51 protein-coding genes and 1 pseudogene (1 of these 52 cut by a window edge) are annotated in these 55,936 nt (G+C 70.4%); 29 read left to right on the forward strand and 23 right to left on the reverse strand.

Annotation, left to right across the window (positions count from 1 at the left end; translation table 11 throughout):
- Nucleotides 1-532: 532 nt before the first annotated feature.
- Nucleotides 533-1,801, reverse strand: a complete 1,269-nt coding sequence (locus ABD093_RS15850; protein ID WP_343925719.1) for a type III PLP-dependent enzyme domain-containing protein — start codon at nucleotides 1,799-1,801, stop codon at nucleotides 533-535.
- Nucleotides 1,802-2,024: 223 nt separating this feature from the next.
- On the opposite strand from ABD093_RS15850, the gene ABD093_RS15855 reads away from it, so the two are divergent.
- Complete coding sequence (locus tag ABD093_RS15855) at nucleotides 2,025-3,185, forward strand: amidohydrolase family protein (RefSeq protein ID WP_343925721.1); 1,161 nt, start codon at nucleotides 2,025-2,027, stop codon at nucleotides 3,183-3,185.
- Between the two features lie 13 nt (nucleotides 3,186-3,198).
- Here the strand turns inward: ABD093_RS15855 and ABD093_RS15860 are convergent, their stop codons facing one another.
- Together ABD093_RS15860 and ABD093_RS15865 are read right to left on the reverse strand one after the other, a co-directional pair.
- On the reverse strand, nucleotides 3,199-5,043 hold the full coding sequence (locus ABD093_RS15860) for an ABC transporter ATP-binding protein (RefSeq protein ID WP_343925723.1): 1,845 nt from the start codon (nucleotides 5,041-5,043) through the stop codon (nucleotides 3,199-3,201).
- The gene (locus ABD093_RS15865; protein ID WP_343925725.1) at nucleotides 5,040-6,755 is read right to left on the reverse strand and encodes an ABC transporter transmembrane domain-containing protein; all 1,716 of its coding nucleotides are present in this window, start codon (nucleotides 6,753-6,755) and stop codon (nucleotides 5,040-5,042) included. Before ABD093_RS15865 ends, ABD093_RS15860 begins: the two co-directional genes overlap by 4 nt.
- 323 nt (nucleotides 6,756-7,078) lie before the next feature.
- Between ABD093_RS15865 and ABD093_RS15870 the strand changes: the two genes are divergently transcribed.
- The 6 genes from ABD093_RS15870 (at nucleotide 7,079) to ABD093_RS15895 (ending at nucleotide 13,105) form a co-directional block, all read left to right on the forward strand.
- Entirely contained in the window at nucleotides 7,079-7,807 is a 729-nt protein-coding gene (locus ABD093_RS15870; RefSeq protein ID WP_343925727.1) for a helix-turn-helix domain-containing protein, read from the forward strand.
- A 181-nt stretch (nucleotides 7,808-7,988) separates the two neighbouring features.
- Entirely contained in the window at nucleotides 7,989-9,071 is a 1,083-nt protein-coding gene (locus tag ABD093_RS15875) for an ABC transporter substrate-binding protein (protein ID WP_343925729.1), read from the forward strand.
- Entirely contained in the window at nucleotides 9,068-10,009 is a 942-nt protein-coding gene (locus ABD093_RS15880) for a siderophore-interacting protein (RefSeq protein ID WP_343925731.1), read from the forward strand. Before ABD093_RS15875 ends, ABD093_RS15880 begins: the two co-directional genes overlap by 4 nt.
- Complete coding sequence (locus ABD093_RS15885) at nucleotides 10,006-11,106, forward strand: FecCD family ABC transporter permease (RefSeq protein ID WP_343925733.1); 1,101 nt, start codon at nucleotides 10,006-10,008, stop codon at nucleotides 11,104-11,106. The genes ABD093_RS15880 and ABD093_RS15885 overlap by 4 nt, the downstream gene beginning before the upstream one ends.
- Entirely contained in the window at nucleotides 11,103-12,170 is a 1,068-nt protein-coding gene (locus tag ABD093_RS15890; protein ID WP_343925735.1) for a FecCD family ABC transporter permease, read from the forward strand. The genes ABD093_RS15885 and ABD093_RS15890 overlap by 4 nt, the downstream gene beginning before the upstream one ends.
- 50 nt (nucleotides 12,171-12,220) lie before the next feature.
- Nucleotides 12,221-13,105: an ABC transporter ATP-binding protein gene (locus tag ABD093_RS15895; protein WP_343925737.1), complete on the forward strand. Its 885-nt coding sequence runs from the start codon at nucleotides 12,221-12,223 to the stop codon at nucleotides 13,103-13,105.
- A 6-nt stretch (nucleotides 13,106-13,111) separates the two neighbouring features.
- Here ABD093_RS15895 and ABD093_RS15900 read toward each other — a convergent pair whose 3' ends face one another.
- The gene (locus tag ABD093_RS15900) at nucleotides 13,112-13,741 is read right to left on the reverse strand and encodes a TetR family transcriptional regulator (protein ID WP_343925739.1); all 630 of its coding nucleotides are present in this window, start codon (nucleotides 13,739-13,741) and stop codon (nucleotides 13,112-13,114) included.
- A gap of 58 nt (nucleotides 13,742-13,799) precedes the next feature.
- Here ABD093_RS15900 and ABD093_RS15905 point away from each other — a divergent pair, with 58 nt between their 5' ends.
- From ABD093_RS15905 to ABD093_RS15930, 6 genes are read left to right on the forward strand one after another with little or no spacing between them, the layout of a single operon-like run.
- A complete protein-coding gene (locus ABD093_RS15905) occupies nucleotides 13,800-14,465 on the forward strand; it encodes a biotin transporter BioY (protein ID WP_343925741.1) in 666 nt (221 codons plus the stop codon).
- Complete coding sequence (locus ABD093_RS15910; RefSeq protein ID WP_343925743.1) at nucleotides 14,462-15,586, forward strand: class I adenylate-forming enzyme family protein; 1,125 nt, start codon at nucleotides 14,462-14,464, stop codon at nucleotides 15,584-15,586. The genes ABD093_RS15905 and ABD093_RS15910 overlap by 4 nt, the downstream gene beginning before the upstream one ends.
- Nucleotides 15,579-16,706 (forward strand): thiolase family protein, encoded by a 1,128-nt coding sequence (locus ABD093_RS15915; protein ID WP_343925745.1) that lies wholly within the window; start codon nucleotides 15,579-15,581, stop codon nucleotides 16,704-16,706. The genes ABD093_RS15910 and ABD093_RS15915 overlap by 8 nt, the downstream gene beginning before the upstream one ends.
- Entirely contained in the window at nucleotides 16,703-17,389 is a 687-nt protein-coding gene (locus ABD093_RS15920) for an energy-coupling factor ABC transporter ATP-binding protein (RefSeq protein WP_343925747.1), read from the forward strand. Before ABD093_RS15915 ends, ABD093_RS15920 begins: the two co-directional genes overlap by 4 nt.
- Nucleotides 17,383-17,979, forward strand: coding sequence for an energy-coupling factor transporter transmembrane component T family protein (locus tag ABD093_RS15925; RefSeq protein ID WP_343925749.1), 597 nt, complete (start codon nucleotides 17,383-17,385; stop codon nucleotides 17,977-17,979). The genes ABD093_RS15920 and ABD093_RS15925 overlap by 7 nt, the downstream gene beginning before the upstream one ends.
- On the forward strand, nucleotides 17,976-18,299 hold the full coding sequence (locus tag ABD093_RS15930; protein WP_343925751.1) for a CHY zinc finger protein: 324 nt from the start codon (nucleotides 17,976-17,978) through the stop codon (nucleotides 18,297-18,299). The genes ABD093_RS15925 and ABD093_RS15930 overlap by 4 nt, the downstream gene beginning before the upstream one ends.
- A 1-nt stretch (nucleotide 18,300) precedes the next feature.
- Here ABD093_RS15930 and ABD093_RS15935 read toward each other — a convergent pair whose 3' ends face one another.
- Complete coding sequence (locus tag ABD093_RS15935) at nucleotides 18,301-18,423, reverse strand: hypothetical protein (protein ID WP_343925753.1); 123 nt, start codon at nucleotides 18,421-18,423, stop codon at nucleotides 18,301-18,303.
- A gap of 69 nt (nucleotides 18,424-18,492) precedes the next feature.
- Here ABD093_RS15935 and ABD093_RS15940 point away from each other — a divergent pair, with 69 nt between their 5' ends.
- Nucleotides 18,493-19,425 carry a ketopantoate reductase family protein gene (locus ABD093_RS15940; protein ID WP_343925755.1) on the forward strand — a complete coding sequence of 311 codons (933 nt, stop codon included), beginning with the start codon at nucleotides 18,493-18,495 and terminating at the stop codon, nucleotides 19,423-19,425.
- A gap of 25 nt (nucleotides 19,426-19,450) precedes the next feature.
- Here the strand turns inward: ABD093_RS15940 and ABD093_RS15945 are convergent, their stop codons facing one another.
- Entirely contained in the window at nucleotides 19,451-19,951 is a 501-nt protein-coding gene (locus tag ABD093_RS15945) for an SRPBCC family protein (RefSeq protein WP_343925757.1), read from the reverse strand.
- 52 nt (nucleotides 19,952-20,003) lie between these two features.
- On the opposite strand from ABD093_RS15945, the gene ABD093_RS15950 reads away from it, so the two are divergent.
- Nucleotides 20,004-21,545, forward strand: a complete 1,542-nt coding sequence (locus ABD093_RS15950; protein WP_377802345.1) for an SDR family NAD(P)-dependent oxidoreductase — start codon at nucleotides 20,004-20,006, stop codon at nucleotides 21,543-21,545.
- 593 nt (nucleotides 21,546-22,138) lie between these two features.
- A complete protein-coding gene (locus tag ABD093_RS15955) occupies nucleotides 22,139-22,753 on the forward strand; it encodes a ribonuclease D (protein ID WP_343925759.1) in 615 nt (204 codons plus the stop codon).
- A gap of 34 nt (nucleotides 22,754-22,787) precedes the next feature.
- On the opposite strand, the gene ABD093_RS15960 is transcribed toward ABD093_RS15955, so the two are convergent.
- From ABD093_RS15960 to ABD093_RS15970, 3 genes are all read right to left on the reverse strand, one after another.
- Nucleotides 22,788-23,609, reverse strand: a complete 822-nt coding sequence (locus ABD093_RS15960; protein WP_193119618.1) for a hypothetical protein — start codon at nucleotides 23,607-23,609, stop codon at nucleotides 22,788-22,790.
- Nucleotides 23,587-24,570 carry a HipA domain-containing protein gene (locus tag ABD093_RS15965; RefSeq protein ID WP_343925761.1) on the reverse strand — a complete coding sequence of 328 codons (984 nt, stop codon included), beginning with the start codon at nucleotides 24,568-24,570 and terminating at the stop codon, nucleotides 23,587-23,589. Before ABD093_RS15965 ends, ABD093_RS15960 begins: the two co-directional genes overlap by 23 nt.
- 164 nt (nucleotides 24,571-24,734) lie before the next feature.
- Complete coding sequence (locus ABD093_RS15970) at nucleotides 24,735-26,345, reverse strand: C69 family dipeptidase (protein WP_193119206.1); 1,611 nt, start codon at nucleotides 26,343-26,345, stop codon at nucleotides 24,735-24,737.
- A 192-nt stretch (nucleotides 26,346-26,537) separates the two neighbouring features.
- Between ABD093_RS15970 and ABD093_RS15975 the strand changes: the two genes are divergently transcribed.
- The gene (locus ABD093_RS15975; protein WP_193119205.1) at nucleotides 26,538-27,545 is read left to right on the forward strand and encodes a hypothetical protein; all 1,008 of its coding nucleotides are present in this window, start codon (nucleotides 26,538-26,540) and stop codon (nucleotides 27,543-27,545) included.
- Here the strand turns inward: ABD093_RS15975 and ABD093_RS15980 are convergent.
- The 4 genes from ABD093_RS15980 to ABD093_RS15995 all read right to left on the reverse strand — a co-directional run bounded on the left by ABD093_RS15980 (nucleotide 27,542) and on the right by ABD093_RS15995 (nucleotide 31,070).
- Nucleotides 27,542-28,384 (reverse strand): NAD-dependent epimerase/dehydratase family protein, encoded by an 843-nt coding sequence (locus ABD093_RS15980; RefSeq protein ID WP_193119204.1) that lies wholly within the window; start codon nucleotides 28,382-28,384, stop codon nucleotides 27,542-27,544. The two genes, ABD093_RS15975 and ABD093_RS15980, sit on opposite strands and share 4 nt — an antisense overlap.
- Nucleotides 28,385-28,514: 130 nt before the next feature.
- Nucleotides 28,515-29,774 carry an MFS transporter gene (locus ABD093_RS15985; RefSeq protein WP_319021699.1) on the reverse strand — a complete coding sequence of 420 codons (1,260 nt, stop codon included), beginning with the start codon at nucleotides 29,772-29,774 and terminating at the stop codon, nucleotides 28,515-28,517.
- 154 nt (nucleotides 29,775-29,928) lie between these two features.
- Entirely contained in the window at nucleotides 29,929-30,528 is a 600-nt protein-coding gene (locus ABD093_RS15990; RefSeq protein WP_193119203.1) for a PIN domain-containing protein, read from the reverse strand.
- A 23-nt stretch (nucleotides 30,529-30,551) separates the two neighbouring features.
- On the reverse strand, nucleotides 30,552-31,070 hold the full coding sequence (locus ABD093_RS15995) for a helix-turn-helix domain-containing protein (protein ID WP_193119202.1): 519 nt from the start codon (nucleotides 31,068-31,070) through the stop codon (nucleotides 30,552-30,554).
- Nucleotides 31,071-31,362: 292 nt separating this feature from the next.
- Between ABD093_RS15995 and ABD093_RS16000 the strand changes: the two genes are divergently transcribed.
- The 3 genes from ABD093_RS16000 (at nucleotide 31,363) to ABD093_RS16010 (ending at nucleotide 33,725) form a co-directional block, all read left to right on the forward strand.
- Nucleotides 31,363-31,683: a hypothetical protein gene (locus ABD093_RS16000; protein WP_193119201.1), complete on the forward strand. Its 321-nt coding sequence runs from the start codon at nucleotides 31,363-31,365 to the stop codon at nucleotides 31,681-31,683.
- Between the two features lie 169 nt (nucleotides 31,684-31,852).
- Entirely contained in the window at nucleotides 31,853-33,151 is a 1,299-nt protein-coding gene (locus ABD093_RS16005; protein ID WP_193119200.1) for an alpha-L-fucosidase, read from the forward strand.
- A gap of 292 nt (nucleotides 33,152-33,443) precedes the next feature.
- Nucleotides 33,444-33,725: a DUF2277 domain-containing protein gene (locus tag ABD093_RS16010; RefSeq protein ID WP_193119199.1), complete on the forward strand. Its 282-nt coding sequence runs from the start codon at nucleotides 33,444-33,446 to the stop codon at nucleotides 33,723-33,725.
- A 28-nt stretch (nucleotides 33,726-33,753) separates the two neighbouring features.
- Here the strand turns inward: ABD093_RS16010 and ABD093_RS16015 are convergent, their stop codons facing one another.
- From ABD093_RS16015 to ABD093_RS16040, 6 genes are all read right to left on the reverse strand, one after another.
- Nucleotides 33,754-34,518, reverse strand: coding sequence for an SDR family NAD(P)-dependent oxidoreductase (locus ABD093_RS16015; RefSeq protein ID WP_343925766.1), 765 nt, complete (start codon nucleotides 34,516-34,518; stop codon nucleotides 33,754-33,756).
- 173 nt (nucleotides 34,519-34,691) lie between these two features.
- Nucleotides 34,692-36,917 carry an outer membrane protein assembly factor BamB family protein gene (locus ABD093_RS16020; RefSeq protein ID WP_343925768.1) on the reverse strand — a complete coding sequence of 742 codons (2,226 nt, stop codon included), beginning with the start codon at nucleotides 36,915-36,917 and terminating at the stop codon, nucleotides 34,692-34,694.
- Nucleotides 36,918-36,920: 3 nt separating this feature from the next.
- Nucleotides 36,921-38,405, reverse strand: coding sequence for a sulfatase family protein (locus tag ABD093_RS16025; RefSeq protein WP_343925770.1), 1,485 nt, complete (start codon nucleotides 38,403-38,405; stop codon nucleotides 36,921-36,923).
- Nucleotides 38,406-38,502: 97 nt separating this feature from the next.
- On the reverse strand, nucleotides 38,503-40,959 hold the full coding sequence (locus ABD093_RS16030) for an alpha-N-acetylglucosaminidase TIM-barrel domain-containing protein (RefSeq protein ID WP_343925772.1): 2,457 nt from the start codon (nucleotides 40,957-40,959) through the stop codon (nucleotides 38,503-38,505).
- Complete coding sequence (locus ABD093_RS16035) at nucleotides 40,949-41,680, reverse strand: sugar isomerase domain-containing protein (protein ID WP_343925774.1); 732 nt, start codon at nucleotides 41,678-41,680, stop codon at nucleotides 40,949-40,951. The genes ABD093_RS16030 and ABD093_RS16035 overlap by 11 nt, the downstream gene beginning before the upstream one ends.
- A 104-nt stretch (nucleotides 41,681-41,784) precedes the next feature.
- Entirely contained in the window at nucleotides 41,785-42,876 is a 1,092-nt protein-coding gene (locus ABD093_RS16040) for an N-acetylglucosamine kinase (protein ID WP_343925776.1), read from the reverse strand.
- 183 nt (nucleotides 42,877-43,059) lie between these two features.
- Between ABD093_RS16040 and ABD093_RS16045 the strand changes: the two genes are divergently transcribed.
- The 6 genes and pseudogenes from ABD093_RS16045 (at nucleotide 43,060) to ABD093_RS16070 (ending at nucleotide 49,148) form a co-directional block, all read left to right on the forward strand.
- Nucleotides 43,060-43,896, forward strand: a complete 837-nt coding sequence (locus ABD093_RS16045; protein WP_343925778.1) for a GntR family transcriptional regulator — start codon at nucleotides 43,060-43,062, stop codon at nucleotides 43,894-43,896.
- Nucleotides 43,893-45,200 carry an ABC transporter substrate-binding protein gene (locus tag ABD093_RS16050; RefSeq protein ID WP_343925780.1) on the forward strand — a complete coding sequence of 436 codons (1,308 nt, stop codon included), beginning with the start codon at nucleotides 43,893-43,895 and terminating at the stop codon, nucleotides 45,198-45,200. Before ABD093_RS16045 ends, ABD093_RS16050 begins: the two co-directional genes overlap by 4 nt.
- A 176-nt stretch (nucleotides 45,201-45,376) precedes the next feature.
- Nucleotides 45,377-46,216, forward strand: a complete 840-nt coding sequence (locus ABD093_RS16055) for a carbohydrate ABC transporter permease (protein WP_343925782.1) — start codon at nucleotides 45,377-45,379, stop codon at nucleotides 46,214-46,216.
- Between the two features lies 1 nt (nucleotide 46,217).
- Nucleotides 46,218-47,150, forward strand: a complete 933-nt coding sequence (locus ABD093_RS16060) for a carbohydrate ABC transporter permease (protein ID WP_343925812.1) — start codon at nucleotides 46,218-46,220, stop codon at nucleotides 47,148-47,150.
- Between the two features lie 518 nt (nucleotides 47,151-47,668).
- Entirely contained in the window at nucleotides 47,669-48,664 is a 996-nt protein-coding gene (locus tag ABD093_RS16065) for an endonuclease/exonuclease/phosphatase family protein (protein WP_193119190.1), read from the forward strand.
- 106 nt (nucleotides 48,665-48,770) lie between these two features.
- A pseudogene (locus tag ABD093_RS16070) lies at nucleotides 48,771-49,148 on the forward strand (PH domain-containing protein).
- A 173-nt stretch (nucleotides 49,149-49,321) separates the two neighbouring features.
- Here the strand turns inward: ABD093_RS16070 and ABD093_RS16075 are convergent.
- A complete protein-coding gene (locus ABD093_RS16075; protein ID WP_343925784.1) occupies nucleotides 49,322-49,810 on the reverse strand; it encodes a CvpA family protein in 489 nt (162 codons plus the stop codon).
- Between the two features lie 27 nt (nucleotides 49,811-49,837).
- A complete protein-coding gene (locus tag ABD093_RS16080) occupies nucleotides 49,838-50,818 on the reverse strand; it encodes a helix-turn-helix domain-containing protein (protein WP_343925786.1) in 981 nt (326 codons plus the stop codon).
- A 146-nt stretch (nucleotides 50,819-50,964) separates the two neighbouring features.
- Here ABD093_RS16080 and ABD093_RS16085 point away from each other — a divergent pair, with 146 nt between their 5' ends.
- Both ABD093_RS16085 and ABD093_RS16090 read left to right on the forward strand, forming a co-directional pair.
- Complete coding sequence (locus tag ABD093_RS16085; protein ID WP_226850929.1) at nucleotides 50,965-51,171, forward strand: ferredoxin; 207 nt, start codon at nucleotides 50,965-50,967, stop codon at nucleotides 51,169-51,171.
- A gap of 41 nt (nucleotides 51,172-51,212) precedes the next feature.
- Nucleotides 51,213-52,421 (forward strand): cytochrome P450, encoded by a 1,209-nt coding sequence (locus ABD093_RS16090; RefSeq protein WP_193119187.1) that lies wholly within the window; start codon nucleotides 51,213-51,215, stop codon nucleotides 52,419-52,421.
- A 112-nt stretch (nucleotides 52,422-52,533) separates the two neighbouring features.
- Here ABD093_RS16090 and ABD093_RS16095 read toward each other — a convergent pair whose 3' ends face one another.
- The gene (locus ABD093_RS16095) at nucleotides 52,534-52,869 is read right to left on the reverse strand and encodes a carboxylesterase/lipase family protein (RefSeq protein ID WP_343925789.1); all 336 of its coding nucleotides are present in this window, start codon (nucleotides 52,867-52,869) and stop codon (nucleotides 52,534-52,536) included.
- 39 nt (nucleotides 52,870-52,908) lie between these two features.
- Nucleotides 52,909-54,087: a carboxylesterase family protein gene (locus tag ABD093_RS16100; protein WP_343925791.1), complete on the reverse strand. Its 1,179-nt coding sequence runs from the start codon at nucleotides 54,085-54,087 to the stop codon at nucleotides 52,909-52,911.
- A gap of 362 nt (nucleotides 54,088-54,449) precedes the next feature.
- On the opposite strand from ABD093_RS16100, the gene ABD093_RS16105 reads away from it, so the two are divergent.
- Nucleotides 54,450-55,936: the 5' portion of an SWIM zinc finger family protein gene (locus tag ABD093_RS16105; protein WP_343925793.1), read on the forward strand. The gene runs 268 nt beyond the window's last position; the window shows 1,487 of its 1,755 coding nt (coding positions 1-1,487); its start codon is at nucleotides 54,450-54,452; its stop codon lies off the right edge, out of view.

Genomic DNA, 55,936 nt, shown 5'->3' on the forward strand with positions numbered 1-55,936 from the left:
CAGCTGGGGATCGATCTTCTTCGGCATGCTGTCCATCCTCTCGGACTCAAACAGCAACGGCATCAAACCTGGGCCGATTCAGAGCGGGGTGGCTGTCCTTTCCAGCATGCGTGGTGTGTCGGTGAGGCGCCGCTCAACGACACGTGCTGCTGGATACCTCCGGGTAACCCTCCGTCGAACGCTCCCTGCAGTCATTCCATGTGGCCTCACGCGTCGGTATCGCCGCCGGTATTCGACGCGTCAGACCTCGTGCTCCGGGGCCGCGCGCCTGGCTACGTGCAGGGCCGGCGCGCGGGGCCTGCTGGCGTGCCCAGCATGCGTGGTGTGTCGGTGAGAGGCCGCTCAACGACACGTGTTGCTTGATACCTCCGGGTAACCCGCTGTCGGGTGCTCCTTGCTCGGGTGCTCCCTGCTCGGACGTCCCCTGCTCGGAAGCTCGGAAGCTCGGAAGCTCGGAAGCTCGGAAGCTCGGAAGCTCGGAAGCTCGGGACGCTCAGCCGCTCAGACGCTCGGATGCTCAGCCGCTCGCTGCTCAGAAGAACGTCTCGACGGCCTCGCCGACGATGCCGGTCTCGGGGTCGAGGATCGGGATCAGGCGCCACTTGTCGAAGGCCGTGCACGGGTGGGAGAGCCCCAGTCGCACCACATCGCCCACGGCGAGGGGGGAGTCGCCCGGGAAGCGGAGGAAGGTGTGCTGGTCGTTCAGTGCCGTGACCTCGGCCTCGAGCGGCTGCTGCTCGCCGCCCAGCGTCGGGGAGTAGGTGAGCGCCGTGGGCAGGCCCTCGTCGAAGGGCACGTCGCGCTTGCCGGCGTCGAGCAGGGCGAGGCCGGGCTCGGGGCGGGAGACCACGCGGGCGTACGCGAACATCCCCGGCAGTAGAGCCTGCTCCTCGGCGACGTCCCGGATCGTGTCCAACGGGGAGATGCCCCGGTAGAAGCCGGAGTCATGGACGATGTACGCACCCGAGCGGAGGATCGCGCGCACGTCGCTCAGCGGCGCGAAGGCATCGGCCACCAGGTCGAAGTAGGCGCTGCCGCCGGCGGTGACCCACGGGGTGCCGTCGATCAGCGGGCGCAGGCGCTCCACCAGCGCGGCCAGCCGCTCGCAGTACGCGCCGACAACGGCCAGCGACTCCTCGGAGCGGTCGTGGGCGAGAGCCCCTTCATAGCCCGACGCCCCGTACAGCGTGAGCGCGCCCGAGGCGGCCACCCGCTCGGCGATCGCCAGGGCCTCGTCCTCGGTGCGGGCGCCCGTGCGGCCCCCGTCGGCCCCGAGCTCGACGAGCACACCCAGCCGGGACCCGGCCGGCAGCTCGCGCTCGAGCAGATCGATCGTGGCGAGCGAATCGGCCCAGCACACGAGCTCCTGCTCGGGATGCTCAGCCAGGTGCGAGGAGAGACGGCGCAGAAGGGCGGGGTCGGTGCACGTGTTCGCGATCTGCACGGTGGCGATGCCGGCGCGCAGGGCGACATCCGCCTGCCAGCCCGTGGCGACCGTGATCCCGGTGCATCCTGCGTCGAGCTGCCGGCGCCACAGCACCGGTGCCATCGTCGTCTTTCCGTGCGGCATCAGCTCGAGCCCGCGCTCGCCGGTCCACGCCGCCATCACCTGCAGGTTGTGGGCGATCGCCCGCTCGTCGAGCACCAGCAGGGGAGTGGAGAACTCCGCGAGCGGCACCTCCAATGCGGTGATCTCGCGGCCGACGAGGCCCACGGGGAAGGACTTGTCGCGCGCCTGGACGGTGCGCTGGACCTGCTCGACCTGCTGGACCTGCTGGACCTGCTGGACCTGCTGGGACATGGGCGACCTCGCTCCACTCGATGCTGCTGAATTGCGTGATTCTGAATTGCGTGATTCTGAGTTGCGTGATTCGGGACTGCGTACAGCGTGCCCGCACACCGTCGGAGCGGCGGGACGGTACCGACAGGACTGAACTGCGAGTCTCCGGGGTTGACCGGGATCATGCAAGGCGAGCTGTGCGACGGCAGGCCCTGCGGCAGGCCGCGCTGGGTAGTCTCGCGGCATGACGACCCTGCGCAACGTATACCTGCCACTGTCCGGGACGGCACCCGACGGCACCGCGGTCGACGTGGAGTTCGACGAGGCCATCACCGCAATCCGCCCGGCCGCGACCCTGAACTCGCAGGACGGTGACGGCGGCGCGGTGATCGACGGGGACGGCGGAGAGGTGATCGACGGAGCCGGCCTGTACCTGGTGCCGGGCCTGATCGACACCCACGTCCACCTCGGCACGAGAGAGGGCCTGGTGAACGCTGCCCGGGCAGGCCTGACCACGGTCGTCGACCTCGGCACCCACCCGGACGAGCTCATCGACGGCTTCCGCGCGGAGACGGGGATCCCGTCGATCCTCAGCGCAGGCTCCCCGGCTTCGGCTCCCGGCAGCACCCAGATCTCTGCCATGGGCTTCCCTGCCGAGAGCGGGGTGAGCGACCCCGAGGATGCCGCGAGGTATTTGGACCGGCGCGTCGAGCACGGCGCCGATCTGCTCAAGATCATCATCGAGGACCCCGCGGTGACCGACGTGCCCGCGCTGGACGTCCCCACCCTCGCCGCGCTGGTCTCCGGTGCTCACGATCGCGGCCTGCTGTGCGTGGCCCACGTGGTCACCCCCGGTGCGTTCGATCGCGGTCTCGCGGCGGACGTGGACATCCTGACCCATGTCCCGCTCGAGGGGATGCTGAGCGAGGCCACGATCGTGCGGATGCTCGCGCAGGGCACCGTCGCCTCGCCGACGCTGACCATGATGCGCGCGATGGCCCGAGCCCTGTTCCCGGACCGCGCCGTGGCGGCGCTGGGTAATGCGCTCGAGTGCGTCCGCGCCCTGCACGAGGCCGGCGTGCCGATCATCGTGGGGACCGACGCGAACGAGACCGCGTTCGCCCCTGTTTCGCACGGAGCGTCCCTCCACGACGAGATCGAGCTACTCCAGCAGGCGGGGCTCTCTCCGCTCGAGGCCCTGCACGGCGCCACGGCAGGCGCTGCGGCGGCGCTGCAGCGAACGGATCGGGGCCGTGTCGCGACCGGGCTGCGCGCTGACCTGGTCCTCGTCGACGCCGACCCCTATGAGGATCCCGGTGTGCTCCGCGCCCCGCACGCCGTCTGGGTCGCCGGGGAGCGTGTCGCCGAGTCGGCGCCGGGGCGGAGGGCCCTGGCGCCGGCCTGATTCGCCGTCACCGCTAGCGGGAGCTGCATCTGGCGATGCTCTCCGTTGAGGACGTGCTGTCGATGACGCCCACCGCGCGGTCACCGTGCCAGGCCGACCAGAGCCGAGCGAACGGCCCGTTGCCTTCGACCAGCTCCGCATGGCCACCGGCCTCCACGATCCGGCCGTTCTCCATGACCACCACGAGGTCGGCGTGCTCGGCATGGACGAGACGATGCGCGACGACGAGAGCCGTGCGGCCGGCGACGACAGCGGCGACGGCGCCATCGAGAGCACCATCGCTGCCGTCCTCCGCCGTCGCCTCGTCAAGCACGACCACCGGCGGGTCGGCGAGCAGGACACGCGCGAGGGCCAGCTGCTGAATGCGAGCCTCATCGAGCTCGACCTCGGACATCTTTGCGAGTCCACCGGTGCCCTGCGCTCTCACTGCCCAGTGCGCCCCGACGGCTTCGAGCGCCGCGACCAGGTCGGATTCCGTGGCGTCAGGCCTCACGAGCCGCAGATTGTCGGCGACGGAACCGGTGAACAGGTGTGCCTCCTGGGAGACCAGCAGAACGGCAGGCCGCGCCCCGGAGCGGGCGGAGCGAGCCTCGACGCCACCGATCCGCACGCCGCCGACGTCGGGGACGAGCGCGCCGGCGACGACCCGTGCGAGGGACGACTTGCCGGAGCCCGAAGCACCCACCAGCACCGTCGTGGAACCGGCGGGGAGATGGAGATCCACGTCGTCCAGGGCGCGACGCGTCCCGGTCTGTCCCGGATAGGAGAACACGAGCCCGTCGATCTCCACCGAGGCATCGGTGATCTCCCGGCCGACCGGCAGAGGGCGGACGGCTTGCAGGACTCCGATCAGGCGTTCGAGTCCTGCCTGCGCCCGCTGGAGATCATCGATGCTGGTCAGCAGTGCTCCGATGGGCCCGAAGAGCCGATGGAAGAACAAGGCCGCGGCCGTCACGGCGCCCACCGTGATCATGCCGGAGTCCACACGCCAGTACCCGGTGGCCAGCACCGCGGCGAGCCCGATGAACTCTGCCGTGTTCAGCCCGGCGAAGAAGTGGTTGCGCGCTGTCGCCTGCCGCAGCTGGGTCGCCACCGCCTCGAGACTCCGATCCGCGATGAGGCGCAGACGGGATTCCGCTCGATCATGGGCCCGCACCGTTCCGGCCCCCGCGACGGTCTCGAGGAGGGCTTGGCCCCTGCCCGCCTCCTGGTGGCGCATGAGCACATACAGCGGGCGGGACCGTCGGAGGAACCGGAGGGCCGAGAGCGTCTGCAGCGGAACGGCGAGCAGCGCTGCGACGGCCAGCCAGGGGTCGAGAGCGGCCAGGCCCACTGCCGTCAGGACGATGGTGAAGAGCGCGCCGACCACGCGCGGCAGCACCCCGGAGACGGCGTCGGTGACCGCCTCGACGTCTCCGGTCACCCGCGAGACGACGTCGGAGCTGCCGGTGCCCTCGACGGTTCCCGCGTCGAGGCTCAGGGCTGCCCCGAACACCTCTTCCCGAAGCTCGGCGAGAGCATCCTGCAGACATGCCACCAGCAGCCTCCCGCCCCACCAGGAGGCCACGGCCGCGAGGAGGCCCGCGACGAGCACCGCGAGACATACGAGGGAGAGGGGGAGGAGGCCGCGGTCCTCGATCACGAGGTCGACCGTACGTCCCAGCGCTGGAGGGATGAGCAGGGCCGAGGCGGCACCCAGCAGGAGCAGCACCGTCGTGGCGAGCAGGGCCCCGCGGCGGCGGGACAGCAGCCGAGCGACCGCGCGGGCAGTGGCGCGCGGGGCGGCGACGGGCAGCAAGGCGGAGGGCAGCGGGGCGGAGACGGGCAGTGGAGCGGGGACGAGCGGCGGGCTGTTCATCGGGCGACCTCCGCGAGCTCGGCCGGGCCCTCGATCGTGCGGGCGTCGAGCACGTGATCGCAAGCGGCGAGGAGCGGGGGCTCGCCCGTGATCACCACCAGGGTCCGGCCGAGTGATCGCAGCCCTTCGGCCACACGCCGGGCGGTGAGCGGATCCAAGGAGGTCGTGGGTTCGTCGAGCACCACGACCTCGGCGTCGCAGTGCAGCGCCCTCGCCAGCAGGAGCCGTTGGCGCTGACCGCCGGAGAGCCGCCTGCCGCTCTCGCCGACCGCGGCCTCGGGTGATCCCACATGGTCGATGACGTCGTCGAGGGCGGTCGCGGTCATCACCGCGGGGTCGATCTGCTCGCCCGCGGGCGCGACGTTCTCACGCAGGCTGCCGGTGAACACCGCGGCGTCGTGCGGGGGAGCGGTGACGCGTGCCCGATAGTCCGCGGGGCCGAGGGCAAGGGCGTCGGCCCCTCCGAGGAGCAGCTCGCCGGGCCCCGGCGTGATGCGGAAGGCGAGGCGGGCCGCGATCTCGCGGGCCTCCGCCGCGCAGGAGACCTGTACGCCGACCATGCGGCCCGGGTGCACGGAGAGCACTGGGCCCGTGCTCGTGTCCGTCGGTCCTGAGGCGCCCGACACGCCCGATGCGCCCGACGAGCCCTGTAAGCCCGGCGTTCCCGGTCTCCATTCGAGCACCGCGGCCGTCACAGTGTGCTCCGGGGCGGCAGCGATCCTTCCGGGCAGGGTGAAGTCCTCGGCGATCAGGGATCGCAGGCGTCGGGCGGAGGCGCGCTTATGCGACCAGTTCGCCCCGAAGGTGCCGATGTGGGCAAGGGATTCCTGCAGGAACTGGGCGAGGCCCACGACCGTCACGAGCTGCCCCGGGGTGATCCGCCCGGTCACCGCCATCCATCCGGCGGCCAGGGTGAGCGCGGCCATGTACAGCACCGAGACCGCGCTGCTGAGCGCCTGGTAGGACAACAGCGACCGAGCGGCGGTGACGGCTCCGTCCCGGGAGGCTGTGCTGGCCGACCGGTAGCGGCGCAGCACCTCCTGCTGCGCGCCGAGACCCTGGCTCACTCGCAGGCCCGCCATTGCATCTGTGGCCACCTCACTCGCGGAGGCGGCCGAAGCCTGCTCGAGCATCCCCAGCTTCTCGAGTGGACGGGCAAGCGCGTTCATCCCCCACAGCACCAGAGCCGCCCCGGCGAACACGCCGAGTCCGAGCGGGATCGAGATGGCCAGCAGCGCCGCGGAGCTCGTCAGCAGGGCCATGACGGTGGCGCCCTGGGCGGCGATGCTCCAGGCCACCCCGGCGACTCGGTAGGTGTCGCTGGTGGTGATCGAGAGGACCTCTCCGGCGGGGCGCGCCGTGTGCTGGCGATGATGCAGCACCCGGGCCGTGGTCAGCTGGCGCAGATCGTGCTCCCCGTGCCCGTAGACCGCGATCATCCCGCGCGAGGCCCGCTGATAGCTGAGGGAGAGCACGACGAAGACCGCGGCGAGGACGGCGAGCCAGAGCACGAGGGCCCCGGCGTCCTGCGGCATCACCGCACGATCGATGAGCACGCCGATGAGGATGGGCACGGCTGCCTCGCAGGCCTGATGCAGCATGAGTCCTGCCGTGCAGGCGGCGAGCCGACGGCCACGCCCGTCGCGGGCGAGGGCCACTCGCAGCATGCTGCCGGTGGTCAGGGACGGGGGATGGTCGAGGAGGCTCTGCACCCAGTCGACGCTAGGTCCGGCCGTCGCCGAGCAGGCGACGAGAGGTGTCGCGCAGCGGACAAGCGTGACTTAGGATCACCTCACCTCACCTCACCTCACCTCACCTCACCTCACCACCCGGCTGTCGCGTCGGTCGCACCCCGCCCGCCATGGAAGGGCTCCCACTCCCTTCCGTGCGAGCGGCTCAGCCCCTGGAGCCCCCCATGACAGATCTGTTGGCGCCACCCCCGACCTGCCCTGCGGGCCCTGCGGCTCCCTGTCGGCCCGAGGGCGGAGGGGCGGTTCCCGAGGGCTACATGCTGACCACGAGGTTCTTGCGATATGTGTCTGCTGACGACGGCCAGGCCTCCTGCGTCCAGGCCTCGCATGTGCACGAGGAGCACGCCGTGTTCTGGGCCGTTCGCGGAGTCGCCTCGGATCTCGAGGTCGCGGGGATCCAGCGCAGCCTCGCACCGGGACAGGGGCTGTTCGTCCCGGCGGGCACGCCGCATGGGGCCAGCCGTGCATCGACCACTGCGCTCGTCGTCCTGTTCGTGGATCCGGGAGCCTGGGTCGAGGCCCCGACCCAGGTGGCGTCGGTCGTCGTGAACGCGGCGCTTCGGGAGCTGCTCGTCCATCTCGCGGAGTTCGCCATGCCGAAGGAGCAGCGGCTGCGGGCCCAGCGCGTGTGCCTCGATCTGATCGCGGACGAACCCCACGTCTCCCTGGCCCTCCCGGTGCCGCGGGATCCACGTATCGAGGTCATCGCCCGAGCGATCCTGTCCGATCCGGCCGATGACCGGTCGCTCGAGGACTGGGCGTACCTGACGTCCGCGAGCGCGCGCACGGTGGTGCGCGCCTTCCGGGCAGAGACCGGGATGACCTTCGCCGAGTGGCGCTCGTGCGCGCGGATGTCCGCCGCGGTCGAGCTGCTCGGTGAGGGCATCCCTGTCGGGGTGGTGGCCCGGCGCGTCGGCTATGCGACCGCGAGCGCCTTCAGCGCCGCCTTCCACCGGATGATGGGCCGTCCGCCCCACCGATTCCTCCCGGAACGAGGGGTCGACGTCCGCTGACTGCTCCGCCTCCCGGCCTCGAGCCCGATCGGCGATGTGATCGAGGCCATCACTCCGCGAGCGGCGATGTCCGCTGTGCGACACATGATGTCCCGTCCTGGCATACGGACCACTTTAGGTTGAATAAGGTTTGCCTAACCTATCCTGGCACCTCGTCAGGCCCTCTCCGAAAGGTCGCTCCATGGTCACCATGCGCCGCTCCTCCTTCCTGTTCGGCCTCGCCGCCGCGCCGCTGCTCGCAGCCTGCTCGACGAGCAGCGACGGGAGCGTATCCGGCTCCGTCGGCGGTGGCAGTGGCGGTGGAGCGGAGCCCACGGACGCGTTCCCCGTGACACTCGAGCACGTCTACGGTGCGACGGAGATCCCCGCCAGGCCCGCCCGAGTGGTCACGATCGGCTGGATGACCCACGACATCGTCGCTGCGCTCGGGGTCGCCCCGGTCGGTGTGAGCACCAGCTGGGGAGGGGACGAGGAGGGCTTCACCCCGTGGTTCCGCACTCAGGTCGAGGACGTGCTCTCGGCCGAGATGCCGACCGTCCTCTCGGAGGTCGAGGGCCCGGACTACGAGCAGGTCCTCTCCCTCATGCCGGACCTCATCCTGGCTCCGCACTCCGGCATCACCGAGGTGCAGTACGAGCGGCTCACCGAGATCGCCCCGACCGTCGCCTACCGGGAGGGAGCCTGGAGCTCGGGGACCTGGCAGGATCTCACCGGCATCGTCGCTGCCGCACTCGGCGAGACCGAGGCGGGCGACTCCCTCGTCGCCGAGACCGAGAAGCTCCTCGCGGACGCCGCGGCGGAACATCCCGCTCTTGAGGGCGCCACCTTCGTCTACAGCGTCGCCCTCTCCGCGGCCGACGGCGGCACCGAGATGGGGATGTACGTCCCCGGCGACCCGCGGGTATCGCTCCTGCACGAGTTCGGCATGGTCGACTCGCCGGCGGTCATCGCCGCGAGCGAGGGCCAGGACGCGGACACGTTCAACGTGGGCGTGAGCCTGGAGGAGCTCGACACGATCGCTGCCGACGTGCTCGTGGGGTGGTCGAATTCCGCCGAGGACACGCAGTACTCGCTCGAGCATCCGTTGTTCTCCCGGTGGGATCCGATCGCGAACGGCCGCTACTACGTCACCGAGGACCCCACGTTGGGCATGGCCACCAGCGGCCCGTCCGTCCTCAGCCTCCCGTGGGCGCTCGAGGAGGGGTACGTCGACGGCATCGCCGAGGCGATCGAGGGCGGCGCAGTGGTCAGGCCCGCACAGTGACCGCCGGCGCGACCGCCTCCATGACGGCCGCCGCGACGGCTGCCCCGAACGAGGTCTACGTGCCGCGGATCCATGCCGCGGAAGTCACCGACGTGCGCCGGCTCGGCCCGGGCATGGTCCGAGTCAGCTTCGGCGGGCACGACATGCAGGACTATCCGACCACCGGTGTCGGTGACGAGTACGTGCGTCTCTTCTTCCCGGACGAGCCCGACGGCGAGGTGCGCATGCCCTTCGTCGCCGATCGCGGCTGGGACTATCCCGAAGGCGTCGAGCCCTCGCAGATGCGCACGTACACGATCCGCGCCCATCGGGGCGGCGAGGTGGACATCGATTTCGTGGTCCACGAGGGAGGCATCGCGGCCGATTGGGCGCTGCAGGCCGCGCCCGGCCAGCGCGTGGCGCTGAACCCGCCTCAGGGGCTGTATGCGCGGCCCGGAGGTGCACGCCGCCAGCTGCTGATCGCCGACGAGCCCGCGCTGCCCGCCGCCCTGCGGATCGCGGAGCTCACCGGACACGTCGTCGAGACCACGGTGCTGGTCGAGATCCGTGGCAGCGAGAACGAGCTGCATGCGGAGCTCGAGGGCGAGGATCCCTCGGCCTATCGGTGGCTGCGCGGCACAGGCAACGGGAGCACGCCGAGCCAGCTGGTCGACGCGCTGCGCCGCGAACCGATCGAGCAGGACACCTACGTGTGGGTCGCGGGCGAGGCCCGCCTGACCCGCCAGGCCCGCTCCTACCTGCGTCACGAGCTGGGCCTGCCCGCGGAGGCCTACAAGTGCGTGGGGTACTGGACCGACAAGGCGGAGCAGTGGCGGGAGCGCTACGACGCGCTCGGCGAGGAGTTCCACGAACGGCTCCGCGCTCTCTACGCGAGCGAACGGGATGCCGAGGAGATCGCCGACGAGGTGCAGCGGATGTATGAGGCAGCCGGGCTGTGAGCACGGCACCGACCACCCCGCCACCTGCCGCGGACCGGCAGGTGCCCACCGCCCCGGAGGTCCGGGGTCAGGACGACGGTCCTTCGGGCCTGGCTCGCAGCAATGCGGTGCGCGCGGCGGGGTTCCTCGCCGCCGCGGCGCTCCTGCTCGCCATCACCGTCGCGAGCATCGCGGTGGGAGCCAGGGACATCACACCCGGCATGATCTGGGGGGCACTGTTCGCCTACGATCCCGAGGTCGACGAGCACCTCATGATCCGTGAGCTGCGCGTCCCGCGCACCGTCGTCGGCCTCGTCGTCGGGCCCGCTCTCGGGCTGTGCGGCGCACTGATCCAGGCGTTCACCCGCAACCCGCTCGCTGATCCCGGGATCCTCGGCGTCAACGCCGGCGCGACCTTCGCCGTCACGCTCGCCGTAGGTTTCCTGGGGCTGACCACACCGCTGGGTTACATCTGGTTCGCGCTCGCCGGGGCGGGCGGCGTGACTGTGCTGATCTACCTGCTCGGCTCGATCGGCGGTGGACGCTCCACGCCTGCGAAGCTCGTCCTGGCAGGGGTCGCGATCAGCGCGGTCCTGGGCGGTCTGACCAGCGCCGTCATCCTCGCCGACCGGGAGGCTTTCGACGATCTGCGGTTCTGGGGCGTCGGCTCGATCGGCGGGCGTCAGCTCGACGTGGTGCTCGCCTTCGCCCCATTCATCGTCGTCGGAGTGCTGATCGCCCTGGCCGTCTCCCGCCCGCTGAACGCGCTCGCGCTCGGCGACGAGCTCGGCGCGTCCCTCGGGGTGCGGATCGGCATCGTGCGCGTCGTCGTCATCATCGCCGTCACGCTGCTCGCGGGGACCGCGACCGCGCTCGCCGGCCCCATCGGGTTCCTGGGCCTGATGGTCCCCCACGCGGTGCGCTGGTTCGTCGGCCCCGACCAGCGCTGGATCATGGCCTACACACTCCTGGTTTCCCCGGCGCTGCTGCTGGTCGCGGACGTCGTGGGCAGGGTCATCATGCCCAGCGGCGAGCTGCGCGTGGGCCTGGTGACCGCCGTGGTCGGCGCGCCGGTGCTGATCCTGCTGGCACGACGCAGGACGGTGAGTGGGCTGTGAGCGCCACCCCGGAGACGACGGCCGCCCGGCTCGGGCACGGCTACCGGGCGTTCTCCCCACGGATCGGGCGCGTCTCCGCGCTCATCCCGGTGCGCACCGTGATCGTCTCCGCGATCCTGGTCGCGGCCGTCTCGGCCCTGGGGATCGCCTCGCTCGGGATGGGAACGTATCCGCTGGGCATCGGCGAGGTGGTCGACGCCCTCCTGGGACGCTCCGACCCGCAGGCCCGCCTGCTCGTGGTCGGCTGGCGGCTGCCGCGGATGCTCTTCGCCGTCCTGTGCGGGGTCGCCCTCGCCCTGTCGGGCGCCGTCTTCCAGTCGCTGACGCGCAACCCCCTGGGGTCCCCCGACATCATCGGGTTCTCCTCCGGCTCCTATACGGGAGCGATCGTGGTGATGCTGCTGCTGGGGTCCTCCCGCTATCTGGACATCGCTGCCGGCGCGCTGCTGGGAGGGTGCGTGACCGCGGCGGTGGTGTACCTGCTCGCGATGCGCCGCGGCACTGTGCAGTCGTTCCGTCTGATCATCATGGGTATCGGTGTCGGAGCGATGCTCTCCTCCCTCAACTCCGGGCTCATGCTCATGGTGAGCGTGGACAGCGCGATGCTCGCCGCGGTGTGGGGAGCCGGTTCGCTCAACGCCCTGGGCCATGAGCAGCTGTGGCCCATGGCTCTCGCCCTCACCGTGCTGCTCCTGCTCGTCGCGGGAGTGGCCGCGCCCCTGCGTCAGCTCGAGATCGGGGACGACGCCGCGCGTTCGCTGGGGCTGCGGGCGAACCGGGTGCGAGCCCTCGCCGTGGTGCTGGGCGTGGCGCTGACCGCCCTCGTGACCGCGGCCGCGGGCCCGATCTCCTTCGTGGCCCTGGCTGCGCCCCAGATCGCCCGACGTCTGGTGAAGGGATCCGGTCTGTTGCTGGTGCCCTCCGCGCTCGTCGGTGCGCTCGTGCTGCTGGGGTCCGATGTGCTCGCCCAGTGGCTGGGGTTCCCCGTCGGCGTCGTCACGGTGTCGCTGGGCGGGTCGTATCTCGTGTGGCTGCTGGCCGTCGAGTTCCGGGCACGCCGATGACCACGACCACCGGAAGAACCGGATCGATCTCCCGGGAAGGGAACGAAGAGATGACTGTGAACGAGGCCCCTACGAGCGTCGCGATCAACACAGCTGCCGTGGCGCCTGGCGAGTTGGCTGCGCCGGCCACCGCGACGGTCCCCGCGCGGCCCGCGGAGGTCCTGCGCACCGAGTCGCTGCGCGTCGGCTACGACCGCCTTGTGATCTGCGAGAGCGTCGACCTGCAGATCCTGCGCGGGTCGTACACGGCGGTGATCGGGCCCAACGCCTGCGGCAAGTCCACCCTGCTGCGGGCGATCGCGCGCGTGCTGCCCTTCACCGCGGGAAGCGTCGTGCTCGACGGCCAGGACATCCGGAAGGTGCCCACCAAGGAGCTCGCCACCCGGCTCGGGCTGCTCCCGCAGACCTCTCTCGCCCCGGACGGCATCCGCGTGTCCGATCTCGTCGCCCGCGGTCGGTACCCGCATCAGGGGATGTTCGATCGGTGGTCCGCCCGGGACGAGGCCGCCGTGATCGCCGCCCTCGAGGCCACCGGCATCGCCGACCTCTCCGGTCGTCCGGTCGAGGAGCTCTCCGGTGGTCAGCGCCAGCGGGTATGGGTCGCGATGGCCCTCGCGCAAGAGACGCCCGTGCTGCTGCTCGACGAGCCGACGACCTTCCTGGACATCACCCACCAGTACGGCCTGCTCGAGCTGTTCGAGCGACTGCGCTCGAGCTCGGACCGCACCATCGTGGTCGTCCTGCATGACCTCAACCAGGCCGCGCGCTTCGCCGATCATCTGGTGGTCATGAAGGACGGCGACGTGGTCGCGGCGGGACCGCCCGCCGAGATCCTCACGGCGCAGCTGGTCGAGGAGGTCTACGAGCTGCCCTGTCGGATCATGCCCGATCCTGAGACCGGGGCGCCGATGGTGATCCCGCGCGCGATGGGCTGAGTGCCGTCAACCAAGGGGCCCCGCGGCCCGCGTCACCGAGACGTCGAGACCGTCGGCGATCATCGTGAGCGCCTTGGCGAAGCTGTCCTCGTCGGCCGGGGCGGCGGTCGCCTCATCCGGGTCCAGGGCGTCCGCCGCCTCGAGGAGCCCGAGAGAATCCGCGGTGCGGCGCTGCTGCTCGTGGAAGACATAGCCGACGGTGAAATGCACGAGCACCTCGGCGGCCACCTCGGACAGGGCGTCGGGCACGCCCCGGCGCCGTGCCACCTCGAGCAGCTGCGGACGCACCGGCGATCCGACGAGTCCGAGCGAGAGGGAGCTGGAGACCAGCTCCGAGGCGTCGCGGTAGGTGAGCAGGCAGTCGCGCAGCCGTGCGCCGAGCACGCGCACCGCTTCGTGCACGCTCAGATCCTCGACCGGGAGCTCCGCCAGGGGCGCGAGGATCCGCGTGCTGACCGCGGCGAGCAGCGCCTGCTTGTTGGGGAAGTGCCAGTACAGGGCGCTGGGCTGCACGCCGAGTGCCGTCGCCAGGTTCCGCATCGTCAGATCGGGGAGCCCGTACTCGTCCAGGAGGTGCAGGGCCATCTCGGCGACGTCCTCACGGCTTCGTCTGCGGGGAGTTCCTGAAGTCGCCATCTCGCCACTATAGTGATGAACGGCGTTCAGGTGAACACCGTTCAGGAGAGGTGGTCGGATGATCGACAGGAGCGAGGTGCACGACGAGCGGCCGGGCGGCGTCGAGCCGCGACGGGGGGCGCTGGGTGCGCAGGACATCGCGCGGGTGGCGGTGTTCGCCGCGCTCGTCGCCGCCCTGGGGCTGCCGGGCAGCTTCAGCGTGTTCGGCGGCGTGCCGATCACCGCGCAGACCTTCGGCGTCATGCTCGCGGGCGCCGTGCTCGGCCCGCGCCTGGGCGCGCTGTCGATGATCGTGCTCCTGGCCCTCGTCGCCGCGGGGCTGCCGCTGCTCGCCGGCGGGCGCGGTGGGCTCAGCGCCTTCGTCGGACCGTCGGCCGGGTACATGCTCGGGTGGATCCTCGGGGCGTTCGCGGTGGGACTGATCGTGCACGCCTCGACGCGCAAGCCCTCCGCGCTCCGGGTCGCGCTCGCCGCGATCATCGGCGGCATCCTCGTCATCTACGCCGTCGGGATCCCCGTGCAGAGCCTCGTGAGCCGCCTGCCGCTCGAGCAGACCGTCCTCGCCAGCCTCGTCTTCCTCCCCGGCGACCTGTTGAAGGCTGCTTCGGCCACCGCGGTCGTCGCCACGCTGCTGCGCGCCTACCCGCGAGCCTTCCGACGGACCTGGCAGCCCTCGCGGCGCTCCGCCCGCCGGGCCGACGCGTCCGCGGAGACGCTGCGGTGACCTCGCGGATCGTGGTGCTGGGCGGCACGGGGGAGGGCCTGCTCGATCGTCTCCGGGCGGTGCGCGCCGACGGCGACGTGCCCCTGGTCGGGAATGATCGCTGGCCGGCGGCGCACTGGGACGCGGTGCGCGAACTCGCCGCGTCCGGGCCTGTCCCGGCGCAGACCGCCTGGGCCACGCTGACCTCCGGGACGAGCGGGACGCCACGGATCGTGCTGCGCAGCGCCGCCTCCTGGGAGCGCTCCTTCGACTCCGTCTCGGCGCTCCTCGCGAGCCCCCGGGACGCGGACGCCGAGCAGCGGATCCTGCTGCCCTCGCCGCCCGCCTCCTCGCTCACGCTGTTCTCCCTCGCCCATGCGCTCGCCGGCGGCCCGAGACCGATCCTGCCCGACGGCACGGACCGCGCCGAGGCGACCGTGCTCCACGGCACCCCGCAGGCCCTGAGCGCCGCCCTCGCGGCCGACGAGCTCCCGCGCCTGCGCACGGCGCTCGTCGGTGGCTCCCACCTCCCGGCCGGGTTGCGCGCACAGGCCGAGGCCCGCGGCCTCCGCGTGGTCGCCTACTACGGGGCCGCGGAGCTCTCCTTCGTCGCGCTCGACACCGGTGAGGGACTCCGTGCCTTCCCCGGGGTCGAGCTCGAGATCCGCGACGGCGAGCTGTGGGTCCGCTCGCCCTACACGGCTCGGGGATACCTCGGCGGCCCGGGCCCGATGCGCACCGACGGAGGGTGGGGGAGCGTCGGCGACCTCGCGACCCTGGAGGACGGCGTGCTCACCGTGCAGGGCCGCGGCGACGCGGCGATCCTCACCGCCTCGGCCACCGTCATCCCGGACGAGGTCGAGACCGGCCTCCGCGCACTGCCCGGGATCGCCGACGCCGTCGTGCTCGGGCTGCCCACGGACGGCATCGGTGCGCTCGTCGCCGCGATGATCGAGCCGGAACCCGGTGCCCCGCCGCCGACGGCCCGCGAGCTGCGCACGATGGCGACCGCCCGCTTCACCTCGTCCCACCGTCCCCGGATCTGGTTCGAGGGCCCGCTGCCGCGCACGGCCACGGGCAAGCCGGCCCGCGCCGAGGCCCTGCGCCGCATCCAGGCGGGGGAGGCGAGGCGCTGTGCCTGATCACGCCGTCGTCGTCGCGGCGCGACGCACCCCCATCGGCACCCGGAGCCGCGGCCTTGCGGCCCACGGCGTCGAGCAGCTCGCCGCGCCGGTCCTGCGCGCCGTGGTGCACGATGCGTCGGCCGCCCTCGGGTCGGAGCCCGACATCGCCGACGTGGTGCTCGGCAACTGCATGGGGCCGGGCGGGAATCCTGCCCGGGTCGCCGCTCTCGCGGCGGGGCTCGGCGTGGACGTGCCGGGGGAGACCGTCGACCGCCAGTGCGGCAGCGGCCTGGCCGCCGTGATCGATGCGGCGCGGGCGATCGAGGCCGGGGACGATCGCGCCCGTCTCGCCGGCGGCGTCGAGAGCGCCTCGACCGCTCCGCGACGCACCCTGGACGGCGTGCCCTACGACCGCGCCCCGTTCACCCCGGAGGGCTGGCCCGATCCGGACATGCCGCGCGCCGCGGACGCCCTCGCCGCGGCCGACGGGATCAGCAGGCCCCGCCAGGACGCGCACGCCGCCCGCAGCCATCGACGGGCACGCGCCGCCCGGGCCGCCGGACGGTTCGACGCCGAGCTCGTCGCCGTCGGCGCAGTGACCGCCGACGATTCCCTGCGCGCCTCCGCGCCGTCGTTCGGGCGGCTGCCGCCCCTGTTCCCGGACAGCACCCTCACCGCCGGGACCTCGACCCGGATCAGCGACGGCGCCGGAGCTCTCCTGCTCGTCCCGCAGCGCGCGCGGGGTGGCGCCCCGGGGCTCGCGATCCGTTCCCACGCGGTCGTCGGCTGCGACCCCGCGCTGCCGGGGATCGGTGCGGCTCCCGCCGTGGAGGCCGCTCTCGCCTCGGCGGGACTCGGCCTCGAGGAGGTCGCCGCACTCGAGATCGTCGAGGCCTTCGCCGCGCAGTCGCTCGCGGTGCTGGACCGTCTGGGCCTGGCGGAGGACGGTCCACGGGTCTGCGCCGACGGCGGGGCCCTCGCCCTCGGCCATCCCTGGGGCGCGAGCGGCGCGGTCGCGATGGTGCGGCTGTTCAGCCGCCTGATCAGGGGATATGCCCCGGCGGGGAGCGTCGGGGTCGCCGCCGCCTCGATCGGCGGGGGCATGGGCATCGCCGCCGTCGTGGAGGTGGTCCGATGAGCGTCCTGGACCTCGAGGACGTGGGCGTGCGCCTCGGCGACGCCGACGTGCTGCACGACGTGAGCTGCTCGCTGGATGCCCGCACGATCGCCGTGGTGGGGGAGAACGGCTCGGGCAAGTCCACGCTCGCCCGGCTGGTCGGCGGGCTCATCACGGCCACCAGCGGGAGGATCCGCGTGCTCGGCCTCGACCCGGCCCGCGACGCCTCCCGGCTGCGTCGACGTGTCTCGGTGGTCTTCAGCAACCCGGATGCGCAGATCATCATGCCCACCGTCGCCGAGGACGTCGCCTTCTCGCTGCGCGCGGAGAAGCTGCCGCGCGCGGAGAAGTCCCGGCGCGTGCAGGCGGCTCTGGAGCGCTTCGGTCTCGCTGCCCTCGCGGATCGCTCCGCGCACGATCTCTCCGGCGGGCAGAAGCAGCTGCTCGCGCTGTGCGGGGCGTTCGTGCGGCAGCCGGAGCTGGTCATCGCCGACGAGCCGACGGCCTATCTCGACGCCCGCAACGCCCGCCGGATCGCCGACCACCTGTTCACGGACGCCGACCACCGGCTCCTCCTGGTCACGCACGACCTCGAGCTCGCGCGTCGCTGCGAGACCGTGGTGCACGTCCAGGAGGGGACGATCCTCGCCGTCGGCGCGCCCGACGCGACCATCGCGACCTACGAGGAGGCTCTGCGGTGCTGACCCTGTACCGACCCGGCGACGGGTTCTGGCACCGCCTGCCGGCCGGGCCGACGGCCGCCGTGCTCATGGTGATCGTGCTCGGCGTGTGCCTGCTGCCGGTGAGCTACATCAGTGCCGCGATCGCTGCAGCGGTGTGCGTGGCCTGCTACGCGGTGCCGGGCACGGGCCTGCGGGAACTGGTCCGACAGCTCTCCGTCGCGCGCTGGATCCTCGTGGTGACCGCGGCCGGGCAGCTGCTGTTCCTCGGTCCCGAGGACGCGGTCGCGAACACGCTGCGGGTCGCGGCGGCCGTGGTGCTGAGCGGTCTGCTGGCCCTGACCACCCCGGTCAGCGAGCTGCTGGACGCGCTCGAGCGGGCACTGGCCCCGCTCGCCCTGCTGCGCCTGGACCCCCAGCGCGCGGCGCTCGTCCTCGCCGTCACGCTCAACACCCTGCCCGTGCTGGCAGGGCTGGCCCGGGACGTGCGCGAGGCGCAGCGCGCCCGGGGCGGCGGCCGGAGCCTGCGCCACTTCGCCATGCCCTTCCTGGTCCTCGCGCTCAAGCATGCGGACGCGCTCGGCGATGCGCTGACCGCGCGGGGCATGCGATGACCAGGGCGAGACCGGTGGTGCACGGGCCGACGGTCGACGAGCAGACGCGATGCATCCACTATCGGACGTCCCTGGACGTCATCGCGATCCGCTTCGCCTGCTGCGGCGAGTACCACCCCTGCCATCTGTGCCACGAGGAGACAGCCGACCACTCCTCGCGCCCCTGGCCGGCCGGGTCGCGGGGCGAGCTGGCCATCCTCTGCGGGGTGTGCTGGACGGAGATGCGCATCGACGAGTATGTCGCGGCAGAGGACTGCCCCTGGTGCGGTGCGGCGTTCAACCCGGGATGCGCCCTGCACCATCCGATGTACTTCGAGTAGGTCAGGAGCGCGAGTTCGTGCGGCAGGTGGGGAGGGCGCTCTCCCGAGCTCGACGCGTGCCCTGTCCTCGCCGTGCCCCTCGGACGTGCTCGAGGCCGTCGATCAGCAGGTCCACGGCTGCCACGATAGGCTCCTTCCCGGGTCACCCGGAGATGAGCTCCACAGGATCCAAGAGGGCGGAGAAGGGCTCACGATGCGCGTTCTGATGGTCGGCCGTGGAGTGATCGCGACGATCTACGGTCAGGCGCTGCAAGCTGCCGGACACGACGTCGAGTTCTATGTCCGTCCTGGTCGCGCCGCCGAGTACGGAGACACGGTCCGGATGGATCTCCTCGACGCACGCGGCGCGCCGCTCGGCCGGCAGGTCCGCCAGGCGGTCCCGATCCGGTTCCGGGAGTCCGTCGATCCGGGGGACGGCTTCGACCTGGTCGTGCTCAGCGTCGCTCATCATCGCCTCGCCGAGGCGGCCGCGTTCCTCGCTCCCCGCGTCGGAGATGCCACGGTGCTCGTGTTCGGCAATGTCTGGGAGGAGCCCCTCAGCGCGACCGCACCGATTCCGGCCACCCAGGTGGTCTTCGGATTCCCGCAGGGCGGCGGCAGCTTCGGGGATGACGGAGTCCTGCATGGCGCTCTGTTCCGCACCGTGGTCCTCGGGAGGTCCGGCTCCTCGCCCAGCCCACGGGAACTCGCCGTGCAGACGGTCTTCCGACGTGCGGGCTTCGCCCTCCGCGAGGAGAGGGACATGCGCGGGTGGCTTTGGCTGCATGTCATCGCCGACGTCGGCATGCATGCTCAAGGTCTTCGGCACGGCGGGATCGCGAACATGATCGGCGACCGACGGGCGTTCCGGGACGCGTTGCTGACCAGCCGAGAGCTGCTGCCCGTGCTGGAGGCTCGCGGCGTCGACCTCCGCCGGCATCGACGCGCAGTGCTCTCCTACCGACTGCCGACCCTTACCGCAGCCGCCATGGCGTCGGCGACCGCTCGCCTCCCGGTCGCTCGGGCGGGCCTGGAAGCACACACCGACCCGAATGGCGCCGAACCTCGTGCCGTCCTCCAGGACGCACTGCAGGAAGCCCGCAGACTCGGCGTTCCGACTCCGAGACTTGAGGCAACCCTCGCATGATCCTTCGGCGCACGGGAGGCACTGTCTAGTCGGGCTCGACGTCGGCCTTCAGCGCGGCGAGAGTGCGGGCGATGTTGCCGCGTTGGAAGTCGGAGAACAGCTGACCGCCGGTGACGAAGCGGTCGAACAGATTGGCCAGGACGTCGGGCCAGCGCCTGCGCCCGTCCGTCCACGTCTCGGTGACCCGGGTGCCGCCGTCGGTCGGTTCGAAGGTGTAGCTCCATGTGGCGATGGAACCCTTGAGGAGCGGCTTCTTGGGGCCGATCGCGGTGACGTCGAAGGTGAACCGCTCGCCGGGAACGGCCTCGGTGACGGTGCAGGACGTCACCCAGCGGGCCTTCCCGCGGAGGTTCGACCCGATGAACGTCGTGCCGACCGTCGCCGGGCTCCCGGGACGGGGCACCTCCGCCCCGGTGTTCTCGGGGCTCCACCGTCCCATCTGCGACGGGTCGGCGATCTGCTCCCACAGCTCGAGCGGCTCCGCAGCGATGACGATGCTGTCGTGCACCTGCATGATCCTGGCCATCTGCGCGATGCTACAGCGCGGCGTTGTGCCCCTGCGGTCGTAGACTCGAGCGGTGCATGACGACTCTTCCTCCGCCTCCGCCGCCGACCCGTCGGCCGGTGCCGGCAAGCCCTCGAACTTCACCGCCGACGAGCTAGCCACGGCCCTGCGCGTGCTGGCGGCCGGGCCGAAGCTGGCGGATGACGACGAGGACCTCCTGGCCCTCAAGCGTGCCTCGCGCACCTTCGAGAAGCGCCTGGCGAAGTCTCGCCGCGGCACCAAGACGTGGGAGCAGCGCAAGGCGGACCGCGCCGTGGTCGCGGCCACCGCGACCGGCTCCCCGCTGCGCATCGACGACGAGACCAAGGGGATCCCGCTGGTCTCGGCCACCAAGGGTGCCTACGCCGGGGAGCTGAACAAGGCCCGCGGCTGCTACATCTGCAAGCGCGACTACACCCTGGTGGACGCCTTCTACCACTGGCTGTGCCCGGACTGCGCCGCGATGTCCCACGCCAAGCGCGACCAGCGCACCGACCTCACCGGAAGGCGCGCCCTGCTCACCGGCGGCCGCGCCAAGATCGGCATGTACATCGCGCTGCGCCTGCTGCGCGACGGCGCGCACACCACCATCACCAGCCGCTTCCCCAAGGACGCGGCCCGGCGCTTCGCCCAGATGGAGGACGCGGGGGACTGGATCCACCGCCTGAAGATCGTCGGCATCGACCTGCGCGACCCCACCCAGGTGATCGCGCTGGCCGACGACGTCGCCGCGGCCGGCCCGCTGGACATCCTCATCAACAACGCCGCCCAGACGGTGCGCCGCTCGCCGAGCGCCTACTCGTCCCTGGTGGAGCTCGAGGAGGCACCGCTGCCCACCGACCTCGCGCTGCCGGAGATGACAGCCTTCGACCGGATCTCCCAGGCCCACCCCGCATCGATCGCCGGGGTGCTGGACGCCCAGTCGGTCCCGCAGCACGACGGGGAATCCCTCGAGCACGCCCGGAAGGCGCAGTCGGCCGCCTCGATGACGGCGCTCGCGCTGCGTGCCGGGAATGCGAGCCTGGACCAGCACCTCGCGGGGACCGCGGTCGACGCCGGCGGGCTGCTGCCGGACCTGCAGACCACCAACTCGTGGACGCAGACGGTGGACCAGGTCGAGGCCCTCGAGATGCTCGAGGTCCAGCTGTGCAACGAGACCGCGCCGTTCCTGCTGATCAGCCGCCTGCGCGCCTCGATGCGTGCCGCCGTGCAGGCCGGGGCCCGCCGCGCCTACATCGTGAACGTCTCCGCGATGGAGGGCCAGTTCTCCCGTCGCTACAAGGGCGCCGGCCACCCGCACACCAACATGGCCAAGGCCGCGCTGAACATGCTCACCCGCACCAGCGCCGGCGAGGCCTTCGAGACGGACCAGATCCTCATGACCGCCGTGGACACCGGCTGGATCACCGACGAGCGCCCGCACCAGGACAAGCTGCGCATCGCCGCCGAGGGCTGGCACGCGCCGCTGGACCTGGTGGACGGCGCCGCCCGCGTGTACGACCCGATCGTGCGCGGCGAGGCTGGCGAGGACCTCTACGGCTGCTTCGTGAAGGACTACAAGCCCAGCCCGTGGTGACGGGTGGCTCGACGGTCCGGCCGCTCTCGCTCGGGGATACGGGGTGTCCTGCACGGAAGGGTTCCCCTGCGTAGTGTTGCAGGCTACGAGGCGCTGCTGAGGGTGGTGCTGCTCCGTCACGGAAGGGAGATTCCATGAGTCGCCGACGCCGACGAGGGGATTGGAACAGCAGAGGCACCGTCGCGTTGTGGGTACTGGAGCTGGGTGACGTGCTCTGGGTCGTGTTGAAGTTCGTGGTGCGCCTACCGCTGCTACTGCTTCGTTTCCTGGTCTGACAGACCCGGACAACCGCTTCCGGATGGACGCACCTGGCCTGTCAGAGGAGACCGCGCGGCTCCAGGTGTGCTGCGGGTCGCCGTCGAGGGCTGGCCACGCCCCGGTGGGCCTCGTGGAGGGCGCCGCTCGCGTGGACGACCCGATCGTGCGCGGCGAGGATCTCTACGGTTGCTTCGTGAAGGACTGCAGGCCCATCCCGTGGTGAGCGGGACTGGTTCGGCATCGGACAGGTTGCACGAGGGCGACAGAACTCCTCCGTCATCCACAGGCGAGAGGGCACGCTATGCCCCCGAGGCGGGCGGGTCTACGCTGACCAGATGCCGATTCAGATCCTCGATGACCTCACTCCTGAACTTGCTCAATGCATCTGGGAGACCGGCATCTGCGCAGTCGACACAGAGACGAGTGGATTGGACTGGAGGACGGACCGTCTGGAGATCTGCCAGCTGTTCACGCCGTCGACGGGGCCGCTCATCGTGCGAAACCGTGGAGCCCGCCCACCAGTTCTAGCTGCCGTCCTGGAATCTCGCGACGTGCAGTCGATCTATCACTTCGCGCCGTTTGACCTCAGATTCTTGGAACGATACTGGGGCATCAGGGCACGTCGCATCGGATGCACGAAAACGGTCTCTCGCATCGTGAACCCGGATCTGTCTCGGGGCTCACACAGCCTTAAACCCCTTGTCCGACGACGCCTCGGCATCGAGCTGGACAAGGGGTCAGTGCGTACAAGCGACTGGGGAGCGAGAGCACTCAGCTCGGAACAGCTCGACTATGCAGCGGACGATGTACGTCATCTTTTGCCGCTTCACGAGCAGTTGATCGCAGAGCTCGCCGAAGATCGGCGGAATCTCTACGACGCTATGTGTACATATATCCCGGCAGACGCGCACCGTGAAGTGTTGGGCATACCCGACCCGTTGACTCACTGAGCGGGACGGGTGGCTCGGCGGAGGAAGGATGGCGTCAGGCGCGGTACGGGTCCCAGTCTCCCGCGCGATCGAAGCTGAACCCGATTGGTGCATCAGCCTCGACATCGATGACCAGGCGCACGTGCGGAGGTGCAGTAGGGCCCGCGGTGCGCACCACAGTCGTCCGCCCGGACCCTTCTGTCACTCCTAGAGCCCGCAGGCCCTCGGAGAGTACTCGAGGTGCCCATCCCAGAGGAACGCCCTGGGATGTGACGACCATCGAGTTCTCGTCTTCCGGGTTGTTCCGTTCGGGGAGGATCTCCACCGACTGACCCACGATCAGCGAGCTGAGTACGCGCTCATGCTCTTCGGACGAGACGCGGTGCGGAGTTCCGTCGAGGTTGATCGCACCTCCCACTGGGACATGGCGGATCCCATTGGTCAGGAACCGTGCATGCAAGCGCCCGGCACGGATCGCTGGCATCTGCATGAACTGCAGCGTGTCACCCGCGCGACGCCCACCGGAGTGGACGATCTGCTCCCATGGTGTGGCCATATCCGGGCTGATACCGAGGTCGGCCATCGCCGACGCGAAATCGGGGCGATGTGACGACATTGTCCGCTGACGGAACAGCGTGGGCATACGCGACGCGCGATACGTGTCCGGTACGAGCGGGAGCCCCGGTAATGGGCGGAAGTTCGCGATATTACCGGCATGCTGCGTGTAGTCGAACGTGTACTCGGTGCCATCGAAGCAGAAGCGTCCGATGGGATGGATGCGGCGAGTGTCGGGGTGCTGCCAGAGCACCAGCAACTCATGGACGCTGGAGTCGGTGTCTGGGGCGAGCTGAGGGTTAGAGACGCTGACCAAGCTCATGACGGGTCCTCTCCAGGTTTAGGGTCAACAGGGCTATCACAAAGGTAATCGTGGGCTCCGACATCTCAGGGATAAGACCCTGCTCGATCGGATCGGTGACCGGAGTGAGCTGCATCGCATCGAGTCGCTCCGTCCAGTGCACCCGTGCGGCGGGCGACGAGATTCGTAAGGCATCTCCCGCCAGCGCGACCAGGGACAGAGGCTTCTTCATGTGCTCGAACCGCCAGGCAGTTCCCTTCTCGGCCCAAGATCTGAGCGCGGCTCCCTCAGAACGCCGACGCAACTTTTCCGGTGTCTCAGCGAAGCCCAGACTACTGGAGTGGTCATAGGACGGGCAGAGCAGTGGTGACCGATCCCGCAGGCGGGGCCTGAGCACCGACCAGTTCTCCTCGTGCCGGTCACGATTGGCCACGAGAGCATCGAAGAGCAAGTACCCGGCAAAGACATCGAACGCATCCATTTCCACGGGCCCTGAGAACTCCGGTGGTGGCTCGCAGTCAGCCAGGGCACGTCGGATATTCGAGAGTGAGTGACCGGGCCGTCTCACGTCCGGGCGGTTCGGGTCGACAGCAGGTTCGCGCTCGAAGTGCGGGAAGTAGTCGGTGACGCTCCTGCAGTCCTCGAGCGCCAGGTGGCCGCCGACGAGGTCGTACTGCGCCTGCCGTACGTCCCTACTCAGAGACCCTCTTCGGCCGTCGCGCAGACAGAGCCTGGTTTCGGCAAGAGGTACGCCGAGCTCGGCCCCGACCCTGCTCGCTATGACCTCGGCCCAGTCTTCGCCCTGTTCGAAATGCTCGTTGACGGTGGTGTTCTTGTGGAGCCAGTTCGCTGTCTCCTCGCCACGACCTGAAGGATTGGCGATCCACGTCGTCTCGTGGGTTCCGGACTGTTCGGGCGCGATGATCTGCCAGTGACTGACGTCAACGCGCTCCCAGTAGGGGAGTGCGCTAAAGGACGACATGCGTCCAGAGTAATGGCGGAGCGTCAAGCATTCCTAGGGATGTGGACAGCGGAAGGTGGTGGTGAATCGGGCACGACCTCCACTTATCCGGTCCCCTGACCCAACTCAGGATCGGAATGTCCCGCGTGTAGGGGCCGACATCGTCCGATCCTCGCGCGCCGGCCTCAGCCGTCCGAGCGGGAGAACCGGTTCGTCATGAGGTTGCTCGTCGTGTGCAGCACCGCGGCGAGGACCTGATCGGTCTCTGCGCGGATCTGCTCGGCGACGGCGGTGTTGGCCTCGGCGAGCAGCGCCGGGACGGCCTGCCCAGCGGCCCCGTCACCTGCAGAGCCTCCGCCGGCCGCTGAGGACCCGTCGGGCACTGAGGGGTGCGAGGGCTGGGAGACCGCCCCGTCGGCCGCATGCACCGCGGCATGCCCGAGTGCGAGGGTCGTCTGCTGGTAGCGCTCGATGAGCGGGATGGCGTCGGCAAAGTGGGCATCTGCCAGGGTCGCGAGCAGGCGGGAGGTCCAGTAGAAGCTGTCGGTGCTGACCTGCGCGGTCGTGGTCGCCAGGTACTCCGGGGCTTCGTCGACGTTCGTGAACATCGGGATCAGCGTGGTGAACGGGTTCGAGGCGTACGCGATCCACTGCAGCGCCCGGGAGGATTCCGGACGGTCGGGACGGATCTGGAGGATCGCCAGGGCGTTGTGCCGGTTGATGCCGATCGGGCGGAACGCGCGCCGCTGGGCCTCGTTGCCGTGCGCGGAGTACGGATCGAACGGCGTGCCCTGGTAATGCGAGCTGAGCACGTCCTTGACGTCCTCGATCGTCAGTTTCCGCTCCGGCCTGCGGCTCCACGCCAGGTCATCGGAGTCCGGCCGGTTCCCCGGTCCGGGGCCGTCCCAGTCCTCGCTCGTGGGGTTCAAGGTGCGCTGCATGTACCAGGCGCGGGGCGTGTTGTAGACGTGGTCGGAATCCGTGTGGGAGCCGAAGGCCTCGCGCGGGTTGATGACGCTCCCGCCGGCGCTCGACGGGGCCGCACCGAAACCGGTGCTCGAGGCGGGGCGCAGCGTGAGGTCCAGATCATGCTCCTCGAGGAACGCCCGCAGATCCGGGCTCGCGAGGTGATCCCTGCCCTCTCCTTCCGCATCATCGAGATCGAAGGAGTCGATGCCCAGCTGGTTGGGCATCGTCACGTAGTGGTCCTCCGGGATCCGCTTCGCGATCCAGTGGTGCCCGCCCACGGTCTCCAGCCACCAGATGTCCGCCACGTCGGAGAACGCGATCCCGTTCATCTCGTAGGTGCCGTGCTCGGCGAGCAGCGCCCCCAGACGCTCCACGCCCTCCCGTGCGCTGCGGATGTAGGGCAGGACCAGGGTCAGCATGTCCTCCTCGCCGATCCCGCCGGGCCGCTCAGGCCGATGGTCCGGCGTGCCGGGAGTGCCCGACTCGGGGACGAGCTCGACGAGCGGATCCGCGCCGAGCACCCGTGGATTGCTGGTCAGGGTCTCCGTCGCGCTCATCCCGACGTTCACCGCATTGATCCCGGCCGAGCCCCAGAGTCCTTCGCCGGGCAGGGCATTGGGCACCGAGGTGTAGCGCAGCGGGTTCTCCGGCAGCTCGATCTGCAGGCGGCTGAGGACGCTGGTGTAGACGCACGGCTGGTCCTCCGGAGGGACCACCACGACCCGCTTGGGATCGAAGGAGCCGTTCGAGGAATCCTCGGTGCGGGCGACGAGAGGCGACCCGTCGGCGCTCGCCTTCCGGCCCACCAGAAGCGTTGTGCAACCCACCTGTGACCTCCTCGGCCGTGTGACATCTGGGCGATCCCGGGAGAGCGGGATCGCGTGCCCTGCCACGGTAGTCCTCTTCCGGTCGGGGCCTTCACACCGCGGTCGCGGACGACGTCTCCTCCACAGGGGCCCGTCGTCCACAGCCGATGCCCTGCCGTGGCGCACGGATTGCGTCTCCTCCACTGTCGAGGCATGACCACCGATGACTCGTACCTGCCCAGCGCCGACCTCTTCGACGACGGCGATCTCACCGACGACCGTGCTGACCCGGGTACCCGGTCGGCTCCCTGGTATCTCGGCGATGCGTGTGTTCCGGCCGACGAACCCACGGACCGGGCTGGTCGGGCAGCGATGAGGGCGGAGTTCTCCCACCTGCCCTTCACCCGCACGGTGCGTCACCTGCTGGACGCCATCGGGGACGGGATGCGGCTCACCAGGCAGGGGAAGCTGTACGCCGTCGATCGTCGACGAGTCGAGGAGCGGTGCGCCGAAGAGCCGACGGGAAGGCGATGGGGTCCGTACGGAGGAGGCACGGGTGTCGAACTGGCGTGGGACGTCCTGACCCGCCTTGGGTGGCTCCTGCGCGAGGAAGGGCGGGTGCGCCCATCAGGCAAGGTGCTGGTCGGCGACGAGCGCGACGATGCCACGGAGGAGGCCCTCGACGACGCTCGTCAACTGCTCGCCGCCGTCCTCGACACGGTCGACGTCGGGGGAGCGACCTCCTGGTGGGGGAGCAGCCCGCCCGACGACGGCTTCGACGCTCTCCTGGTGGCGAGCGGGACAGACGGCCTGACGCTGCCGGTGATCCCTCCGGACGACCGGCTCATCCACTGCTCCGAGACCGTGGATTTCCTGGCGGCTCTGATCCGCCAACCGCACATCCACCACGTGCCGATCGACCGTGCCACGGGGCATGTCGCCGAGGGGAAGCTGCGGGAGCTCGGCCACGTCTCCAGAGCCATGAGCGCGCTGGACAGCAAGGGATTGCTGGTCGCCCCGTCGCACAGCGGACGCGCACCCGACGAGGACTACAGGGACCGCTGGGACGACGGGAACTACGGAAACCCCGGGGACTACCGGGATCACCGATCGCTGATGACCTTCCGAGCCCCCGTGATGATGCGCGGCGCGGTAGCTGTGCTGCGAGAACGCCGTGCCGTGCAGCGTGCCGAACTGGCCGCCGACCTCGAACGCCTCTAGCGGCGCCAGGTGTGCTTCGGATCGAAGCCGAGGACTCTGCGCGCCTTGTCGATCGAGAGCAGCGTGCCGTGACCGGCGATGTCGCCGTGCACCGGGACGTCCGGGAACACCTCGGCGACGAGCTCGGCGTTGTCGCGGGACATCACCGTGTCCGCGGCAGCGATGATGAAGCGGTCGAAGCCGGTGGCCTGGTGCTCGAGAGCGAGACGCACGGCCTCGGCGCCGTCGCGCCCGTCGATGTAGCCCCAGAGGTTCCACTTGCGCGCGCTCGCGTCAGCGTCGAAGGTCTCGAACTCGGCGTAGTCCGCCTCGTCCATGACGTTCGAGAAGCGCAGCGCGATGATCTTCAGCTCCGGATGCCACCGGGTCAGCTCGATCGCCATCTGCTCCTCGAGGTGCTTGGAGAGGGAGTAGGTGGATTCCGGGCGCGCCGGGTAGTCCTCGTCGACCGGGATGTACGGGGGCGGGGTGTCGAACGGCAGGCCGAGCACCGTCTCGCTCGACGCGGTCACGATGTTCGTGATGCCCGCCTTGATCGCCGCGTTGAACACGTTGTACGTGCTGATCATGTTGTTCTGGAAGGTGGCTGTGTTCGTGGACAGCCCAGGGGCCGGGATCGCACTGAGATGCACCACCGCGTCGAACCCGTCGGGCGCCTGCTCGTCGATGCCGGTGAGCGCATCGAGCACCTGCCCGGCGTCGCGCAGATCGATCCGCACGAAGCCCGTGCCCCGTTCGCCGGCCTGGTCGAGGTTGATCACCAGGTGTCCCTGGTCGCGAAGGTGGCGGAGCACCGTTCGTCCGAGCTTTCCCGAGCCACCTGTCAGTGCGATTCTCATCTGCACATCCTGCACCAGGGACCCGACGAACGCGACGGTGGGCGGAGGGGTGGGACGGGTGAGCGGCGTGGACAGCGGGGCGGCGCAATCGGGGCGGATCGAGCAGATCGGGCACGATGCCGCGCGGGCGTCAGCAGGCGGCCGGCACCTCGGCCGCCTCGGCCGCGAGCACGTCGGCCCGCACCTGCTGGCGACGGTGCACGAGGTAGGACCAGCTCGCGATGCCGAGGCCGAGCACGGCCAGCACCACCCCGGTCCACGCGGGGGCCAGCAGGCCCCAGCCGGCGGCGAGCACGCCCGCGCCGAGCGCCGCGCCGAGGGAGTTGCCGATGTTCAGCGCCGAGTGGTGCAGGGCGGCGGCGAGCGAGGGGGCGTCGGGGGAGGCGTCGAGCAGGAACAGCTGCAGCGAGGGGCCCATCAGCTGGGAGGTCACGGCGATCGCGAGCAGCAGGACCATCGCGGCGATCGCCTGATGGGCGACGAGCGCGAACACCGTGAGGCTGAGCGCCATGCCGAGCAGACCGAGGAAGATGGTGCCGTAGACGCTGCGGTCCGCGAGCCGGCCGGCCAGGATGTTGCCTGCTGTCATGCCCACACCGAACACGAACAGGGCGATCGGCACGGCGCTCTCGCCGAGGCCCATCACGCCGGGCACGATCTCGCCGATGTAGCTGTACACGGCGAACATGCCGCCAAAGCCGATGGAGCCGATGCCGAGCGCGAACCACACCTGCACGCGACGCAGGGCGCGCAGCTCTCCGCGGATCGAGCCGGAGACGCCGTCGGCCCCGGTGCTGGGCGGTTCGGGGACCAGGCGCCAGATCGCCAGGGTGCTCGCCGCGGCGATCACCACGACGATCACGTACGCCCAGCGCCAGCCGATGCTCTGGCCGAGCGCGGTGGAAGCCGGAACCCCGAGCATCGTGGCGATCGTCAGGCCCAGCATCACGAGCGACACGGAGCGGGCCCGACGACCGGCGGGGGAGAGGCGCGCGGCGACCAGCGAGGCGACGCCGAAGAACGCGCCGTGGGGGAGGCCGGCGACGAATCGGGCCGACGCCAGCACCGTGAAGTCCGTGGCCAGCGCCGAGAGCAGGTTCCCCACCCCGATCAGGGCGATCAGCAGCACGAGGAGCTTCGCGCGGGGCAGCTTCACCGCGGCGATCGTCACCAGCGGTGCCCCGATCACCACGCCCAGGGCGTACAGGGTGATGAGCATGCCGGCCTGGGGGATGCCCACGTCGAGCGACTCCGCGATCTGGGGCAGCAGGCCCATGCTCGCGAACTCGGTGGTGCCGATCGCGAAGGCGCCCAGCGACATGGCCAGGATGACCAGCCGCAGGCGTCCGGGGGACAGTGGGGCGGTCGGCGAGGGGGAAGGCGAGGTCACGAGGGCTCCAGCGCGGGTCGGCAAGGCATCGCTGCCGACGCTGGAAGCGGTGAGTACGCCTCGATCCTATAGGCGGGTTCGACGAGCGGCCAGGAAAGGTGGTGCGAGCGAAGCTGCCACGGATCGGCGCGGGCGCACCCCTCACCGGCTCGTGTCACCGGCTCGTTCTGCGAAGCCCGGGCGCGTTGCTGAGCAGTTCTGCGGCCTCCGTCATCCCATAACGTTCTGCGAGCGTTGAGAGCACGTCATCGGGTGTGAGCGCAGGTCCACGCCGCCCGCTTCGCGCGCAGATCTCGAGCACAGCCCGACAGGCAGGAGCGAGGTGCTGCCGAACGGTATCGACGACGAACTCCGCTGGTGGGATAGCCCGGATCGGTTTCGGGACTCGACCGGCCGGGAAGTCCTTCAGGTTGCTAGTCACGATCACTTCGGCGCCACCGATCACGGCCGCGGCGAGCACGTGCTCGTCGTCCGGGTCAGGAAGATCGAAGGTGCCTTCGAGCGGCTCCCATCCGGTGACCAGCGCATCGTCGAAGGCTTGCGACATCTGCCCGATCAGCCGCTGAGCGCGTGTCGTGGCGCGGTCCACGTGTTCGCCTCGCGACTCGAGCTTCTTCGCTTCGTGGAAGACGAGCTCTTCGAGAATCGCAGTGTTCCAGAGCGGCCGGTAGCTGCCCTCTGCGGCCAGTGACAGCAGGAAGTCTCGCTGCAGGCTCGGCCAGAGCACGCTGGTGTCGAGGACGGCGGCGAACATGCGGTCAGCTTATGTCTGCGTGCTCATCGGGCACGGCGCTTGGTGGATACGGCCTTCCGTGCTGACTTGAGATCGTCGAGCATCTTGTCGATGTCGGTCGATTCGTCGACCTCGACCGAGAGCGCCTCGATGGTGGCGTACTGCTCCTGGCGGCGCTTCTCTCGATAGTCGAGGACGTCGGTGAGCGCCAGACGCCGGTGCGTGCCCGAGCGGGTGTAGGGGAGCTTGCCGCTGTCGAGGGTTTTGATCAGCGTCGGTCGACTGATGCCGAGCAGATCTGCTGCCTGTTGGGTGGTCAGCGTCTGGGACGTCGGCGAGATCGTCACCGACAGCCCCTTCTGCATCGCGTCCACCGCCTGGCGGAGCACTTGGTAGATCTCCTCGGGCAGCTCAATAGGCTCGTCCGTTCCGCTTCCGACGAGGTAGTACCGAGGGAGCGGATCGAGAGCTTCGTCCGCCGCGAGAGCGTCATGGATGCGTCCCAGCTGGCGCTGGTCGCCTGCGCTGTAGGTCGTCGATGCCAGTGCGTCAGCTGTTGACATGACCCCTCCTCGTTTCTCATCCATCCATAAGGCCTTGCGTTTACTTCGATTGATTCTAGCGCATCGTTGGCTGGCCTTCTGGTGGCGACCGTCCTGCCTGCTTCGCTGGCATGGCGGCGCTTCGTACCGTGCTGGGTCGCTCCGGACTCGGCCGGCAACGGGTCCGACGGGGCGTGGAGCGTCTCCCGCAGAGGGCGCGGATCCCGGTACTGTGCTGTGAAGCAGGTCGCAGTCGACCTGCCCTCGCGCCGGATCGTGCGGCGCGCTGATCCACGACACGTTGGGACGCCCCTTGGAACAGATCACCGTCGCCGGCCACCCCGAGCCCATCCCCGCGTCCCCAGTGGCGGCGCGCATGCTGGCGGACAGGCTCGAGACCGCTCGCGAGAAGCGCGGCGACGAAGCGGCCGCACACCTCGAGACCCTCGTGGGGCAGCGGATCGGGACCCTGCTGGCGGGCGGCATGCCCAGCATCGACGTGGCGACCATGCGCGCGATCGTCGACTTCGTGGAGACCCCTGCCGAGGAGGAGGCCGAGGCCACCGGCCTCGGGCGTGCGGTGCGCGGGATCAAGGACAAGCTCGCGCAGCGAGGCGGGCCCGTCGGGGGCTGAGTCCCGGGCGGGGCGCTCGCCCCGTTGCGGTGTCGGACCGACGACGTCGACCACAGCTCAGGAACGTCACCGGCAGCGCAGGAACGTCACCTGCAGCGCAGGAGCAGGGCGACCGCCCTCCGGATGTTGCCACGATGACCATCACGACCCTCTGGAAAGAGAGACCCTCATGAGCGACTCCTCGACCTGGGACGCCCTTCCGCAGCGACTGCCCGACTGGTTCCGCGACGCCCCGCTGGGCATCTTCATCCACTGGGGCGCGTACTCGGTCCCCGCCTGGGCGGAGCCCACGGCCGAGCTCGGAGCGATCGCCGATGACCTCGGCTGGTTCGCCCACAACCCCTACGCGGAGTGGTACTTCAACACCATCCGCATCGAGGGCTCGCCCGCCGCGGAGCATCATCGGGAGGTTCACGGCAACGCCCCGTACGACGACTTCCTGGACCAGTGGGAGCCGACGAACTTCGATCCGTCGGCCTGGGCTGATCTGTTCCGCCGGGCCGGCGCCGACTACGTCATCCCCACCACCAAGCACCATGACGGGATCACGCTGTGGGACGCCCCGGGCACCGGGGATCGCAACACCGTGCGGCGCGGGCCGCGCCAGGACCTCGTCGGAGCGATCGCCGAGGCCACGAAGGAAGCCGGGCTGCGCTTCGGGGTGTACTACTCCGGCGGGCTGGATTGGCACGTGCGGCCCACTGAGCCGCTCGAGAGCGGCAAGGACGTCTCCGATCTGAAGCGGCCGCGTGATGACGAGTATGGAAAGTACTGCAGCGCCCACATGCGCGACATCATCGACCGGTACCAGCCGGACGTGTTCTGGAACGACATCGGCTGGCCCGACGAGAACTTCCACTTCGACGAAGGAGGGCTCGGCGAGCTGCTCGAGTACTTCTACGACCAGCGCCCGGAGGGCCTGATCAATGACCGCTTCTCCGGCGCGCACCAGGACTTCGTGACCACGGAGTACCAGGCCGGGGAGATCCCCGAGGACCAGCCGTGGGAGAACAACCGCGGGATCGGATTGTCCTTCGGCTATAACCAGGTCGAGGACGAGACCCAGTACATGTCCGGACCGCGGGCGATCCGTCACGTGGTCGACGCGGTCTCCAAGGATGGTCGGGTCATGCTGAACGTGGGCCCGCGGGCCGACGGCACGCTGCCCGAGCTCCAGGTGAAGACCCTCGAAGCGGTCGGGGAGTTCATGGCCGAGCACAAGGCGCACCTGGCCGGCTCGCGCGGGCTCGGCGAGCAGGAGATCCCGGGGACGACGTGGGCCCGCGCCGTGGAGAACGACGGGCAGTGCTATGTGTTCCTCAGCGGCCCGCAGGGCCCGCTGACGATCAGCGCCGCCGACCTCCCGGCGGGCTACGACTGGCCCGGCGAAGGCGTCACGGTGGAGCTTCCCGGGGAGGATGCCGCCCCGATCACCATCAGCGCATCGAGCGTGAACGATCCGAGCTGATCGGCACCGAGGATCGATACGTCCTCAAGCTGATCGACCTGCTCGTCGTAGCTCTTGGAGACCTTCCCAGGCTGAGGCTGGGTCATATCCAGGGCGTTTCCGCCAGCAGCAGGATCGGCTGATGGCCGAAAGATGACGACCGGCCCTGGACCCTTGCGGGCGGAACCGGTCGTGATGCACACAGCGTAGCGCGCTCGACGACACCCGCCCGCGGGCTCTGCATGGGAGTCGGACTGTCGGAGGGAGGGGGCCAGCTCTTGTCGCCCCCGCCGCCCCGTGCCAGCCTTGCTCCATGTGCCGGAACATCAGACCGCTCCATAACTTCGCCCCGGAGGCCACCTCGCAGGAGGTGCACGACGCCGCGCTGCAGTACGTGCGCAAGGTCAGCGGGATGCCGAAGCCGTCCCAGGCCAATGCGGAGGTGTTCGAGCGCGCCGTCGCCGAGATCGCCCACGTCACCGAGCATCTGCTGGCGGATCTGGTGACCTCCGCCCCGCCGAAGGACCGCGAGGTGGAGCGGGAGAAGGCACGGACACGGACCGCGAAGCGGTTCCCGGAGGCGTCGGCCTCCTGACGTCGTCACCGCGTCTTGAAAGATCGGCTCAGCGCCCCCGCGCAGCGAGCTTCGCCATGAGCCCCGTCGGCGCGAGGCGGGCGGCGGTGTAGATCGCCTTGTAGCGCTTGCTCGGCACGGAGACCGCCTTGCCGCGGCCCACGTCCCGCAACGAGTCCTCGACGACCCGCGGGGCATCGAGCCACAGCCAGTTCGGGATGCCCTCCTCGCCCTTCGCGAGGCCCAGCCGCTCATGGAACTCGGTGTGGGTGTATCCGGGGCACACGGCCGTGACGGTGACTCCGCGGGGGCCATAGCTGCTGTTCGCCCAGCGGGAGAACATCACCTGCCAGGACTTCGCCGCCGCATAGGTGGAGCGCGGCATGACGGCCGAGGCCGAGGAGATGTTGAGGATCGTGCCGGAGCGCCGGGCCAGCATGCCCTGCAGCGCTGCATGCATGAGCCGCATGGGCACCTCGGCATGGAGGCGGAGGTGGCGCGCTTCGTCCTCGATGTCGTTCTTCTCGAAGGCGAGCGGGAGGCCGAAGCCGGAACTGTTGATCAGCGTGTCGACAGGTCGCGCCGCGTCCGTGAGGCGGTCGGTGACCGCGGTGATGCCGTCGGGCGAGGACAGGTCCGCGCTCAGGACCTCGACACCCTCGGCTCCTGCCCGCTGCAGCTCGGCGGCCAGAGCCTCGAGCCGGCCGCCGTCGCGAGCCACGAGCACAAGGCGGTCACCGCGACGGGCGAGCTGGCGGGCGTATTCGGTGCCGAGGCCGGAGCTGGCACCGGTGATCAGGGACGTCGTAGTCATGGAGCGAGTGTAGGGGTGCAGGTCGGAAGGGTGCAGGTCGGAAGTGTGCGGAGAGTGGCGCCCGTCCCCGTACGGCGGTCTCCTCGCTCCCTCGTGCGCTCCCTCGTGCGCCCCTCCAGCGCCCCTCCTGCCTCCTGCCTTCGCCTTCTTCCGGGCCCCGTGCCGCCGAGCCGTCAGACCCGCTCCACGGCATGCACCGTCCCGGCCAGGTCGCCGAACACGAGGTGGCCGCCGAAGAGCGTGCCGCGGGCGAGCACGGGGGCGGTGCTGAGGCGGGTGAGCTGCTCGATGCTGCCGGAGCCGAGGTCGACGGCGGTGATCAGCCCGGAGTGGCTCGCCGCGTAGACGACGTCGCCGTCGAGCACGAAGCCCTCGTCGAGGATCCGCTCCGCCGTCGCCAGGCGGGTGATCTCCGCACCGGTCGCAGGATCGATGCACACGATCTCGCCGCCCTCGTTGGCCAGCACCAGATCCCCGTCCTCGGTGAGCGCCTCGTGGGCGTACTGGAAGGACCCGTCCACGCGCCAGCGCGAGCTGCCGTCATCCGGCTCCAGGCACCAGGTGTCCGCGATCCCGGAGGCGATCACCCCGCCGTCGGGGAGCACGGTGATCGCATCGTTCCACGGTCCGTAGATGAACCGCTGGTAGCTGCCCTGTTTGTCCGTGAGCGAGGTGGTCCACACGCTCGCCCCGGTCCGGGCGTCCAGGGCGTGCGCGCAGCCGTCGCCGCCGCCGACGTACACGCGCTCGCCGTCGGTGGCGGGCGCACCCATGGACGAGGCGGGCAGCTGGGCCGTCCAGAGCCTTCCCCCGGTGGCCGCGTCGATCACGTGCAGCGTCGCGCCGGAGCAGACCATCAGCACCTCGGCGCCGTCGATCGTCCCGGTGCCGGGATCTGCGGCGAGCGGCGCGTCGGTCCCGTATCGCCAGAGGCGCGACCCGTCGGCCGCGAACAGGTGCACGAACCCGGCGGTGTCGGGCACGGCGACGGAGCGTCCGCCGTCGACGGCGAGCAGATCATGGCGGATCTCGCCGTCCACGTCGGCCGTCCATCGCGTCGCACCGGAGCGGTCGAGTCCGAGGACCGTTCCCGTGCTGTCGCCGACCACGAGCACCTCGCCGCCGCCCCCGCTGTTCCCGTCGTCCGCGCCGACGACTGCCGGCCCGCCCTGGATCATCCCCGGGAGCGCCGCCTCCCAGGCAGTGCCCCTGCTCCCGTGGACGACGGGGAGGGTGAGCAGACGGTTCCCGGAGCCGTCATCCGGCCGCACCCGCACGTGCACGCGCTGCCTCCCGGAGGCCAGGGCGGAGGCGTCCAGGCGTCCGGAGAACCGGTGGCCGCTGCCCTGGAGGGGAGTCCACGGCAGCTTGTCGTTGCGTCCGGCATAGACCGTGGTGTCGTAGAGGACCGCGTCCAGAGCCCCCTGGAACGAGCCGCGCAGGGTCACGTCAAGGGCGATGGATCCGCCGTCGTCCTCGATGCGGTTCCCCAGCGGCAGGGCGGTGTCCCGGCCGGGCTGCGGGGTCAGGTCGTAGGTGGTCACTGGGGTGCGCACCGTCTGCGTGGGCGCGGCAGGGTCGGGGATGTCCACGCGGGTGACCTGGAGGCTGTCGATGCTCCCGGTCAGCTCGTAGTAGGCGGCGTCGATCTTCACGGCCGCCGCTTCGAGCTGGTCGCGCCGGTTCACCCGGGTGAGCAGCTCGCGGTGGGTATGCCCGGTCAGGTGCAGGGCGATGGGGTGCGTGGCGAGCACGTCCTCGAACTCCTGCTGGTTGGCGACGTAGTAGTAGCCCTCGCCCATCGGGAAGTGGGTCACGAGCACGCAGGGCAGGTTCCCCGCGGAGCGCAGCGCCTGCTCGAGCTCGGTGAGCGCCCGCGCGGACCACCAGGCGACCTCCTGCTGGTGCGTGGTGGTGTCCGCGAGGATCACGCGCATCCCGTCGACGTCCTGGAACCGCACCTCCTCGCCGATCCACTGCGCGCGCAGCTTCCCGGCGCTCGCATCCCAGCGGGTCTCGTGGTTGCCCGGCACCGCGGCGATCCGCTCCCGCAGACCGGTGGGCACGGCCTCCTCGAACGCCTGGTACTCGGCCTCGATGCCGTGCTCGGTGACATCGCCGCCGTGGATCACCAGCGTCGGATCGAAGGCCTCGATGGCCTCGAACACAGCCCGCAGCCGGGCCGTGGTCTCCGCGTTCTCGGGATCCGCGTGGGTGTCGGCGACGAACGCGAGTCGGACCGGTGAGTCCTCCGCGGGAGCCGTCGGTGCGGTGGGCGCGGTCGATGCGACGGGGGCGACGGGCGCGGCCTGTGCGGCGGCAGTGCTCGCGCCGCCGGCTCCCAGCAGACCGGTCACGGGCAGGGCGGTCAGGGCGGCACGGCGGGAGAAGCTGGTCACGGGTCAGTCCTTCGAGGTGAGGGGATGCAGGGGGTGCGGGAACCGCTCGTGCGGATGCGGAGGTTCGGGGAACAGTTCGTCGGGGTGCGGCTGCTCCGGATGGGGCTGGTCGCCGAGCTCGGCCTGGAGGTCCCAGAGACGGTGGGTGAGCTCCCGGCGCACCTCGGCGTAGGCCGGATCGTGGGCGACGTTGAGCATCTCGCCGGGGTCGGCGCGCAGGTCGTAGAGCTCCCATTCGGGGACGAAGCGGCGCGTCGAGGAGCCCGGATGGCCCTGGCCGTCGTTGTAGAAGTAGATGAGCTTGTAGCGGTCGGTGCGCAGCCCGTAGTGGGCGAGCACATGGGATTCGCGGTCGTCGTGCTCGAAGTAGCGGTAGTAGACCGCGTCCTGCGTCGGCGCGTCCGAGCCGCACAGCTGGGGGAAGAAGCTCATCCCCTGCATGTCCGGGTGGGGTTCGGCGCCCGCCGCGTCGAGGATCGTGCGGGCGAGGTCCACGTTGGTGATCAGCTGCTCCATCGGCGCACCGGGGGTGATCCGCCGCGGATAGCTGACCAGCAGCGGCATCCGCATCGACTCCTCGTAGATGAACCGCTTGTCGAACCAGCCGTGATCGCCGAGGAAGAACCCCTGGTCGGAGCTGTACATCAGCATCGTGTCCTCGGCGTCCCCGCGCTGCTGCAACCAGCTGGTCACGCGGCCCACGCTGTCGTCGATCCCGGCCACGCAGTCCAGATAGTCCTCCATGAACCGCTGGTACTTCCAGCGGGCGAGCTGCTCCCGCGGGAGGTCCGTCGGCGGGTCGATCTTCAGATCGTTCGTGGTCAGATGGTCGGCCACGCGCATCGCCGCGAGATGGGCGGCCGACGAGCGCCCCGCGTAGTCGTCCTCGAAGGTGCGCGGCAGCGGGATGGGCGCGCTGTGCGTCCCGGCATGGCGCGCATCGGGCTGCCAGTTGCGATGCGGGGCCTTGTGATAGATCAGCAGGCACCAGGGCTCCTTGCCCTCCAGGGAATCGACCCAGGCCAGGCCCCGCTCGGTGAGCACATCGGTGACATATCCCGGCGCGATCTCGACGCCGCTGGGGGAGAGCAGCTGGGGGTCGACGTACTCGCCCTGCCCGCGCAGCACCTCCCAGTGGTCGAAGCCCTGCGGGTCATGGCCCTCGCCCTCTCCGAGATGCCATTTCCCCACGATCCCCGTGCGATAGCCGGCCGCCTGCAGCTGCGTCGCGAACGTGGGCAGCGTGGCGTCGAACGGGGAGTGGAGGGTGGTGACGCCGTTTCGGTGGCTGTGCTGGCCGGTGAGGATCGAGGCGCGGCTCGGGGTGCATACCGAGTTCGTGCAGAAGCAGCTGTCCACGCGGCGGCCGCGCTCGGCGATCTGGTCGATGTGCGGGGTGTGGGTGACCACGGACCCGTACGCGCTGATGGCGTGGCTGGCGTGGTCGTCGGACAGGATGAGCAGGATGTTGGGTCGGCGGGCGGTCATGGTCCTCCTCGAGTCGGGCTGCGGGCTGCGGGCTGCGGGCTGCGGTCTGCGGTCTGGGTGCTGGGTCGTCGGACGGCGTGCGGGGAGGGGCCGGGCGCTACGTCGTGGCGGGGACGATGCGGGGGAGCTGCGGTTCGGCGAGGTCCAGGAGAGCGAGCGCCGCGGCGGCGAGGTCTCCGCGGGGCGCGGTGGGATACGGGCTGGTCGAATCCCGCCAGTCCTCCTCGATCCGGCGGATCTCGGCGCGCAGCGGCTCCGGGTCCGACGGCGCGGCCTCACCGTCGGCGGCCGACGCCAGCCAGTTCGCCCAGGCCCGCCACCGGGCCAGATGCAGATCCGTCAGCGAGCCGGACCAGTGACGCGCCGAGTAGTCGTGCAGGCCGCTATCCTGCTCGCCCCAGACGCTGATGAGGGAGCGGGCGTCGCGCTCGAGCGCATCGGCCACCCGTTCGTCGGCGTCGACCCTGTGGTCGACCCTGGTACCGGCTCCGGCTCCGGCTCCGGCTCCGGCTCCGGCTCCGGCTCCGGCTCCGGCGACGGCGCGCGCGTCGGCGATCCAGCGGCCGACGAGGAGCTCCGGCCGGGTCGCGGCCACGGCGTCGGCGGCGAGCACCAGGTTCTCCAGGGCGGCGAACTCCCGGCGCACCCGCTGCGCATCCCCTGCGGCCGCGGCGGCGACCATGGCCCGCAGCGGAGCGCGCGCGGACTGCGCCCCCACGTGCAGGGCGAGCTGTGCGACGTCGTGCGCGAGAGCGTCAGGGCCCTCCGCCCGTGCGAGCAGGGGGACCAGTCCGCGCACCGCACCCGCCAGCGGGGCCAGCGCGCCGAGCATCTCCGCGTCGTTCTCGGCGTCGAGGTTCGAGGACGGCGGACCGTCCGCCGCGGGCAGCGGCTCGCCTGCCAGACGCTGGGACGCGAAGGGCAGCTCCGCGGACCAGGGCCGGGCGATCAGCGGGGACGGGGTGGCGCGCGTGCGACCCCGGCCGTAGAGGGTCTGCTGGAGCAACTCCCAGGCTGCCTGCGCGGCCTGTGCCGTCGGCCTGTCCGGGGCGACGCCCCAGCGGCGGGCCATGTGCTCCGCGAACCAGGCCGGCGTGGCCGGCATCGGATCCCAGAGGGCCCGCGTGGCGAGCTCGTAGACCACGGCGTTGTCGTCCAGGGCTTCGGTGGTGATGCCGAACCCCTCGAGCCGGCCCCGCGTGCCGTCGGCCGCAGCCTCCCGGAACCCGGCGAGATCCTCGGCCAGCGAGGTGAGGTCGCCGAAGAGCCCGAAGCGGCCGCCGAAGGTGTGGGCGAGGCACCACAGCCAGCGCCTGCCGTACATCGCGTCGGTGCTGTGCCACATCGGGGCGTGCTCGCCCCACAGATCCAGCAGGATCAGCCGATCCTCGGGGACACGGGAGAGCAGGCTGCGCACACGGTCGGCCGTCCAGTAGGCCGCCTTGTAGTGGAAGGGCCATCCCTGCAGGATCCACACGGCGTCCGGGTCCGCGGCGCGCATCCCCTCGAAGATCGCCTCGGCGTGGTCGGCGAGCTCCTGCGGGGACGTCGTGGGCGGCACGGACTCGATATACGGGTCCACGGCGTAGTGGTGGTCCGTGCCCAGGAGTTCTCGTTGGTGATGGTGCAGGGATGCTGCGGCCTGCGCGAACAGGACCGAGCCAGGGTCCGCCAGCGAGTTCTGCCATCCCTGCCAGTCGATGGTCCGCTCGGTCCCGGCCAGCTGGGCCGGCAGCTGCCCTCCGAATCCGGGGAGCACGACGGTCATCCCCAGCTCTCGCTCGCGGTCGGCGATCCGTCGGCCCAGCCGGGCGCGGGCGGTCAGCGCCTCCTCGGTGAGCGCCGCCCCGAGGTCGTGCGTGATCCCCATCGTGGTCCACGGGAGGAACGCGGGCCCGCCGACGAACCGGGCGGCCGCGTCGCGATCCATGCCCAGATCCGCCAGCATGCGCACCAGCACCGCGTCGTGACCCACGAGGTTCAGCGGTGTGGTCACCCCGTGCAGCGCCATCCAGTCGATGTGCCGTTCCCAGCGCTCCCAGTCCCAGAACGCCATCGTGTACCCGAAGGCCACCGGGTTCAGGTGATAGCGCAGGCCCAGCGAGGTCTCGTAGCGCTGCGGGGGTGCCTCGGGGAGCGGGGACGGGACCTCGACGACCGACGGGCCGTCGACGGAGAGGTCGGCGCCGCAGAGATCCTCCAGGGCGCGCGCCAGCCCAACGGCGGCGGCCGACGCGGTCGTGGCCGTGAGGCGCAGCTCCCCACCGGAGGCTTCGACCGTCACGTGCTCGGCGCGGGCGCCGTCAGGTGCGTCCTCCGGTACGTCCTCGGGAGCGTCCTCCGGAGTCCGGAGGCGGGGCACGAGGTCCAGGTGCAGATGGGGGAGGAGCCCTGGGGCGCGGCGGCCGACGAGCTCCCGCAGCCCGTCGAGCTCACCCGGCCCGTCGAGCTCGCGCAGCCCGTCGAGCTCACTCGGCCCGCCGGGCGCGGTCGGGTCGTCGGGCGCAGCCGGGTCCTCGAACGACGACGACCCTCCGGCCGGCTCAGGGCTCACGGCTCAGCCTCCCGCGGTAGGGAGCGAGCACGGCGTCGTTGGAGTCGTCGCCGCCGGCGCGGTTCATGCTGCGCAGCACCGGCGGTCGCACCCCGGTCGCGCTGAGCTCCTCCATCGCCCCGATCGCGAGGGAGTGCACGAGCAGGGTGGCGAGGATCGTGGACGTCGGGCCGGTCTCCGTGCCGTCCTCGAGCGTGAGGGCGACGTCCCCGATCGGGGCGTGGGTGTCCAGCACGATGTCGGCGACGTCCAGCAGCCGCAGGCCCTCGGAGTGCCTCGAGGTCCCGGCCAGGGAGTGCTCACGGCTGGTGATCGCCACGACGGTGAGCCCGCGCTCGCGGGCGCGCTGGGCGAGCTGCGTGGGGACGGGGTTGATGCCGGAGTGGGAGATGACCACGAGGACCTCACCCCGGCGGAGGCCCTGCAGATCCGCGATCGCGGACCCGTAGCCCTCGAGCCGTTCCACGCGGGAGACCCGGCTGGGCTCCCACGGCGCGAGCGAAGGGTCGTGGAGCAGGTTCACCGGGGCGAGGCCGCCGGCGCGGAAGGTGGCGTCGATCGCCGGCAGCATCGAGTGCCCGGACCCGAACACGTGGAGCACGCCGCCGTCCTGGAGCGAGCGGGCGACGAGGCGGGAAGCGCGGGTGAGCTGCTCGTCCTGGTCGGCGCCGCGCCCGATCAGCTCGAGCACGGCGCTGCGGTAGGTCTCGATGGCCGTCATGGGTCCTCTTCCGGAGAGCTGAGGGGCGAAGGGCGGTGGGTCGGTGACTGGAGGGTGCGCACGGCGGTGGATCGGCGACCGGCACGGACGGTGCCGGGGGCGGGTCAGCGGCGGAAGGCGGCGGTCAGCTGCCGGGTGATCGGTTCTGCCCGGGTGGTGGCGAGCAGCAGGGCACCGTGCAGCGCATCCCCGTCGCCGAGGCTCAGCTCGGCGCCGGCGGTGTCCTCGCGCAGGCTCCGGGCGACAGCGTCGCGGAAGAGGTCATCGGCGAAGAGCCCGCCCACGGCGACCACGGGCAGGGTGGCCAGCTGCGGATCGCCCAGGCGCCGGCCGGCGGCGAGCACCGTGGCGACCAGTTCGTCGGCCACCTCGGTGACCACGGCGAGAGCCGCTGCATCGGGTTCCTGCAACTCTCCGGTCCCGCCCGGGTCGTCGATCTCGTCGATCTCGTCGGTCTCTGCGGCGCGGTCGGACCCGTCGGCCCCGTCGGCCCCGTGGGCTCCGCCGGGCCCGTCCGAGCCGTGCGTGCCGGCCGCGGCGTGCAGCACCTTGGGGGCCAGGGCGGCGACGCACTGGATCGGGGTGCTCGAGGAATAGAGGTCGTGGAGGGCCAGCTCCGGATCCTCCCCCAGCAGCAGCCTGGTCAGCGCCGTGGGAGGGGCGAGGTCGTCGAGAGCGGAGAAGGCCGCACGGATCCCGGCGCGCGCCAGGGCGTACCCGCTGCCGCGATCTCCGCCCACATGCCCCCAGCCGTCCAGCAGCACGGGAGCGTGGTCCGCGTCGACCGCGAGCACCACCGAGCCGGTACCGGCCTGGACGAGCACCCCCGGGCGAGGCCCGAGCACCCCCAGATAGGCGGCGACCACGTCGTTCTCCAGCAGCACCTCACAGCCCAGCTGTTCCGCGAGCGCGTCACGGAGCCGGGACTCGTACGGTCCGATGCTGCGCACCCCGGTCGCGGCCAGCACGAGCGTGCGATACGGGGCGTGACCGAGGCGGTCCAGGATGCCCGTGACCCTCTCGACCACGGTGTTCTGCGCGCCGGGCGCATGCGGATGGGGCAGCCCGCCGGGCTCGTCATGGTGCGCCAGCAGGCGATCGCCGGCGAAAACGGCCGCGCGCAGGGTCGACTTGCCCGCATCGATGACGGCGATGCGGTCGCTGGTGATGGGCTGCTGCGGCGGGGCTCCGACCATGCTTCGGAGCGTAATGCGGGGGTGGGGGCGGGGCCAGAGTTTCCAGACCACTGGATCGGAAAGTCGGTGCGCTCCTGCGGGAATGCCCGGTCATGAGCAGACCACGGCGCACCAGCCATTGCAGTGCACGGACCGGTGGTCCAGGATCTGAGGAGAACGGGACGGGGAACGAGGAGGTGCCCTATGCGACCCGCGCGAATCGCCCACGAGGTGCGCGACGCCATCGAGGCGCGCTACATCGCCGGGAGCGAGCCCTCCGCCGTCCTCCCCTCCGAACGCCGGCTCGCCGCCGAGCTCGGGGTCGCCCGGGCCACCGTGCGCGCCGCCCTGGCCATGCTCCGCGAGCAGCAGCAGATCCGTTCCACGGCGGGCGGGCCCGCGATGGTCATCGATCCCCGGCTGACCAAGGCCCCGCAGCTGACCTCCTTCACCCAGGACGCCCAAGCGCGCGGATGGCGCCCCTCGAGCCAGGTGCTCGAGGCCGAGGAGGAAACCGCCGACGTCACCGTCGCGCGGGACCTCGGGATCCCGCCGGGCAACGCCGTGTGGCGCCTGCGCAGGCTGCGTCTGGCCGACGCCAGCCCGATGGCGCTCGAGGAAGTGTGGCTGCCTCAGGAGCTGTTCCCCGGACTGCTGTCCGAAGATCTCCGCGGGTCCCTCTACGAGCTGCTCGAGACCCGCTACGGCAGCATCGTCTCCCGCCATGACCGGCGGATCTCCGCCATCACGGTCGATGCGCAGCACGCCGAGCTGCTCGAGATGCCCGTCGGCGCCGCCGCGCTGTTCGCCACGCAGATCGGCTTCGACCGCCGCGGCAGGAGGCTCGAGCTGGGGCGCTCCGTGTATCGCGGGGACAGGTTCGACTTCACCACCGTCACCTTCTCGATGCGTCGGCCCGGGACGAGGCCGGAGACAGGATCCGAGGACCGGGCGGAGGGACTGCTGTCCCCCAGCCGTGACGGCCCGGGCAGGCGACCACCACAGACCACAGGACGAGCAACGAGAGAGGCACGGTCATGAGGAGACGGACAGTACTGGCAGGACTCGCCCTGGGAGGGCTCACCGCGACGGCGGCGGGGTGCAGCAGCGGTGGCTCCGGCAGCGGCGGCTCCGGCGGTGGAGGGGGCGACATCGACATCTCGGACACCGAGATGGAGGCGTCCATCGAGTTCGCGGCCTGGGAATCGGATTTCGACTGGGAGTCCGTGATCGCCGGATTCAACGAGAAGTACCCCAACATCACGGTGGAGGTCACCAAGAGCCCGTTCAAGGAGTTCTTCACCCGCCTGCAGACCCAGGCCTCCGGTGACAACCTGCCCGACGCCTTCATGATGAACGGCCCCAACTTCCAGCTGTACGCGAGCCACGACATCCTCGTGCCGTTCGATGCCGCCGTGGACTCCGGGGACCTCGACTTCGGGAACTATCCCGAGGCCATGGCCGATCTGTACACCTACGAGGGCACTCCCTACGGCGTCCCCACCTCCTACGACTCCATCGGGCTCTGGTACAACACGGAGCTGTTCGAGAAGGCCGGTGTGGACGTCCCCACCGATGACTGGACCTGGGACGACCTGCACGAGGCGTCGAAGAGCATCAGCGAGGCGCTCGCCGACGACGGGGTCTACGGCTTCGCCGGCGGCGCCTACAACCAGGAGCTCTTCTACAACCTGATCTTCCAGGCCGGGGGCGAGGTGCTCAACGAGGACTCCACCAAGGCGCAGTACTCCAGCGACGGCAGCCGCGCCGCCCTGCAGTTCCTGCGCGACATGGTCGAGGACGGCTCCTCGCCCTCCATCCAGACCACCGCCGACACCTCGCCGGACGAGCTGTTCAAGAGCGGCAAGGCCGCGATGGTCTACGGCGGCAGCTTCCGCGTGGCCGGCTATGTCGACTCCGCCGTGGGCGAGAGCATCCAGGTGGTCCAGCTGCCCATCGGGGAGCAGCGCGGCGTGGTCCTGCACGGCGGCGCGGTCGTGGCCAACGCGGCGAGCGAGAACGCCTCGGCGGCGGCCGCGTTCGCCGTCTACCACGGCTCTCAGGAGGGCCAGGAGATCATCGGTGAGTCCGGGGCTTCGATCCCTGCCTTCCAAGGCACCGAGCAGGCCTATATCGACGCCCACCCCGAGTACGACCTGGACGTCTTCCCGAAATCCGCGGCGGAGTACGGCTTCCCGTACCCGGTCTCCGCGAACACCCAGGCGTGGCTGGTGGTCGAGAGCGACATGGTCCCCAAGATCCTCGCCGGTGACCTGAGCGTGGAGGAGGGGACGACCCAGCTGGACGAGAAGATCGACGCGCTGCTGGCCGAGGAGGAGGCGTGACCCAGGCGGCCGCGGAACGGCCCTCGAGCGGGCCGGCCGCTGGGCGCCGCGGGCGCGGGACGAGCGGGCCGACGGGGCGCGGTGGGACGGGGCGTGGTGGGACGGGGCGTGGTGGGACGGGCCCCGGCAGATCCCGTCGCGCCCCCAACCCCGACGGCGCCTGGCCCTGGTTGTTCGTGCTGCCCACGCTGATCGGGCTGGCGATCTTCTACTTCTGGCCCGTGATCCAGACCGCGTACTACTCGTTCACCAGCTGGGGCGTGTTCGGCGGCGCGGAGTTCGTGGGGCTGGAGAACTGGGTCGATCTGCTGCAGTCCGGTGAGGTGCCGCGCGCGCTGATCAACACCCTGGCGTACACCGCGATGCTGCTGCTGGGCATCCCGATCTCGATCTACGTCGCGAGCCTCCTGAACCGCCCCGGGCTGCGGTTCGCGGCCTTCTATCGGGTCCTGTACTTCGCGCCCTTCGTGTCGATGCCGGCAGCGATCGCCCTGGTGTGGGGCATGATCTTCAACAGCCAGTACGGGATCCTCAACCAGTTCCTGGGCATCTTCGGCATCCCCGCCGTGTTCTGGACCTCGACGGAATGGGTGGCGCTGATCGCCATCGGGATCGTGGGGATCTGGTCCTCGCTGGGGTTCAACATCATCATCCTCGGCGCGGGCCTGCGGAGCATCTCCCCGGAGATGTACGAGGCGGCGCGGATCGACGGCGCCTCGAACTGGCGCCAGCTGATCTCCATCACGGTGCCGCTGCTGAGCCCCAGCATCTTCTTCCTCACCGTGCTCAGCGTGATCCACGGGATGGAGCTGTTCGACCTGATCTTCATCATGATCGGGGAGTCCAACCCGATCCGCAGCGACACCCAGTCGATGGTGTCCCTGTTCTACCGCCAGGCGTTCATCAGCAACGACAAGGGCACCGGCGCCGCGATCGCGATCCTGCTGATGCTGATCATCGGGGTGCTCACCGCGGTGCAGTTCGCCGTGCAGAGACGGAGGGCCCGCCTTGACTGACATGACGATGTCCCCGCAGGGCAGCGGGGATCCGATGAATACACCCACGGAGAGTTCGACGAACAGGCCGACGAATCGGCCGACGAATCGGCCGACGAAGAAGTCCGCGCCGGGCGGCCCTCGCGGCAGCAACGTCTGGGCGCACGTGGTGCTGTCCATCGGCGGGTTCATCATGGTGTTCCCGTTCCTCTGGCAGGTGGTCATGTCCCTCTCGAGCACCGCAGAGGTGACCTCGGTGCCGCCGACGTTCTGGCCCAGCGAGCTGCGGTTCGACAACTACGTCGAGGTGTTCCGGCAGGTCCCGTTCCTCGAGCAGTTCTGGGTCTCGGTGCGGGTCACCGTCACGACCGTGGTGGGCCAGGTGGTGCTGTGCAGCCTGGCCGGCTACGCCTTCGCGCGGATGCGCTTCGCGGCCAGCGCCACGATCTTCGCCGTGATGCTCTCGATCCTCATGATCCCCAACCAGGCGTACCTGATCCCGCAGTACCAGATCGTCCAGAACCTGGGCTGGCTCGATACCGTGCCCGGCATCGTGGTGCCCACGATCTTCAGCGCCTTCGGCACGTTCCTCATGCGGCAGTTCTTCGTGAACCTTCCCGACGAGCTGGAGGAAGCCGCCCGGCTGGACGGGGCGAACCCCTTCCAGATCTTCTGGAAGGTGATGCTCCCGCTGGCCCGCCCATCGATCAGCGCCCTGGCGATCGTCACCGTGCTCGCCGCCTGGAACAACCTGCTGTGGCCGCTGGTGGTGACCAGCCGCGCGGAGCACCGCACGCTCTCCGTCGGCATTGCGTCGTTGAACGGGCAGTACGTGATCGACTATCCCGTGATGATGGCCGCCTCGCTCATGGCGATGGCGCCGATCCTGATCCTGTTCATCCTCATGCAGCGCCGCGTGATCGAGGGCCTCGCGTTCTCGGGGTTGAAGGGGTGAGGGCGCACGCTCGCGGTGGGCGACGCTCAGTCGTCGATGGACCGAGTGCGTAGGGTTCTTAGGCGGCTTTTTCTGATCTGGATAAAGCTGCCTAAGTTCCCTAAGAGAACGTCGCGTCGTCCGCAATGTGCAGGTAGATCGAGCCGCGGCACGTCCGCGTCGATCTCGATGTGCGCGGCCTTGGCGGACCACCTCGGCGTTGGCGCTCTCGATATGATTCAGCTCGACACGGCCCGTGTCGCCCCCGGTCGCTCCGTGCCAGCGGTTCCCAGCGGCGACCGCAGCCTGAGATCCCCCGTCCCTCCACACGACATGTCGTAGGTCTTCGCCAGATCTGCGCATCGTTGGAGAGGGTCTGTGAGGAGGGACGTTCCACTCGGCATGCCCAGGTCAGGACGCCATACAGTGTGGTTCCGGCACGGTGGTGCCCAGCAGCGGCGAGCGTCATCGCGTTCGTCGCCCGGCGCCCCCGGAGCCGCCCGGTTGCCGATGATCCGGCCGTTCGTGAGGAGCTCATCATGACGTCTGCCCCACCCTCGCAGTCGCCGCACTCAGAGTCCCTGCCCTCGGATGCTGCGCCCTCGGAGGTTCTGCGCGCGCCGGAGCTGGCCCGTCGCCCTGTGCGGCGCGAACGGGTCGTGGTCGTCCTCGCGGTGGTGCTCGTCGCGCTGATCGTCTGCGGCTGGATCCCCGGAGTGGCGGGAACGATCGGTGCTGTCCTGCTTCCGTGGCTGGCGATCCCGCTCGTGCTCTGCCTGATCCTCGCGGTGTGGTCGGCTCGCCGCAGCATCGTCGTGCTCCTGGTGCCGACACTCCTCTGGGCCGCCGCGATGGTCCCCGCGATGCCGGGTGTCGGCTCCGATGCACAGGGCGACCCGATGGTCGTCGTCGCCCAGAACGTCAGGGCCGAATCCGGGACCGCCGCGGACTCCGCCCGGGCCGCGGTCGATGAGGGCGCGGGCGTCATCGCTCTCACGGAGCTCGATGCCGACAGCCGGGCGGCGGCGCAGTCGGTCCTCGATGCCGACTACCCCTACCGGTACGAGGTCGGGACGGAGGGGATCTGGAGCCGGTACCCGCTCGGCGCGGGCGAACCGCTCTCGCTGGGGCTGGGGTGGAAGCGCGCGGCGCGCGTGACCGTCCAGGCTCCTGCCGGGGACGTCTCCCTGTACCTGGTGCACGCGGCCTCCGTGCGTCTCGGCAAGCAGGAGGGGCGCGACGAGATGCTCTCCCAGGTCGCCGACGTGATCGCCGCAGATCGCTCGGAGCGGGTCCTGGTGGTCGGCGACTTCAACGCCGCCTCCACGGATCCCGCGCTGCGACCGCTGCGCGCTGCCGCGGACTGGGTGCGTCCCACCGGCATCTCGCCGGGATTCACCTGGCCCGCGAGCGCCCCCGTCGCCCGGATTGACCACGTCTTCACCCGGGGTCTCGACGTCGCCTCCTCGACCTCGTTCCGCGCCGGGAGCAGCGACCATCTCGCGACGAGAACGGTCCTCGCCGCAGGGGCGTGAGGCACTATCCGGGTGTCAGTGCCCGCCGCTACTCTTCGCTGAGTGCAGGTCACAGACCCAGCGATCCCTGCTGAACAGGTCGTTCATCGAAGTCAAGGAGTCAGTTATGGACACGTCGGTTGCTGCGATCACCTCGTGGACCTTCCTTGAGGAGTGCCCGGTCCCAGGAGATGTCACGCCGCTGCTCGTCCCGGAGGAGCGCGCGATCGCGGCGTAGAAGACGTTCCGCGATTCTGCCGTCTTCACGACGAAGAGGCTGATCGTCAGGGACGCCCAGGGGCTCCGGGGAAAGAAGGTGGAGATCTACTCCCTGCCGTACTCGGCGATCAACATGTGGTCCTCGGAGAACGCCGGCACCCTGGACCTGAATGCGGAGATCGAGCTCTGGACGCGAGCCGGCCATATCAAGATCAATGTCGGCAAGCACATCGATGTGCGTCGCCTCGACCTGCTGATCGCAAACGCAGTGCTGCGCTCCTCCTGAGCATTTCCAGCTGGGTATCGGGGGTACACGGGGCACTACTTCACATCCCGGGAGGCGGCAGTGACACTCGGAGGTGTACGAGCACCTCGTGACGCACCACCATGGGATGCGCGGCAGCGGGAAATCAGCGCCGCACGACGGGCCGCGCACCGCTGCGAGTCACCCCGCAGGTGTCAGCGGAGCCGAGCGAGCACGCCGTCGAACAGCGCGGGCGTCACCTGGTCCACGAACTGCAGCACGCGGGAGGAGTCCACAGCGGTCGTGAGGGCGGGGAAGTCGGAGCCGGAGACGTCGGATCCGGTGACGACGCTCCCGGCGAGGAAGACCACGACCAGTCCGATCACGAGCCCGAGAGCGCCGCCGAGGAGGCGGTCGATGATCCCCAGGTGCAGGCGATCGGCCCCGCGCCGCACCGCGTGACCGATCCGTCCGCCGATGCCGCTGCCCACGACGAGCAGCGCGATGAGCGTGCCGATCACCGCCACGAGGCGCCACGGAGGATCGATGGCGTCGGAGACGAAGGGCATGGCCCATATGGCCGCGCACGCCCCGGCGGCGAGACCCGCCAGCGCCCCCAGGGTTGCGGCGAACCCCGACCTCAGGCCGGAGGCCGTGGTGCCCAGCAGGATCAGCGCGATCACCACGTCGACGATCCAGCCCATGATCCACCTCCCTCATCCATGCTCACGTCATGCAGTGCCGGCATCCTGCCACGGCGAGCCTGGACGGCCGGTGGGCGGCCAGCCGGCGCCCTCGCCGCCGTCCGACGCGTCGTGGCGGACGCTCCGGGTCTCCGCGCGGAACTGCCGCGGCGGCCTCCCCATGAGCCGGCTGAACGTGCGACCGAAGTTCGACAGGTCGTGGAAGCCGCTGCTCCGGGCGATGGCGGCGATCGGCTCGTCGGTCGCCTGGAGCAGGCTGAGGGCGTAGCGGATGCGCAGGCGCGCGATGTATTCGCTCGAGGGGAGTCCGACGACCTTCGTGAAGCGGGAGGAGAAGTAGGTGCGCTCGAGCTGGGCGCGCTGCGCGAGCGAGGCCAGGGTGTGCGGCTCGCGGTAATGCCGGTCGAGCCAGTCGCGCACGGCGATCACACGGTCGTCCGACGGGTGGGTCCACGTGGTCGCCTTGATGAGCCCGCGGTCGATCACGGCGTGTGCGCAGGTGGCGAGCAGCGCGGTGCGCAGCGAGGACAGCAGGTCGAGGCTCCGCGGATGCTCCGTCTCCTGCACGAGCAGATCGAGCAGCGGTGCGATCGTGTCCGACGGTGCCAGTTCGACCTGTGCGAGGTCGGTGGTGACCACCTGCGGGGCCGAGGGCAGGGGGAGGAAGGCCGCCAGGGCCTCGTCGTGCGGGGGCTGCAGGTTCGGCAGCGGGTGGAGATCGGGGTCGAGGAAGACGTTCACAACCTCGAGCCCGTTGTCGTCGGTGACGAGGCTGTGGGTCTGCCCGGGTGCCGTGACCGAGACCGACGGGGAGACGATCTTCTGCGTCGTGGCCCCCATGAGGTGGTGCCCCTGCCCGGAGAGCACGAAGGTCAGGAGCAGGACGTCGAGGTGGTGGGGGTCGAGGACGGGGTTGATGAACCGCGGATACCTCTCCGCGGCGACGCCGGCGAGCCGTAGCGTCGGGAAGCGGTCATGGAGTCGCACGGCGGGGTCGGGGCTCGGCATGTCGGCTGGTGCCTCGATTCGCGGTGGTGGCGACGTGGGGATCGATGGAGCAACATCCTCAGCGAGATGCCCAAGATACTCCGTGTTCTGCGACCGTTGGCGGCATATCGTGGTTCCTCCGAGATACCCGGACGGGGAGGCAGGCCATGATGCAGATCGATGTCGACCGAGCAGTGTGTGTCGGGGCGGGGCAGTGCGCGCTCACCGCACCGGACGTCTTCGACCAGGATGACGACGGCCTCGTCGTGCTCCTGGATCCGAACGCGGCAGAGGATCCGGAGTCCGAGGGCGGCACCGCGGTGCGCGATGCCGAGGCCCTGTGTCCGTCCCGCGCCATCAGGGTCACGGGCTGACCCATGTCCCGGAGACACCAAGCGACCCAGGAGACCCCACGATGACCGCATGCCCCCTGGGCCACGGGGCGCGCGTGCTCCCCGCGGACTCGATGCCGACGCAGCCGTCGGCGCTGTTCGCGCGGTGGCGGGACGCCGACGCGCTCGTGCCGCTGGACTTCCGGGACGGGCATGAAGGCCTGCTCGTCACCCGGTACGACGAGGCGAAGGAGGTGCTGTCCGATCGGCGCTTCAGCCAGCAGCCCCAGCGCATGCCCCGCAGCGACGCCCAGCTCGACGACGGGTTCCCCGGCGGCCCGCTGGACGATGCCGGCGCGCTCGCCGTGGCCAGCACGAACATCCTCGGACTCGACGGTGAGGAGCACCGGCGGCTGCGTAAGGCTGTCACGGGACGCTTCTCCGTGCGGGCAGGGCGGACGCACCGGCCGCGCATCGCGGAGATCGTGGCCGAGGAGCTGGAGAACCTGATCGCCGCCGGCCCCGTCGCGGATCTGCTCGAGCATTTCGCCGAGCCGATCTCGATCCGGGTCCACGCGCTCGTGCTCGGGGTGAGCGACGATCTGGTGGACCGCTACGCGCAGTGCTTCGTCCACGGCGCCCCGCCCCAGGACCGGCACGACCTGCTGCGGGAGGCGATCGAGGTGCGGCGAGCGGATCCGGGGGAGGACGTGATCAGCGACCTGCTCGCGAACGACGACCTCTCCGCCGCCGAGGTCGAGGGGCTGCTGCACATGCTGAGCATGTCCGGTCGGGACACGGTCGCCTTCATGATCTCGACCGGCACGGTCGCGCTCCTGGACAGTGCCGAGCAGTACCGGACCCTCGTCGCGGACCCCGATCTCGTGCCAGGGGCCGTCGAGGAGATCGTGCGCTTCTGCACGATGTTCCTCACCGTGTTCCCCCGCACCGCCACCGAGGACGTGGAGATCGCGGATCGCACCATCGCGGCCGGGACGACCGTCTCGGTCTCGACGGTCTCCGCGAACCGCGACGAGCGACGGTTCGAGGACCCGGACGCCTTCGACGTGCGTCGCGATGCTCGGGGGCACGTCGCCTTCGGGCACGGCCCGCACGGCTGCATCGGGCAGCAGGTCGCCCGGGTCGAGCTCGACGAAGCCTTCCGGGCCCTCGTCACGCGCCTTCCGGGCCTGCAGCTGGTCTCGACCGGGCAGCACGAACCCAGCCCGCTGGCGAATCCTGTCGCCACCTACGCGGCCAGACCGGTCCTGGTCACGGGGTGGGAGCGCTGAGAGCTCCCTGACGTCGCCGCCGGGTGCGAGTCGGAACTATTCGGCCTGGAAGCGCAGCAGTCTGATGCTCATGGGTGGTGAGCTCCCTCCCGTGCGTTGGCCGCAGGTCCCGTCACAGCAACGGTCGCACGCTCCGATACCCGTAGGCGACCTGCGAGGTCGGGGTGTCGAAGATCTGCGTCGAGCGTCCGGGCTCGGTGTACTGCTCCCATCCCGGATCGCCGCCGGCGATGAAGGCGACGGCTGCGGCGTGGACGTCGTCGGCGAGCTCCTGCGGAGGATTCGGGCCGGTGAGCGCATCCATGCCGATGGGCGAGCCCAGGCAGTCGAAGAAGAACGGCACGTCGAGGCAGTGCTGGGCGAAGCCGAACACCCCCGACGGCCACGAGAACCGGTACACCCAGGTCGGAGCCTCGCTGCGTGCTGCAGCTGAGACCCCGCGGTCCATGGCGGCCTGCGCAGCGTCGGCCGCGACGCGCTGGCCGTCCTAGCGGGCAGAGACCGTGCGCAGCAGCGCCGTGCGGAACATGCGGTCGGTGAGGAAGCGTCCGCCGATACGGGCGGTGCCGCGGGAGGCGACCTCGGCGTTCGCGGCGAGGTAGGGCTTCATCGTCTGCTTCGGCATCCCCAGCTTGCGCAGCAGGAACGACTTCGGGATCATGCGCATCTTTCTCGCGTTCTGGGCGAAGACCATCGAGAACTCGTCGTCGGTCGTGCCGAGCACCAGCGGTTTGTCGGCGCCGACGCCAGCGGCGAGCGACTCGTCCGTCGGCCGGAGGATGAGCTCGCCGTCGATGGTCGGGCCGAGCGGCAGGCCGTGCTCGAGCAGGCTCGGGAGCGTCGCCGGGGTCATCGCGGTCGCCTCCTTCTCCGCCTCATGGATCCGCTCCTCGCTGAGCGTGCTGAACCCGACGCGGGTCGGCTCGACGCCGAGGACTGCGGCGAGCTCCCGTCCGAACGTCTCGCTGCGCTCGTGTGTGACGTCCGTGGTCACACCCGAGATCGAGCAGACGCTGTGGAAGAGATGCTGGGCCGCGTTCATGCCGAGCAGCGTCTGCACGGCGCCGCCGCCGGCGGACTGCCCGGCGAGGGTGACGCGGTCCGGATCGCCGCCGAACGCGATGATGTTCTCGCGCACCCACTCCAGCGCCAGCAGCCAGTCGCGCACCCCGCGGTTCGAGGGCGCATCCTCGATCCAGCCGAAGCCGTCGAACCCGAGCCGGTACGAGACGGTCACGACGACCACCCCGTCGCGGGTGAAGGCGCGGCCGTCGTACCAGGGGCTCGCCGCGGACCCGGAGACGAAGCCGCCGCCATGGATCCACACCAGCACCGGCAGCGCGGGGCTCTCCTCCCCGGCGTCGGGGGAGGGCGTGAACACGTTGAGGTTCAGGGTCGCGTCGCCCGGGATGCTCGGCTCGGGGATCAGCGTGATGCCGGGATCGCCGCGCTGCGGAGTGGGCCCGTGCTCGAGCGCGTCGAGCACCCCGGCCCATGGAGCCTTCGGCACCGGGGCGGCGAACCGCAGCTCGCCGACGGGCGCCTCGGCGAACGGGATGCCGAGGAACGCGGCGGACGCGCCCGCCGCGCCGGGCTCCCCTCGCCATGCGCCACGCACGCGGCCGGCTGCCACGTCGACCTCGACGAATGCCCCGTTGCCCGTCATGGATGCCTCCTGATGCTCTGGGTGGTCAGCGCGGCGGCGCGCAGGCGGCCGCGGGCTGGACGACTCCGGTCAGCGTAGGCGGGGAGGCTGGGCGAAGGCCTGAGCGCGCCGTGCACCACGCTCTGTCCGAGAACTCGTCCACCACGCCCTGTCCGAGAACCAGCAGGTGCGAGCCAGGTGTTGAGGGTGTCGAGGAGCTCTTCCGCAGCGGTTCCGCTCTCCTCGCAGCGGTTCGGTCTGGAACTGATGCTCGAGCGGGGGTGGTGCGCGGTGTCGGGCTGGTAGAACGCGATGTGCACCGCTGATCGCCCACGTCCTGGTCGGGGGGCTCCCTGGGCAGAGGGGTGCGTCAGACTTGCCGTATGCGGAAGTCGGAGATCTCTGTGGATGTGCTCAGCGACCGGGTGGGTGACGTCCTCTTCGAACGCGGCCGTCGCTACGCGGCCGACGGGCGAGTGCGCCTGCTCGGGCATACCACGAGGCATGTCGCTGCGGTCGTCACCGGATCCGAGGACTACGAGGTGGAGATCGAGCTGGCGGAGCGTGGATTCCTCGGTAGCTGCACCTGTCCCTTCGCGGAGGACTGGGACGTCTGCAAGCACATGGTCGCCGTGCTGCTGCGCTGGCTGGAGGTGGACTCCGAGGACACCCCAGATGTGTCCGGATCCAGTTCCCCGGAGCCCGAGGTGACCGTCGTCGGCTCCGCATCCGGGGAGGGCACACGAGACGTTGAGCCACGAGCAGGTGACGAGGAGGACGAGCTGCTTCGTGCCCATCTCGCGCAGCTGCCGGTGGGCAGGCTGGTGGGCGAGCTGCTGGCGGCAACTCGAGTGGATGCGATGCTCCGCGCGCGACTGCTCGTCGAGGCCGGGGCACCGGCGGCCACGGCGTTCGATGAGGCGCCGCTGAGATCGGCGCTGGTCGAAGCCTTCTCTGTCGAGGGTTTCGTGCACTACCGGGACGCCGGAGACTATTTCTGGGGCATCGGCGAGGTGCTCGACGAGGTCGGGGAACTCATCGAGGAAGGGTTCGCAGCCTCAGCCGCCCGGTTGACGCTGTTCGCTCTCGATCTGGTCGGCGAGTTCGGCCAGTGTGCTGATGACTCCGACGGCGGGCTCGTGATGGTTCTGCAGCAGATCGAGGAGATCCATCTGCGGGCGAGCAAGTCGGTGGCCCCTGATCCCGACGCTCTCGCCGCCACTCTCGTCGAGCAGGCGGTGGACAGCTGGACGGAAGTCTTCTTCGATGCCGCTTGGGAGTACGCCGAGATCCTGGGTGAAGGTGGCCTGCACACCTATCGAGACCTGCTGGCGGAGCGATGGAGAGGGCTGCCCGCTCGCGGTGAGCAGGAGGACGGCGGGCGGTTCGCGGTGCGGTACCTGCGGGAGCAGGTCGCCGAGGTGCTCGGCGGGACGGACCAGCTGATCGAGGTGCTCACGGAACACGCTGAGGTGTCCCATGACTACCTGCGCATCGCCGGACTTCTGCACCGGGAAGGTCGTGCGGACGCGGCGCTGGAATGGATCGACCGTGGTCTTGGGACGTGTGGCTCCGACGCGAGCCTGCTGGAGCTTGCTGCCAGCATCCATCGAGAGGCGGGCCGTGTGGATCTCGCGGGCGAGCTGCTGTGGAAGAACTTCACCGATGCACCCGGGACCTTCACGTACAGAAGCCTCAAGAGCGGCACCGGCGCAGACTTCACGCGCTGGCGTGACCGAGCGCTTTCCGTGCTCAAGGAGCTGGGCACGTGCTCTCGCGGAGGGGATTGCACTGCGCTGGTCTCCTCCCTGCTGTGGGAGGGGGATATCGACGGTGCGTGGGTGGCTGCGCAGGAGGGCGGATGCCGTTC

The sequence above is a fragment of the Brachybacterium tyrofermentans genome (assembly GCF_039526165.1).
GTDB classification, from domain to species: Bacteria; Actinomycetota; Actinomycetes; order Actinomycetales; family Dermabacteraceae; genus Brachybacterium; species Brachybacterium tyrofermentans.

What these genes read in the sequence shown, in the direction of transcription:
- ABD093_RS15850 (WP_343925719.1), bottom strand. Translation starts at nt 1,801, where the DNA reads ATGTCCCAGCAGGTCCAGCAGGTCCAGCAGGTCCAGCAGGTCGAGCAG.
- ABD093_RS15855 (WP_343925721.1), top strand. Translation starts at nt 2,025, where the DNA reads ATGACGACCCTGCGCAACGTATACCTGCCACTGTCCGGGACGGCACCC.
- ABD093_RS15860 (WP_343925723.1), bottom strand. Translation starts at nt 5,043, where the DNA reads ATGAACAGCCCGCCGCTCGTCCCCGCTCCACTGCCCGTCTCCGCCCCG.
- ABD093_RS15875 (WP_343925729.1), top strand. Translation starts at nt 7,989, where the DNA reads ATGGTCACCATGCGCCGCTCCTCCTTCCTGTTCGGCCTCGCCGCCGCG.
- ABD093_RS15895 (WP_343925737.1), top strand. Translation starts at nt 12,221, where the DNA reads ATGACTGTGAACGAGGCCCCTACGAGCGTCGCGATCAACACAGCTGCC.
- ABD093_RS15900 (WP_343925739.1), bottom strand. Translation starts at nt 13,741, where the DNA reads ATGGCGACTTCAGGAACTCCCCGCAGACGAAGCCGTGAGGACGTCGCC.
- ABD093_RS15905 (WP_343925741.1), top strand. Translation starts at nt 13,800, where the DNA reads ATGATCGACAGGAGCGAGGTGCACGACGAGCGGCCGGGCGGCGTCGAG.
- ABD093_RS15920 (WP_343925747.1), top strand. Translation starts at nt 16,703, where the DNA reads ATGAGCGTCCTGGACCTCGAGGACGTGGGCGTGCGCCTCGGCGACGCC.
- ABD093_RS15930 (WP_343925751.1), top strand. Translation starts at nt 17,976, where the DNA reads ATGACCAGGGCGAGACCGGTGGTGCACGGGCCGACGGTCGACGAGCAG.
- ABD093_RS15940 (WP_343925755.1), top strand. Translation starts at nt 18,493, where the DNA reads ATGCGCGTTCTGATGGTCGGCCGTGGAGTGATCGCGACGATCTACGGT.
- ABD093_RS15945 (WP_343925757.1), bottom strand. Translation starts at nt 19,951, where the DNA reads ATGGCCAGGATCATGCAGGTGCACGACAGCATCGTCATCGCTGCGGAG.
- ABD093_RS15955 (WP_343925759.1), top strand. Translation starts at nt 22,139, where the DNA reads ATGCCGATTCAGATCCTCGATGACCTCACTCCTGAACTTGCTCAATGC.
- ABD093_RS15960 (WP_193119618.1), bottom strand. Translation starts at nt 23,609, where the DNA reads ATGAGCTTGGTCAGCGTCTCTAACCCTCAGCTCGCCCCAGACACCGAC.
- ABD093_RS15965 (WP_343925761.1), bottom strand. Translation starts at nt 24,570, where the DNA reads ATGTCGTCCTTTAGCGCACTCCCCTACTGGGAGCGCGTTGACGTCAGT.
- ABD093_RS15975 (WP_193119205.1), top strand. Translation starts at nt 26,538, where the DNA reads ATGACCACCGATGACTCGTACCTGCCCAGCGCCGACCTCTTCGACGAC.
- ABD093_RS15980 (WP_193119204.1), bottom strand. Translation starts at nt 28,384, where the DNA reads ATGAGAATCGCACTGACAGGTGGCTCGGGAAAGCTCGGACGAACGGTG.
- ABD093_RS15990 (WP_193119203.1), bottom strand. Translation starts at nt 30,528, where the DNA reads ATGTTCGCCGCCGTCCTCGACACCAGCGTGCTCTGGCCGAGCCTGCAG.
- ABD093_RS15995 (WP_193119202.1), bottom strand. Translation starts at nt 31,070, where the DNA reads ATGTCAACAGCTGACGCACTGGCATCGACGACCTACAGCGCAGGCGAC.
- ABD093_RS16005 (WP_193119200.1), top strand. Translation starts at nt 31,853, where the DNA reads ATGAGCGACTCCTCGACCTGGGACGCCCTTCCGCAGCGACTGCCCGAC.
- ABD093_RS16010 (WP_193119199.1), top strand. Translation starts at nt 33,444, where the DNA reads ATGTGCCGGAACATCAGACCGCTCCATAACTTCGCCCCGGAGGCCACC.
- ABD093_RS16015 (WP_343925766.1), bottom strand. Translation starts at nt 34,518, where the DNA reads ATGACTACGACGTCCCTGATCACCGGTGCCAGCTCCGGCCTCGGCACC.
- ABD093_RS16025 (WP_343925770.1), bottom strand. Translation starts at nt 38,405, where the DNA reads ATGACCGCCCGCCGACCCAACATCCTGCTCATCCTGTCCGACGACCAC.
- ABD093_RS16035 (WP_343925774.1), bottom strand. Translation starts at nt 41,680, where the DNA reads ATGACGGCCATCGAGACCTACCGCAGCGCCGTGCTCGAGCTGATCGGG.
- ABD093_RS16040 (WP_343925776.1), bottom strand. Translation starts at nt 42,876, where the DNA reads ATGGTCGGAGCCCCGCCGCAGCAGCCCATCACCAGCGACCGCATCGCC.
- ABD093_RS16045 (WP_343925778.1), top strand. Translation starts at nt 43,060, where the DNA reads ATGCGACCCGCGCGAATCGCCCACGAGGTGCGCGACGCCATCGAGGCG.
- ABD093_RS16050 (WP_343925780.1), top strand. Translation starts at nt 43,893, where the DNA reads ATGAGGAGACGGACAGTACTGGCAGGACTCGCCCTGGGAGGGCTCACC.
- ABD093_RS16060 (WP_343925812.1), top strand. Translation starts at nt 46,218, where the DNA reads ATGACGATGTCCCCGCAGGGCAGCGGGGATCCGATGAATACACCCACG.
- ABD093_RS16065 (WP_193119190.1), top strand. Translation starts at nt 47,669, where the DNA reads ATGACGTCTGCCCCACCCTCGCAGTCGCCGCACTCAGAGTCCCTGCCC.
- ABD093_RS16075 (WP_343925784.1), bottom strand. Translation starts at nt 49,810, where the DNA reads ATGGGCTGGATCGTCGACGTGGTGATCGCGCTGATCCTGCTGGGCACC.
- ABD093_RS16080 (WP_343925786.1), bottom strand. Translation starts at nt 50,818, where the DNA reads ATGCCGAGCCCCGACCCCGCCGTGCGACTCCATGACCGCTTCCCGACG.
- ABD093_RS16085 (WP_226850929.1), top strand. Translation starts at nt 50,965, where the DNA reads ATGATGCAGATCGATGTCGACCGAGCAGTGTGTGTCGGGGCGGGGCAG.
- ABD093_RS16090 (WP_193119187.1), top strand. Translation starts at nt 51,213, where the DNA reads ATGACCGCATGCCCCCTGGGCCACGGGGCGCGCGTGCTCCCCGCGGAC.
- ABD093_RS16095 (WP_343925789.1), bottom strand. Translation starts at nt 52,869, where the DNA reads ATGGACCGCGGGGTCTCAGCTGCAGCACGCAGCGAGGCTCCGACCTGG.
- ABD093_RS16100 (WP_343925791.1), bottom strand. Translation starts at nt 54,087, where the DNA reads ATGACGGGCAACGGGGCATTCGTCGAGGTCGACGTGGCAGCCGGCCGC.